Origin of the sequence: Cytobacillus gottheilii, assembly GCF_900166665.1 — a bacterium.
In the GTDB taxonomy this organism is placed as follows: Bacteria; Bacillota; Bacilli; order Bacillales; family Cytobacillaceae; genus Cytobacillus; species Cytobacillus gottheilii_A.
Map to the genome: position 1 here is coordinate 687,424 of NZ_LT800494.1, position 57,671 is coordinate 745,094.

53 protein-coding genes, 1 tRNA gene, 1 other RNA gene, 1 pseudogene and 1 riboswitch (2 of these 57 only partly in view) are annotated in these 57,671 nt (G+C 40.6%); of the genes and pseudogenes, 48 read left to right on the forward strand and 8 right to left on the reverse strand.

Annotated elements, in window-relative coordinates; genetic code table 11:
- From hisB to B7E07_RS03400, 13 genes are all read left to right on the forward strand, one after another.
- Positions 1–346 carry the 3' portion of an imidazoleglycerol-phosphate dehydratase HisB gene (gene hisB, locus B7E07_RS03335; protein ID WP_080844060.1) on the forward strand. The gene continues 242 nt to the left of window position 1, outside the view, so 346 of the gene's 588 nt are visible here — the last part of the coding sequence; its start codon lies beyond the left edge, outside the window; the stop codon is at positions 344–346.
- On the forward strand, positions 347–1,009 hold the full coding sequence (hisH, locus tag B7E07_RS03340) for an imidazole glycerol phosphate synthase subunit HisH (protein ID WP_080844061.1): 663 nt from the start codon (positions 347–349) through the stop codon (positions 1,007–1,009).
- Entirely contained in the window at positions 981–1,706 is a 726-nt protein-coding gene (hisA, locus tag B7E07_RS03345; protein WP_080844062.1) for a 1-(5-phosphoribosyl)-5-[(5-phosphoribosylamino)methylideneamino]imidazole-4-carboxamide isomerase, read from the forward strand. The genes hisH and hisA overlap by 29 nt, the downstream gene beginning before the upstream one ends.
- The gene (gene hisF, locus B7E07_RS03350; RefSeq protein WP_080844063.1) at positions 1,700–2,458 is read left to right on the forward strand and encodes an imidazole glycerol phosphate synthase subunit HisF; all 759 of its coding nucleotides are present in this window, start codon (positions 1,700–1,702) and stop codon (positions 2,456–2,458) included. The genes hisA and hisF overlap by 7 nt, the downstream gene beginning before the upstream one ends.
- On the forward strand, positions 2,455–3,087 hold the full coding sequence (gene hisIE / locus B7E07_RS03355) for a bifunctional phosphoribosyl-AMP cyclohydrolase/phosphoribosyl-ATP diphosphatase HisIE (RefSeq protein WP_080844064.1): 633 nt from the start codon (positions 2,455–2,457) through the stop codon (positions 3,085–3,087). Before hisF ends, hisIE begins: the two co-directional genes overlap by 4 nt.
- A 732-nt stretch (positions 3,088–3,819) precedes the next feature.
- Positions 3,820–4,776, forward strand: coding sequence for a nuclease-related domain-containing protein (locus tag B7E07_RS03365; protein ID WP_080844066.1), 957 nt, complete (start codon positions 3,820–3,822; stop codon positions 4,774–4,776).
- Between the two features lie 117 nt (positions 4,777–4,893).
- Positions 4,894–6,387: a tetratricopeptide repeat protein gene (locus tag B7E07_RS03370; RefSeq protein WP_080844067.1), complete on the forward strand. Its 1,494-nt coding sequence runs from the start codon at positions 4,894–4,896 to the stop codon at positions 6,385–6,387.
- A gap of 281 nt (positions 6,388–6,668) precedes the next feature.
- Positions 6,669–7,622 carry a thioredoxin-disulfide reductase gene (gene trxB, locus B7E07_RS03375; protein WP_080844068.1) on the forward strand — a complete coding sequence of 318 codons (954 nt, stop codon included), beginning with the start codon at positions 6,669–6,671 and terminating at the stop codon, positions 7,620–7,622.
- 422 nt (positions 7,623–8,044) lie between these two features.
- Positions 8,045–8,503: an NUDIX hydrolase gene (locus B7E07_RS03380; protein ID WP_080844069.1), complete on the forward strand. Its 459-nt coding sequence runs from the start codon at positions 8,045–8,047 to the stop codon at positions 8,501–8,503.
- A gap of 40 nt (positions 8,504–8,543) precedes the next feature.
- Complete coding sequence (gene rapZ, locus B7E07_RS03385) at positions 8,544–9,437, forward strand: RNase adapter RapZ (RefSeq protein WP_080844070.1); 894 nt, start codon at positions 8,544–8,546, stop codon at positions 9,435–9,437.
- Positions 9,434–10,411 carry a gluconeogenesis factor YvcK family protein gene (locus B7E07_RS03390; protein WP_080844071.1) on the forward strand — a complete coding sequence of 326 codons (978 nt, stop codon included), beginning with the start codon at positions 9,434–9,436 and terminating at the stop codon, positions 10,409–10,411. The genes rapZ and B7E07_RS03390 overlap by 4 nt, the downstream gene beginning before the upstream one ends.
- A gap of 63 nt (positions 10,412–10,474) precedes the next feature.
- The gene (gene whiA / locus B7E07_RS03395) at positions 10,475–11,425 is read left to right on the forward strand and encodes a DNA-binding protein WhiA (RefSeq protein WP_080844072.1); all 951 of its coding nucleotides are present in this window, start codon (positions 10,475–10,477) and stop codon (positions 11,423–11,425) included.
- A 24-nt stretch (positions 11,426–11,449) separates the two neighbouring features.
- Complete coding sequence (locus B7E07_RS03400; protein ID WP_080844073.1) at positions 11,450–11,707, forward strand: HPr family phosphocarrier protein; 258 nt, start codon at positions 11,450–11,452, stop codon at positions 11,705–11,707.
- Positions 11,708–11,804: 97 nt separating this feature from the next.
- Here the strand turns inward: B7E07_RS03400 and clpP are convergent, their stop codons facing one another.
- Entirely contained in the window at positions 11,805–12,401 is a 597-nt protein-coding gene (gene clpP, locus B7E07_RS03405) for an ATP-dependent Clp endopeptidase proteolytic subunit ClpP (protein ID WP_080844074.1), read from the reverse strand.
- A gap of 346 nt (positions 12,402–12,747) precedes the next feature.
- Positions 12,748–12,819: transfer RNA gene (locus tag B7E07_RS03410), tRNA-Arg, on the reverse strand.
- A 373-nt stretch (positions 12,820–13,192) separates the two neighbouring features.
- Positions 13,193–13,280, reverse strand: a riboswitch (cyclic di-GMP riboswitch).
- Positions 13,281–13,453: 173 nt separating this feature from the next.
- On the opposite strand from B7E07_RS03410, the gene rpoN reads away from it, so the two are divergent.
- The 10 genes and pseudogenes from rpoN (at position 13,454) to eno (B7E07_RS03460) (ending at position 25,267) form a co-directional block, all read left to right on the forward strand.
- A complete protein-coding gene (rpoN, locus tag B7E07_RS03415) occupies positions 13,454–14,785 on the forward strand; it encodes an RNA polymerase factor sigma-54 (protein ID WP_080844075.1) in 1,332 nt (443 codons plus the stop codon).
- A 13-nt stretch (positions 14,786–14,798) separates the two neighbouring features.
- Entirely contained in the window at positions 14,799–15,035 is a 237-nt protein-coding gene (locus B7E07_RS03420) for a glutaredoxin family protein (protein ID WP_080844076.1), read from the forward strand.
- Positions 15,036–15,292: 257 nt separating this feature from the next.
- Positions 15,293–16,315 carry a sugar-binding transcriptional regulator gene (locus B7E07_RS03425; protein WP_080844077.1) on the forward strand — a complete coding sequence of 341 codons (1,023 nt, stop codon included), beginning with the start codon at positions 15,293–15,295 and terminating at the stop codon, positions 16,313–16,315.
- 45 nt (positions 16,316–16,360) lie between these two features.
- Complete coding sequence (gene gap / locus B7E07_RS03430) at positions 16,361–17,368, forward strand: type I glyceraldehyde-3-phosphate dehydrogenase (protein ID WP_080844078.1); 1,008 nt, start codon at positions 16,361–16,363, stop codon at positions 17,366–17,368.
- A gap of 268 nt (positions 17,369–17,636) precedes the next feature.
- The gene (locus B7E07_RS03435) at positions 17,637–18,821 is read left to right on the forward strand and encodes a phosphoglycerate kinase (protein WP_080844079.1); all 1,185 of its coding nucleotides are present in this window, start codon (positions 17,637–17,639) and stop codon (positions 18,819–18,821) included.
- 284 nt (positions 18,822–19,105) lie between these two features.
- Positions 19,106–19,867, forward strand: a complete 762-nt coding sequence (gene tpiA / locus B7E07_RS03440) for a triose-phosphate isomerase (RefSeq protein WP_080844080.1) — start codon at positions 19,106–19,108, stop codon at positions 19,865–19,867.
- Entirely contained in the window at positions 19,860–21,395 is a 1,536-nt protein-coding gene (gpmI, locus tag B7E07_RS03445) for a 2,3-bisphosphoglycerate-independent phosphoglycerate mutase (protein WP_080844081.1), read from the forward strand. The genes tpiA and gpmI overlap by 8 nt, the downstream gene beginning before the upstream one ends.
- A gap of 48 nt (positions 21,396–21,443) precedes the next feature.
- Positions 21,444–22,739: a phosphopyruvate hydratase gene (gene eno, locus B7E07_RS03450; protein WP_080844082.1), complete on the forward strand. Its 1,296-nt coding sequence runs from the start codon at positions 21,444–21,446 to the stop codon at positions 22,737–22,739.
- A 512-nt stretch (positions 22,740–23,251) separates the two neighbouring features.
- A pseudogene (locus B7E07_RS03455) lies at positions 23,252–23,923 on the forward strand (alkaline phosphatase family protein); the annotation flags it as partial.
- 48 nt (positions 23,924–23,971) lie between these two features.
- Entirely contained in the window at positions 23,972–25,267 is a 1,296-nt protein-coding gene (eno, locus tag B7E07_RS03460; protein WP_080844082.1) for a phosphopyruvate hydratase, read from the forward strand.
- Positions 25,268–25,565: 298 nt separating this feature from the next.
- On the opposite strand, the gene B7E07_RS03465 is transcribed toward eno (B7E07_RS03460), so the two are convergent.
- Together B7E07_RS03465 and B7E07_RS03470 are read right to left on the reverse strand one after the other, a co-directional pair.
- Positions 25,566–25,802, reverse strand: coding sequence for a hypothetical protein (locus B7E07_RS03465; RefSeq protein WP_080844083.1), 237 nt, complete (start codon positions 25,800–25,802; stop codon positions 25,566–25,568).
- Positions 25,799–26,770 (reverse strand): NERD domain-containing protein, encoded by a 972-nt coding sequence (locus B7E07_RS03470; protein ID WP_080844084.1) that lies wholly within the window; start codon positions 26,768–26,770, stop codon positions 25,799–25,801. Before B7E07_RS03470 ends, B7E07_RS03465 begins: the two co-directional genes overlap by 4 nt.
- A 103-nt stretch (positions 26,771–26,873) precedes the next feature.
- On the opposite strand from B7E07_RS03470, the gene B7E07_RS03475 reads away from it, so the two are divergent.
- From B7E07_RS03475 to B7E07_RS25225, 10 genes are all read left to right on the forward strand, one after another.
- Entirely contained in the window at positions 26,874–27,431 is a 558-nt protein-coding gene (locus B7E07_RS03475; protein ID WP_080844085.1) for an SF0329 family protein, read from the forward strand.
- A gap of 92 nt (positions 27,432–27,523) precedes the next feature.
- Positions 27,524–27,757 carry a preprotein translocase subunit SecG gene (gene secG, locus B7E07_RS03480; protein ID WP_066442642.1) on the forward strand — a complete coding sequence of 78 codons (234 nt, stop codon included), beginning with the start codon at positions 27,524–27,526 and terminating at the stop codon, positions 27,755–27,757.
- Positions 27,758–27,918: 161 nt separating this feature from the next.
- Positions 27,919–28,665, forward strand: coding sequence for an alpha/beta hydrolase (locus tag B7E07_RS03485; RefSeq protein ID WP_080844086.1), 747 nt, complete (start codon positions 27,919–27,921; stop codon positions 28,663–28,665).
- A gap of 73 nt (positions 28,666–28,738) precedes the next feature.
- The gene (rnr, locus tag B7E07_RS03490; protein ID WP_373886065.1) at positions 28,739–31,027 is read left to right on the forward strand and encodes a ribonuclease R; all 2,289 of its coding nucleotides are present in this window, start codon (positions 28,739–28,741) and stop codon (positions 31,025–31,027) included.
- A 118-nt stretch (positions 31,028–31,145) separates the two neighbouring features.
- The gene (smpB, locus tag B7E07_RS03495) at positions 31,146–31,613 is read left to right on the forward strand and encodes an SsrA-binding protein SmpB (RefSeq protein ID WP_080844088.1); all 468 of its coding nucleotides are present in this window, start codon (positions 31,146–31,148) and stop codon (positions 31,611–31,613) included.
- A 174-nt stretch (positions 31,614–31,787) separates the two neighbouring features.
- Positions 31,788–32,147, forward strand: a transfer-messenger RNA (tmRNA) gene (ssrA, locus tag B7E07_RS03500).
- 383 nt (positions 32,148–32,530) lie between these two features.
- Positions 32,531–33,190, forward strand: a complete 660-nt coding sequence (locus B7E07_RS03505) for an HD-GYP domain-containing protein (protein ID WP_080844089.1) — start codon at positions 32,531–32,533, stop codon at positions 33,188–33,190.
- 243 nt (positions 33,191–33,433) lie between these two features.
- Positions 33,434–35,083, forward strand: coding sequence for an Ig-like domain-containing protein (locus B7E07_RS03510; RefSeq protein ID WP_080844090.1), 1,650 nt, complete (start codon positions 33,434–33,436; stop codon positions 35,081–35,083).
- Positions 35,083–39,504 (forward strand): hypothetical protein, encoded by a 4,422-nt coding sequence (locus tag B7E07_RS03515; RefSeq protein WP_218970396.1) that lies wholly within the window; start codon positions 35,083–35,085, stop codon positions 39,502–39,504. Before B7E07_RS03510 ends, B7E07_RS03515 begins: the two co-directional genes overlap by 1 nt.
- Before the next feature lie 119 nt (positions 39,505–39,623).
- On the forward strand, positions 39,624–40,454 hold the full coding sequence (locus B7E07_RS25225; protein ID WP_139785563.1) for a methyl-accepting chemotaxis protein: 831 nt from the start codon (positions 39,624–39,626) through the stop codon (positions 40,452–40,454).
- Positions 40,455–40,539: 85 nt separating this feature from the next.
- Here the strand turns inward: B7E07_RS25225 and B7E07_RS03525 are convergent, their stop codons facing one another.
- Both B7E07_RS03525 and B7E07_RS23475 read right to left on the reverse strand, forming a co-directional pair.
- Positions 40,540–40,839 (reverse strand): HesB/YadR/YfhF family protein, encoded by a 300-nt coding sequence (locus B7E07_RS03525; RefSeq protein WP_080844092.1) that lies wholly within the window; start codon positions 40,837–40,839, stop codon positions 40,540–40,542.
- 281 nt (positions 40,840–41,120) lie between these two features.
- Positions 41,121–41,276 (reverse strand): hypothetical protein, encoded by a 156-nt coding sequence (locus tag B7E07_RS23475; protein ID WP_176215105.1) that lies wholly within the window; start codon positions 41,274–41,276, stop codon positions 41,121–41,123.
- 276 nt (positions 41,277–41,552) lie between these two features.
- Between B7E07_RS23475 and B7E07_RS03530 the strand changes: the two genes are divergently transcribed.
- The 4 genes from B7E07_RS03530 (at position 41,553) to arsC (ending at position 44,901) form a co-directional block, all read left to right on the forward strand.
- Positions 41,553–42,608 (forward strand): DUF3231 family protein, encoded by a 1,056-nt coding sequence (locus tag B7E07_RS03530; protein WP_080844093.1) that lies wholly within the window; start codon positions 41,553–41,555, stop codon positions 42,606–42,608.
- 203 nt (positions 42,609–42,811) lie between these two features.
- A complete protein-coding gene (locus B7E07_RS03535; RefSeq protein WP_080844094.1) occupies positions 42,812–43,156 on the forward strand; it encodes an ArsR/SmtB family transcription factor in 345 nt (114 codons plus the stop codon).
- Positions 43,157–43,170: 14 nt separating this feature from the next.
- On the forward strand, positions 43,171–44,466 hold the full coding sequence (locus B7E07_RS03540) for an arsenic transporter (protein ID WP_080844095.1): 1,296 nt from the start codon (positions 43,171–43,173) through the stop codon (positions 44,464–44,466).
- A 15-nt stretch (positions 44,467–44,481) separates the two neighbouring features.
- Positions 44,482–44,901, forward strand: coding sequence for an arsenate reductase (thioredoxin) (gene arsC, locus B7E07_RS03545; protein WP_080844096.1), 420 nt, complete (start codon positions 44,482–44,484; stop codon positions 44,899–44,901).
- Positions 44,902–45,250: 349 nt separating this feature from the next.
- Here the strand turns inward: arsC and B7E07_RS03550 are convergent, their stop codons facing one another.
- A complete protein-coding gene (locus B7E07_RS03550; RefSeq protein ID WP_080844097.1) occupies positions 45,251–46,537 on the reverse strand; it encodes an MFS transporter in 1,287 nt (428 codons plus the stop codon).
- A gap of 249 nt (positions 46,538–46,786) precedes the next feature.
- Between B7E07_RS03550 and B7E07_RS03555 the strand changes: the two genes are divergently transcribed.
- Positions 46,787–47,206 carry a universal stress protein gene (locus B7E07_RS03555; protein ID WP_080844098.1) on the forward strand — a complete coding sequence of 140 codons (420 nt, stop codon included), beginning with the start codon at positions 46,787–46,789 and terminating at the stop codon, positions 47,204–47,206.
- Positions 47,207–47,391: 185 nt separating this feature from the next.
- On the opposite strand, the gene B7E07_RS03560 is transcribed toward B7E07_RS03555, so the two are convergent.
- A complete protein-coding gene (locus B7E07_RS03560; RefSeq protein WP_080844099.1) occupies positions 47,392–47,946 on the reverse strand; it encodes a recombinase family protein in 555 nt (184 codons plus the stop codon).
- Between the two features lie 203 nt (positions 47,947–48,149).
- On the opposite strand from B7E07_RS03560, the gene B7E07_RS03565 reads away from it, so the two are divergent.
- The 10 genes from B7E07_RS03565 to B7E07_RS03610 all read left to right on the forward strand — a co-directional run.
- A complete protein-coding gene (locus B7E07_RS03565; RefSeq protein ID WP_080844100.1) occupies positions 48,150–50,090 on the forward strand; it encodes a lipoteichoic acid synthase in 1,941 nt (646 codons plus the stop codon).
- A gap of 156 nt (positions 50,091–50,246) precedes the next feature.
- Complete coding sequence (locus tag B7E07_RS03570) at positions 50,247–51,467, forward strand: GTP-binding protein (RefSeq protein ID WP_080844101.1); 1,221 nt, start codon at positions 50,247–50,249, stop codon at positions 51,465–51,467.
- 182 nt (positions 51,468–51,649) lie between these two features.
- Positions 51,650–52,573 (forward strand): CobW family GTP-binding protein, encoded by a 924-nt coding sequence (locus tag B7E07_RS03575; RefSeq protein ID WP_080844102.1) that lies wholly within the window; start codon positions 51,650–51,652, stop codon positions 52,571–52,573.
- An 84-nt stretch (positions 52,574–52,657) separates the two neighbouring features.
- Positions 52,658–53,683, forward strand: coding sequence for a permease (locus B7E07_RS03580; protein WP_080844103.1), 1,026 nt, complete (start codon positions 52,658–52,660; stop codon positions 53,681–53,683).
- The gene (locus B7E07_RS03585) at positions 53,680–53,988 is read left to right on the forward strand and encodes a DUF1980 domain-containing protein (protein WP_080844104.1); all 309 of its coding nucleotides are present in this window, start codon (positions 53,680–53,682) and stop codon (positions 53,986–53,988) included. Before B7E07_RS03580 ends, B7E07_RS03585 begins: the two co-directional genes overlap by 4 nt.
- Positions 53,989–54,282: 294 nt before the next feature.
- Positions 54,283–55,485: a GTP-binding protein gene (locus tag B7E07_RS03590; RefSeq protein WP_080844105.1), complete on the forward strand. Its 1,203-nt coding sequence runs from the start codon at positions 54,283–54,285 to the stop codon at positions 55,483–55,485.
- A 210-nt stretch (positions 55,486–55,695) separates the two neighbouring features.
- Positions 55,696–55,965, forward strand: coding sequence for a 30S ribosomal protein S14 (rpsN, locus tag B7E07_RS03595; protein ID WP_080844106.1), 270 nt, complete (start codon positions 55,696–55,698; stop codon positions 55,963–55,965).
- A gap of 22 nt (positions 55,966–55,987) precedes the next feature.
- A complete protein-coding gene (locus tag B7E07_RS03600) occupies positions 55,988–56,236 on the forward strand; it encodes a type B 50S ribosomal protein L31 (RefSeq protein WP_080844107.1) in 249 nt (82 codons plus the stop codon).
- Between the two features lie 40 nt (positions 56,237–56,276).
- On the forward strand, positions 56,277–56,642 hold the full coding sequence (locus B7E07_RS03605) for a hypothetical protein (RefSeq protein WP_080844108.1): 366 nt from the start codon (positions 56,277–56,279) through the stop codon (positions 56,640–56,642).
- A gap of 43 nt (positions 56,643–56,685) precedes the next feature.
- On the forward strand, positions 56,686–57,671 hold the 5' portion of the coding sequence (locus B7E07_RS03610; protein ID WP_080844109.1) for an FAD/NAD(P)-binding protein. It continues 181 nt past the right edge of the window; the window shows 986 of its 1,167 coding nt (coding positions 1–986); it begins with the start codon at positions 56,686–56,688; its stop codon lies off the right edge, out of view.

Below are 57,671 nucleotides of genomic sequence, written 5' to 3' on the forward strand. Positions count from 1 at the left end.
AGCTTTAGGTGAAAAAAAAGGAATTAAGCGCTACGGAAATGCTTTTGTGCCAATGGACGAAGCGTTAGCGCAGGTAGTGGTTGACTTGAGCAATCGCCCACACTTAGAAATGCGAGCGGAATTTCCGAGCCAGAAGGTTGGCACGTTTGATACCGAATTGGTTCATGAGTTTCTCTGGAAGCTTGCATTAGAGGCAAGAATGAATTTGCATGTGATCGTACACTACGGTCAAAACACGCACCATATTATAGAAGCAATTTTTAAAGCGCTGGCACGTGCTCTTGATGAGGCAACGACCATTGATCCTCGTATAAAAGGAGTTCCATCCACGAAAGGAATGTTGTAAATGATCGGCATCATTGATTATGGCATGGGCAATTTGTTCAGCGTCGAAAAAGCGCTGGAACGGTTAGGTGTTGAAGCTTTTATTTCAGACGATCATGAGAAACTAAGTCAGGCGGATGGCCTCATTTTACCTGGTGTCGGTGCATTTAAAGATGCGATGGATCTTCTGAACGAATCCGGGTTAACTAGGATGATTCACGAGTATGTACAAACAGGTAAGCCGTTTCTGGGCATATGCCTTGGCATGCAGCTGCTATTTGAAAGCAGCGAGGAAAACGGATTAACAAATGGACTTTCACTGCTGCCGGGAAAAGTCATCCGTTTCTCAGGTGTAGATCGTAAAGGGGTATCTTATAAGGTGCCTCACATGGGATGGAATAAGCTTCGATTTGAACAAGATTCTCCACTTTTGCAAGGTGTAGATGAGGACTATGTTTATTTTGTGCATTCCTATTATGTGGATGCTGATCAGTCAGATGTTGTGCTTGCTGGGGCAAGCTACGATGTGAATGTTGCCGCAGTTGTGGGCAAGGAAAATGTATTCGGCATGCAGTTTCATCCGGAAAAAAGCAGTGTGATGGGCATGCAGTTATTGCGTAATTTTACAAAGCTGACAGAGAAGGGAAGTACCGCAGATGAGTTTTACAATCTATCCCGCAATTGATATGCGTGCCGGCAAATGTGTGCGCCTGCTGCAAGGAGACTATGATCAGGAGACGGTGTACGGTGATTCACCTTTTGACATGGCGAAATCATTTGCTGATGTTGGAGCAGCTTGGATTCACATGGTCGATCTTGATGGAGCAAAAGACGGCAAAAGAATCAATGACCGTTTTGTTGTGGAAGCGGCACAGAAGCTGCACGCTAAAGTGCAAATCGGCGGCGGAATCCGCACGGAGGAAGACATCGTTCATTATCTGGATCGCGGAATTTCCCGTGTGATTATCGGAAGCATTGCTGTCAGCAACCCTGAGTTTGCGGTTGAAATGATCCGTAAATATGGAGAAAAGATTGCTGTTGGACTTGATGCAAAAAATGGCTATGTAGCTACACATGGCTGGCTGCAAACTTCAGAAGTAAGAGCAGTTGAGCTTGGAAAAACCTTCGCTGATGCCGGAGCGGAAACATTTATATTTACTGATATTGCTACTGATGGCATGCTGTCTGGACCAAATGTGGAAGCTGTTGTTGACCTGGCAGCGGAAACCGGCAAAAATGTAATTGCTTCAGGCGGAGTCAGCAGTCTTGCAGATCTTGCTGCATTAAAGAAGTATGCAGATCAAGGAGTTGCTGGTGCCATTGTCGGAAAAGCCATATATGAAGGGCGGTTTTCAGTGAAAGAGGCGGTGGCGTTATGCTGACAAAAAGAATCATTCCCTGTCTTGATGTAAAGGAAGGAAGAGTCGTAAAGGGAATTCAGTTTGTGGAGCTCCGCGATGCTGGTGATCCAGTTGAACTCGCTCGTTTTTACGATGAACAGGGAGCTGATGAGCTTGTCTTTTTAGATATTTCAGCCTCTCATGAAGGACGCAAAACAATGGCGGAGGTTGTGAAGGATGTTGCTTCTGAGCTCGCCATTCCGTTTACCGTCGGCGGCGGCATCAACTCGCTGGAAGATATGAAGCGCATTTTACGGGCGGGAGCTGACAAGGTTTCATTAAACACAGCAGCCGTTTTGCGCCCAGAGCTGATTACTGAAGGAGCCAACTTTTACGGATCACAATGCATCGTTGTTGCCATTGATGCGAAGTATGATGAAGAAATTGGCACTTGGCGGGTGTACACACACGGCGGCCGCAAAGCGACAGAGCGGGATGTCATCTCATGGGCAAAAGAAGCGGTCGAAAGAGGTGCCGGCGAACTGCTGCTGACAAGCATGGATGCTGACGGTGAAAAGAAGGGCTTTAACATTGCTTTAACAAAAGCAGTCAGCGAGGCCGTTTCCGTGCCGGTTATCGCTTCAGGTGGTGCTGGGAACGCTGACCATTTTGCGGAAGCATTCCTGGACGGCAAGGCAGATGCCGCTCTGGCAGCTTCTATTTTTCACTATAAAGAAACCTCTGTAGCAGAAGTGAAGGAACATGTGAAACAAAGAGGAGTGTGTATCCGATGAAAATTGTATTTGATGGCAATGGACTCATCCCGGCAATCGTTCAGCATGCCGAGACAAAAGAAGTGCTGACACTCGCGTATATGAATGAAGAATCCTACAAAAAATCGCTTGAAACGGGCGAAACCTGGTTCTATAGCCGTTCCAGACAAGAGCTTTGGCACAAAGGCGCAACAAGCGGAAATACGCAAAAAATCGTAGAAATGAAACTCGATTGTGATCAGGATGCGTTAGTTGTCCTCGTTCAGCCAGCTGGACCGGCTTGTCATAAAGGGACAGAAAGCTGTTTTGAGGAAAGTGTTTATAAGGGAGAAGCTTTGGGAGATGCCCCCGCAGATTACAGCATTTTAGGAAAACTTGAAAAAGTGATTCGTGATCGCGAAGCTGAACGCCCAGAAGGCGCTTATACCACTTATTTATTTGAAAAAGGCGTCGATAAGATTTTGAAAAAAGTGGGCGAAGAAGCCTCCGAAGTCATTATCGCAGCTAAAAACCGTGACAAAGAAGAATTAAAATGGGAATCAGCAGATCTGCTGTACCACTTGCTTGTCCTACTGCGTGAACAAGACCTTCCATTTGGAGACGTATTGAAGGTACTGGAGAAAAGACATGAAAAACCGGCCGCTGAGTAAAGTGGGCGGTTTTTTTGTTGAGGGGAGATGCGGTTTGATAGGAAAAGTGGGGTTTTGATAGGAAAGCTGGAAATTTTGATAGGGAATTTCAGAAATTTGATAGGAAACCAAGAAAGTTTGATAGGAAAAAGAAATATTTTGATAGGAAACGCAGAAAATTTGATAGGAACCCCTCATGAGAAGATAGAAATGGACTAAATAAAGGAGTGAAAAGCTCGAAATTATGCAGATACCAGGTGAAAATGCAGATATCTGAACTAGAAAAGGTCATTTTGCGTCTGAAAATTCGATTTGATAGGAAAAAGCGAAATTTTGATAGGAAATTTCGGAAATTTGAAAGGAAACCAAGAAAGTTTGATAGGAAAAAGAAATATCTTGATAGGAAACGCAGAAGATTTGATAGGAACCCCCATCAGAAGATAGCAATGGACTAAATAAAGGAGCAAAAAGCTCTAAATTATGCAGATACCAATTCAAAAGGCAGAAATCAAAACTAAAAAAGGTCATTTTGCGTCTGGAAATTCGATTTGATAGGAAAACTCGAAATTTCGATAGAAAACTTCAAAAATTTGATAGGAAAAACGACCAAAAAACTTTTATAAAAGTCTCCCTCCCAAGACTAACTCATTTATAAACTAACTTTTGAACTTTTTATGATCATTTATCCGAAAAGAAGGATACACCAAACCAAAAAGCTAATCTTTAAATTACTATCTTAAAGGAAGTGTTGAATTGATTAGAAAGGAACGAGAAATCCCCATTCGAATTCGTAAAATTCAATCCTCATTAGACAGAGTAATTATGCCCTCTGAGAAAAGAGCTATTTTAGAAGGCGAGTTAAAATCAAGGCTAGCTGGTTATTATGGTGAAAAGGCGATCGATTATTATTTAAGGAAATTACCTGAAAATGAGAACTATATCCTCCATAGTTTAAGGTTACAAATGAAGTCCGATTACTTCCAAATTGACACGCTGCTTTTAACAGATAAGTATGCCTTAATAATTGAAGTGAAAAATCTGGCAGGTGAACTTTTTTTCGATGTTAATAGTAAACAGCTGATTCAAACAACAGCGGATGGAGAAGTGAAAGGGTATCAAAATCCAGTACAGCAGGCGATGTATCAAAAACGAGATTTAGAAAAAGTATTTCAAAGTAAAGCCATCCATCTCCCTATCGAGTACCTCGTAATACTCAGCAAGCCCTCTACCATTCTTAAAACAAATTCCAAATATGCGATCCCAAAAATGATTCATGCACAATATCTAATTGAAGAAATTGAACATCTCAATAAGAAGTATCACATTGTCATTCATGAACAGAAAGCAGTGAAGAAAATGGCCAAAATGCTTGCAAAACTTCATTGTCCGGAAACGTATGATGTTTTAAAGGCCAATCAGTTCACCCAAGAGGATATTCAGAAGGGTGTACGCTGCACGGATTGTGGCCACACGCCAATGCAACGCAAGCATGGAACATGGATATGCCCAAATTGCTGCAAGATAGATATACACGCACATGTCAAAGCAGTGGAGGATTATTTCCTATTATTCGAATCACCACTGACAAATCAAAAATTTCGTGATTTTACATTTCTGGATTCGGAGCAAACAGCCAATAGACTTCTGAAAAAGATGGATCTTCCTCATTCGGGTAATGGGAGGTGTCGTATGTATTATAGGTTAAACTGAAATGAATCAATTATTCTGACTTCTAACCCCCACAAAAAATACATCCCCCCAAGCCCTTCTCCTAATGCTTGTACATATGATATACTACTACAGTTAATATGTATGATGGAGGATTTCATGAGTAAAGACTCTAAAGCGAGACATCAGATGGGAAAGTTATTGTCGTTTAATCCTTCGGGTGAGTATTACTTTTCAAAAGGAGTAAAGGCTTATCATCGCAGGGATTTTTATAAAGCAGCAAAATATTTGCAGCGTGCTATGCAGCTTGAGCCAGGCGAGCCGATGATTGTGTGTCAGCTTGCGATTGTGTATTCGGAAATGGGCGAGCATCAGCAATCGAATCGCCTGCTTCATATGATTTTGGAAGAGCTGGATGAGCACATGAGTGAGTGCCATTATTTTTTAGCCAACAATTATGCGCACATGGGCCTTTTTAAGGATGCGTATCAGCATGCGAATCTTTATCTGGAGTTAAATGAAGATGGGGAGTTCTCTGAGGATACAGAGGATTTGCTTGATTTGTTAACACTGGAGGCGGAGGAGCTTGATGAGGATCTGTATGAGCAGGATGATCTTATGATTAAGCAGGAGCAGGCAAGAGAACTGCTGGAATCAGGTCATTTTCCAAAGGCGGTTGAAATTTTAACGTCGGTGATTGAAGATTATCCGGAGTATTGGTCTGCTTATAATAATTTGGCGCTTGCGTATTTTTATTTAGGTGAAGTGCAGAAGGCTTCTGAAATATTAAATAAGGTTCTTGAAGAAAATCCAGGGAACTTGCATGCGTTATGCAACAGGCTTGTTTTTGCTTTTTATCAGCGCAATTTCACAGAGATCAAGCTGTTAAAAGAAACATTAAAGAAAATTAAGCCGATGTCTGCTGAGCATCAGTTTAAGCTTGGTGCTACGTTTTCGCTGACTGGAGAGTATGAAGCGGCGTTTCAATGGCTTCGTAAGCTTCAAAAAACAGGTTTTGATGGAGATGGTCCATTTTATTACTGGCTGTCCTATGCCGCTTATTTTACCGGAAGAGAGGAAATTGCACGCTCTTCTTGGAAAAAAGCTGTAGAAATCAACCCAGATAAAGAAGGCTTTGAACCGTGGAATGATCAGAAAACGGTGCAGAATGGATTTGAAGATCATCAATCTTCTATTCAAAAAAAGCTGAAGAGTGATTATAAAGAGGAAAGACTGTTTGCCCTATTTTTAATCTCAGTATCAAATAAGCGGGATGAACTGCTTACTTCAGAAGGAATTAAGAAAAACCATAAATTTTCTTCGATTGAAAATGAATATGTGTCTTATATTAAGACCGGTTCACCAATCGGTTCGGCAGTTGGCGCACACGAAATCGCCCAGTTATTATACAAAAACCACCATCCGATTGGCACGACGGAAGCAGGTCTTTTTCTGTTATGGTTTACCGTTTATATTGAAATGGAAAAAAGCAGCATGCCTATAAAGAATAAATTAGCATGGGCTGCAGCAATTGAGTATGTTTGGAAAAAAATGCGCAATGAAAAGGTTCCTCAGTCACAATTGGCTGGACAATACGGAATTTCAGTTTCTACGCTGGGGAAATACATCAAACTGGTAAATGATTTCCTTTAATGAGCAGATTTTTGGCGAAATCTGCTCTTTTTTTATATGATAAAGAAAAATAATACATTGTTGGATTGCATGAAAATCGGCCGCTAAATCCTTATCAAAACGGGAAGGAGGCAGCTGCCGAGATGAACTGTGATCCACCATCTTATGAGAAAAAATTATGCAAATCCATTTTTATAGGATCATGTTAGATGGAGAAGCTAATAAATGGGTATGGAATAAGAAGCGCAGCATAAACTGCGGCTGTGAAATCTCCTGCACATTTTATATAAGGAGGAAGTACTGTGACGGAAGAAAAAATTTATGATGTCATTATTGCTGGAGCTGGTCCTGCGGGAATGACGGCAGCTGTTTATACATCTCGTGCAAACCTGACGACTTTAATGTTAGAGCGCGGAGTTCCAGGCGGGCAAATGGCAAACACGGAAGAAGTAGAGAACTACCCTGGTTTTGAACATATTCTTGGACCTGAGCTTTCTACAAAAATGTTTGATCATGCGAAGAAATTTGGTGCGGAATACGCATACGGCGATATTAAAGAGGTTATTGACGGCAGCGAATATAAAACGGTGATTGCGGGCTCGAAGCAGTATAAAGCTCGTGCGGTGATCATTACAACTGGAGCTGAGTATAAGAAGCTTGGCATTCCTGGAGAAAAAGAGCTTGGCGGCCGCGGCGTTTCTTACTGTGCAGTATGTGATGGGGCTTTCTTTAAAAACAAAGAGCTAGTTGTTGTTGGCGGAGGAGACTCTGCAGTGGAAGAAGGGGTTTATTTAACTCGTTTCGCGAGCAAGGTAACAATTGTTCACCGCCGTGATGAGCTTCGTGCGCAAGCAATTCTGCAGCAGCGTGCTTTTGATAATGAGAAAATTGATTTCATTTGGAATCATACTGTAAAAGAAATCAACGAAAAAGACGGCAAAGTTGGCAGCGCAACGCTTGTTTCCACTGAGAATGGTGAAGAACAAGAGTTTAAAGCAGACGGTGTATTCGTTTATATAGGCATGGTTCCTTTATCAAAGCCGTTTGCAAGTCTTGGTATTACAAATGAGAATGGCTATATTGAAACAAATGAGCGAATGGAGACAAAGGTGCCTGGCATTTTTGCAGCAGGAGACATTCGTGAGAAAACATTGCGTCAGATTGTAACAGCTACAGGAGATGGCAGTATTGCTGCACAAAGTGTTCAGCACTATGTGGAAGAACTGCAGGAACGTTTAAAAGAAGAAGCGAAATAATGCTTGTGTACAGCTAACTTTTTGGTGCGAACTGAAATGTTAGCTTATCCTTTACAAAAAGTCATTATGTTTTAACTGTGCTGTAACGTTAGTGAAACAAATTTCGGGTAATATAAGAATAGAAATTGACCCCCTTTTTAAGATATAAATCTTGTTGAGCACAGTGAAAGCTGGGCTCCTTTTTTTTGCGCTGAAATCATTTGGCATAAATTACAAACTCATTGCAGATCCAGTCCGAAATTGACTTGTAGGTTTGTTCTGACAGAGGATTATTCCATTCACTTAAATGGATAAAAGCTGTGACTAAGCAGTCAATCGTTGTCGCTGTCTTGTAAACATAGTATAATATAAGGAATATTAAAAACGGTAAAATAGTAGGCTTCGGGTATTCCAGCCCGATCGTAAAGGTCAGGTGAGTAGTAGTGCAAAGGGTCACCAATTGTGTATTGTTGAAAGAAAATAAAGTTTTGCTTCTTCAAAAACCGAGACGCGGCTGGTGGGTAGCGCCAGGCGGAAAAATGGAGCCGGGAGAATCGGTTAGAGACTCTTGTATCCGCGAGTTTCGAGAGGAAACAGGGATTTATCTGCGCAATCCAAATATAAAAGGGATTTTTACTTTTATTATGAAGGATGGCGATCGGGTGATGTCAGAATGGATGATGTTTACCTTTATGGCACAGGAATCTGATGGCCTCAATGTGGATGAGTCAGAGGAAGGAAAGCTTTCATGGCATGAGCTTGAGGACATTAAGCACTTGCCAATGGCAGCTGGTGACTATCACATTTTAGACTATATGATTCATGGCAATGGAATGATTTATGGCACATTTACTTATACACCAGATTTTGAGCTGATCAGCTATAGGCTTGATCCTAGTTAATGTTCTATAAAAATCGAAGCAGTTTCAGGGGGAAATGATGATGAGTACGGGTTCAATTAATGAAACACAAATGGTTATTATTACAGGTATGTCTGGTGCAGGAAAAACAGTAGCAATTCAAAGCTTTGAAGATCTCGGATTTTTCTGTGTTGATAACTTGCCCCCAACGCTACTGCCAAAATTTCTTGAACTGATGAAGGAATCCGGGAATAAGATGAATAAGGTTGCTTTGGTAATGGACCTTCGCGGCCGTGAATTTTTTGATCACCTTTTTAAAGCGCTAGACGAGCTGGCTGAAAAATCATGGGTTACGCCTAAGATCCTTTTTTTAGATGCTGATGATGCTACGCTCGTAAGCAGGTATAAAGAAACAAGAAGATCTCATCCGCTCGCTCCATCTGGTCTGCCGCTTGAAGGCATTAAGCTTGAGCGGGAGCTGCTTGAGGAGCTGAAGGGAAGAGCGCAGCTAATTTATAAAACCTCGTCTATGAAGCCGAGAGAACTTCGTGAAAAGATACTAATGGAATTTTCAGTGAATAAAAAAACCATTTTTACTGTCAATGTCATGTCCTTCGGTTTTAAGTATGGACTGCCAATTGATGCGGATCTAGTGTTTGATGTGCGCTTTTTGCCTAACCCGCATTACATCGACCATATGCGTCCAAAAACAGGGTTAGATGAAGAAGTTTCGAGCTATGTGCTGAAGTGGAATGAAACAACGAAATTTCTTGAAAAAGTGACTGAATTGCTAAATTTCATGCTTCCTCATTATAAAAGAGAAGGAAAGTCACAGCTTGTTATTGCTATAGGCTGTACTGGAGGACAACACCGATCCGTTGCCTTGGCTGAATATCTGGGCCGCTTCTTTCAAGAGGATTATCATACAAAGATTACGCATCGGGACATTGAGAGGAGAAAGGAAAAGACAAAATGAGCAGACAGCCGAGGATTGTCATCATTGGCGGGGGAACAGGATTACCTGTCCTTTTAAGAGGACTGAAAAAGTATCCTGTTGATATTACAGCAATTGTAACCGTAGCTGATGATGGCGGCAGTTCAGGCAGGCTGAGAGATGATTTAAATATTCCGCCTCCTGGAGATATTCGCAATGTATTAGCAGCCCTTTCTGATGTTGAACCATTAATTGAGGAGATGTTCCAGCATCGGTTTTCAACAAGCAATGAACTAGCGGGCCATTCATTAGGAAACTTAATACTGGCTGCCATGACGTCGATTACAGGAAACTTTGTTCATGCGATTCAAGAGATGAGCAAAGTTTTAAATGTAAGAGGCAAGGTGCTTCCTGCGGCCAATCAAAGTGTGGTTTTAAAAGCGGAGATGGAGGATGGCAGCATTGTATCTGGTGAATCGAAAATTCCATACTCAGGGAAAAGAATTAAGCGGGTATTTCTGGAGCCCGAGCGGATACAGCCTTTGCCTGAATCGGTTCATGCCATCAGACAGGCAGATATGATCATTATTGGTCCAGGCAGTTTATATACAAGTATCCTGCCGAATCTGCTTGTGCCAAAGCTTGGCAATGAGGTGCGCCGTTCCAGAGCGAAGAAAGTATATATTTGCAATTTGATGACCCAGGCTGGCGAGACGCATAATTACACGGCCAGTGACCATGTGAAAGCGTTATATGACCATCTGAATTCAGCTTTTATGAATACCATTCTCGTAAACAAGGAGAATATCCCAGCAAACGTGCAGGAAAAATATATTGAAGAAATGGCGAAGCCTGTTTATTACGATGTCGATCGGCTTCATGAATTAGGACTAGAGGTTATACCAGGTGAGATCGTCAGCTATGAAGGCGGAATTATTCGCCATGATACGCAGCAAGTGGCAGATATTCTTTATCATTTGCTTTTAGCTGAAACCAAAAAGCGTTTTGAAGCGTAGTATATACTGTGCCAATGTTTGTTTTGTGTTAAATGAATGTTGTGCCGGGTAGGAGGTGAAGGGATGTCTTTCGCTTCAGAAACAAAAAAAGAACTTACCAATATTGAAACCAAGGGCTGCTGCAGTATATCAGAACTCTCTGCCTTAATCCGAATGAATGGCTCCTTATCCTTCTCTAACCGTAAATTGGTTGTTGACATACAAACGGAAAATGCAGCGATTGCCAGAAGGATCTATACGCTGATCAAAAAGAATTACAACGTGCAGGTGGAACTCCTTGTTCGTAAAAAAATGAGACTAAAGAAAAACAATGTTTACATTGTCCGCCTTGCAGAAGGAGCCAGCACCATCCTTGATGAGTTGAAAATTTTAAGTGAGGGCTTTGTTTTTACACATGATATTGCTCAAGAGCTTGTGAAAAAGAAATGCTGCAAACGTTCTTATTTACGCGGAGCTTTTCTTGCAGGAGGTTCTGTAAACAACCCTGAGACATCATCGTATCATCTCGAAATTGCCTCTTTATATAAGGAACACAATGACGCATTGTGCGAGCTTATGAACACATTTGGCTTAAACAGCAAAACACTGGAACGAAAAAAAGGTTTTATTACGTATTTGAAAGAAGCAGAAAAAATCACCGAATTCCTGAATATTATTGGTGCACATGCCGCATTGCTGCGGTTTGAGGACATCCGGATTGTCCGTGATATGCGAAATTCGGTTAACCGTCTTGTTAATTGTGAAACTGCGAACTTGAACAAAACGATTGGGGCAGCACTGCGCCAAGTCGAAAACATAAAATATATTGAAAAAACAGTAGGTCTGCAAATCCTTCCAGATAAATTACGGGAAATTGCAGAGCTGCGTGTAGCGTATCAAGATGTGACATTAAAAGAGCTTGGAGAAATGGTTTCTGGGGGAAATATCAGTAAATCAGGCATTAATCACAGATTGCGAAAAATTGATGAAATTGCGGAAAAGCTAAAAGCGGGTGATATCAGTATCCCGCAGTAGCGAGCAATAGGAGGAACGAAACTTATGGTGGAGAAACAGGTTGAGGTTAAATTAAAAACGGGTTTACAGGCACGCCCAGCGGCATTGTTCGTGCAAGAAGCGAATCGTTTTGCATCTGATATCTTTTTAGAGCGAGATGGGAAAAAGGTCAATGCCAAAAGTATTATGGGCTTAATGAGTCTTGCTGTCAGCACAGGGGCAACCATTACATTGATTGCAAACGGCAGTGACGAGCAGGAAGCACTTGAGCAATTAGCCAATTACATTCAACAAGAACAATAAAAAGAAAGGGCACATCATGGGGATGTGTCCTTTTGTGTTGGGCATAATTTTGGCTATAAAAAAGTGAAGCACCTGTATAGTGCCTCACTTTGAAAACTTATTTTGCTTCGTTTGGATTACGGGAAATAATTTTGTCGATTAAGCCGTACTCTAATGCTCTTTCAGCAGTCATGAAGTTATCACGATCTGTATCCTTCGCAATAATTTCAAGCGGCTGACCAGTGCGTTCTGCAAGAATCGTATTTAACTTTTCGCGAAGGAAAAGAATACGTTTTGCTGCAATTTCGATTTCAGTTGCCTGACCTTGAGCTCCGCCAAGTGGCTGGTGAATCATTACTTCACTGTTTGGAAGTGCGAAACGTTTTCCTTTTTCGCCGGCAGCAAGAAGGAAGGCACCCATTGAAGCAGCCATACCTGTGCAGATTGTAGAAACGCTTGGCTTGATGTATTGCATTGTATCGTAAATCGCCATACCAGCTGTGATGCTTCCGCCTGGTGAATTGATGTATAATGTAATATCTTTTTCAGGATTCTCCGCTTCAAGGAATAGCAATTGAGCCACAATCGAGTTGGCAACATTATCATCAATCGCACTGCCGAGCATAATAATGCGGTCCTTCAAAAGGCGGGAGTAAATATCATAAGCACGTTCCCCGCGGTTTGTTTGTTCGATAACTGTAGGGATTAAATTCATTCCAATTCCTCCTTTAAAATTAAGGGATAGTGCAGACTTATTTATGTAAGACATACACCATTTTTATGTAGTTTTATCATACACTAATGGTCAATAAAGGTCAAAAGAATCGCATCTATAAGGAAGCGAAATCGTTCGACAGATTTTGATTAACAAGTTTATATGCCAGATTTTTAGAGACATTCCACTTTTTATCTTACCCAGTCTGCATACTTTTTACACCTTTGAGGGAAAATAAAAAATTGATCTTATCTTGCCTCCAGATGAGTTGAGCTGAAGATGCAGCAAAATGATCCTGCTAAAAGAAAAAAGGCCATTGCTTCAATAAGCAATGGCCTTTTTTCTACACCCTCGGAGGGAATCGAACCCCCATCTCAAGAACCGGAATCTTACGTGCTATCCGTTGCACCACGAGGGCAAGTTGTATCTTGCTGTAACGCTCCATTTCTTTAAACGTTACGAATACTAATTATAGGATAATATGTTCAACATTGCAACAACCATTTAGTTTGTAAGCGACAAGTCTCAGAAATCAAAAATGCCGGTCCATCATTATTCAATGATGGATCGGCATGCTGGACAGGTGATAACTTCATTTCTTCTAAATTGAATTTTCTTGAAATCGTTCTTGGTGAAAGTCGTAAAGACATTGTACTTGTGTCCGCATAAGCAGGTGTGCTGGTCCTTGACGACGTGTCTAACTTCTTTGTCCTTGCTGAGTACTGTTGGAAAAATCATTGTTCACCCTTCTTAAAGCAGTATTAGGCAAATTAAAAAGGAATGATCGACTTATATGCAACCCGGCTGCCATGACAATATACATGTTTTAGGCCCGTGGCTTTGCGTCTTTTACTTTCGTAAAATTTGCCCAAATGTATAATACCATAAAAATAGAAATAAATCATATCAAAAATTTTATTTGTAAAATAGATCTTTCCTTTTCGAAATGGGTTTCGTACCCCGAGGAGTTTCATCCTTATTCATTTACAGTATTTTCTCCATACAATAATTGCTCATCTTCCTGTAAAATAAAGATGAAGGGGGAAGGCAACATGGATTTAAAAGCAGGTTTATGGCAGCAGCAAACCATGAAGTTGGCGATGACTCAAGAGCTTAAGCAATCTATTGAGCTATTGCAGTTTAATTCCCAGGAGCTTACTGCCTTTCTTGAGGAAAAGGCTTTGGAAAATCCTTTGCTGGAGCTGCATTCAAATTTCGTTAAAACAATGGATCCCCGTGTACAGCGATTTAAGAAAACAAAAAGCAATCATAATCAAGATAAAGAGAATTGGATTGAACAGCTTGCTGTCAGTGTACAGCAATTGGACGATTATCTGATTCAGCAGGTTCCGGCCAATCTGACAGAAGAAGAGAAAAGAATCATATTCTATTTTATTCATAACCTTGATGAAAACGGTTACTTATATAATGTGGATGTTACGCAAATTGCTCAGCTTTTTGAAACTGAAAAAGAAACGGTACAAGAACAGCTCGACCTATTACATCAATTAGAACCTGCAGGAATTGGGGCGCGCAGTTTGCAGGAATGTATCCTATTGCAGCTCGAACGGCTAATACCAGCAAACGAGCTGGCTGAGGAGATTATTCGCCATCATTTTCAATCATTTGCTGATAAAAAGTGGAAACAGCTGGCCAAGCAGATAAAAGCAGATATAAAGGACATCCAAGTTGTCTATGACCTGGTGCAAACGTTAAAACCTCGGCCGGCAGCAAGGTTTGCATCAGAGAAGCCAGCTTATATCATACCTGATGTGATTGTTTATGCAGAGCAAAATGGTATTCACATTCAGCTTTATGATGAAAGTGTCCCCGCGATTGCTTATAATGAAGTTTACGCTAATAAACTTCAAACAGCAGGTGATCAGCAGTTGGGGCGTTATTTGCAAAATCGGCAGCAGGACTATCAATGGATTAAACGGTCGATTGAACAGAGAAAAGAAACGATCTTAAAAGTCACAAAAAAGATCGCAGAGCGTCAGCCATACTTTTTTCAGAAGGGGCCAACTTTTTTAAAGCCGATGACGATGAAGGAAATTGCTGAGGAACTTGATATTCACGAATCAACTGTGAGCAGGGCGGTTAGAGAAAAATATGTGCAAACACCTTTTGGAACTTTTGAATTGCGCACCTTTTTTGCCAGTATGATTAAGACCGCAACGAATGCTGACGCTTCATCTGAGGAGGCGAAGGCAGCAATGAATAAACTTATTTCATCAGAGAATAAGGCAAAGCCCTATTCTGATCAGGATATTGCTAATTTGCTAAAAACAGAGGCTGGTTTAGTCATTTCAAGAAGAACGGCTGCTAAATATCGTGAGCAGCTGGGTATTCCATCCTCTTCCAAACGAAAAAGATATGATTGATAGGAGAATATCCATGAGCCGTAAACTAACCTTATACACTAGAAATAAATGTCCGCTGTGTGATAAAGCGAAGCAAATCATTCTCGAATTAAAAGACGAACTTACCTTTCAATACACTGAATATGATATTGATGAAAGTGACGAGCTGACAGAAAGATATGGGCTTATGATTCCGGTTGTCTATGTTGACGGAGTTGAGGTTCAGTATGGACAAATTGATCGCATGACATTAGAAGAAGCTCTAGTTTAATCCATCTTGCTGATAGAAGGCAGCTGGTCTATAGCTGCAGAAAAACGGGATGGAGAAGCAGCTAATAGGGCAGAACGTCATTATTTATTCTTATTTTTAAAAATAGGCTTTAAAATAAAACGATATTAGTTGCATTCAAGAATCATTCTTGCTAAAATTCAAATTGTAGCAAGGGTGATTTTTTTTTCAGTCGGTGGGACATAATATGTCTATGCGGGACTAAAAGTGACCATGAGTGATGAAGAAGGAGCTGCGAGATGTACTCACTAATTGATATTCAGAAAAAATTATTGCCAGATTTGCTTGCTGTTATGCAGAAACGCTACCACATCTTAGAGTACATAAGCCAAATGGAACCTGTTGGCAGAAGAAGCCTGGCAGTGAGTCTTGGACTGACTGAAAGGGTTCTGCGCAGCGAGGTTGAGTTTCTTAAGTCACAGGATTTAATCTCCATTGCTAGTTTAGGTATGAGCATCACAGAAGAAGGAAGAAAATTGCTTGTCGAACTTCGCAGCATAATGAGAGAAATTTCGGGTATAGTGAAAATGGAACAGCAGCTGGCCGACAAATTGGGCATTCAAAGGGCGATTATTGTATCCGGAAACGCGGATGAGGCCCCTTGGGTCAAGAATGAACTTGGCAGAGCAACTGCACAGTGGATGAAATCTTCATTACATGGAGAGAATATCATCGGTGTTACTGGTGGTACGACCATGTCGACTGTGGCAAAAATGCTGACACCAACAAAACCTGATCAAAATTGGCTGTTTGTACCGGCTAGAGGCGGTATCGGCGAGGATGTCAAAAATCAGGCGAATACGATCTGTTCACAAATGGCGGAAAATACAGATTCAAAACATCGAGTCTTGTACGCGCCAGACGAAGTGAGCAAGGAAATGTATGAGTCGATGATTAAGGATCCGAACTTTAATGAAGTTCTTCATTTGATCAAGTCTGCATGCATGGTTCTCCATGGGATTGGAGATGCTATTACAATGGCGGAACGCCGTAAAACAAGCAGTGAGAATGTGGAAAAGCTTATTGAAGCAAAAGCAGTGGGCGAAGCGTTTGGCTACTATTTCAACGAAGCCGGTGAGATTGTCCATAAAATTCAGACGGTCGGCCTGCAGTTAGCAGACTTGGCTTCCATTCAGCATGTCCTTGCAGTTGCTGGTGGAGGCTCGAAGGCAAAAGCCATTGCAGCCTATATGAAAAGAGCTCCTAAATCCACCATATTGATTACGGATGAAGGTGCAGCAAATCAGTTGTTAAAAGGGTAAAACCTTTAAATAAAAAAATGATCCTTTCAAAGGAGGAAGTTATTCATGGCAGTAAAAGTTGGTATTAATGGTTTTGGTAGAATCGGGCGTGTAGTTTTCCGTGCAGCATTAAATAATCCGAATGTAGAGGTTGTTGCAGTTAATGACCTTACAGATGCAAACATGCTTGCACACCTTTTAAAATATGATTCTGTTCACGGAACATTAAACGAAGAAGTTACAGTTGATGGTGACTACCTAGTAGTTGGCGGACAACGTGTAAAAGTTATCGCAGAGCGCGATCCTGCTCAACTTGGCTGGGGAGATCTTGGCGTAGAAGTAGTAGTAGAATCTACTGGACGTTTCACTAAGCGTGCTGACGCTGCGAAACACTTAGAAGCTGGCGCTAAAAAAGTAATCATTTCTGCTCCTGCAACTGACGAAGATATCACAGTTGTTATGGGTGTTAACCATGATAAATATGATCCAGCACAACATGATGTTATCTCTAACGCTTCTTGTACGACAAACTGCTTAGCTCCTTTTGCTAAAGTATTAAACGACAAGTTCGGAATCAAACGCGGTATGATGACTACAGTTCACTCATACACAAATGATCAGCAAATCCTTGACTTGCCGCACAAAGACTACCGTCGTGCACGTGCAGCAGCTGAAAACATCATTCCTACAACAACTGGTGCTGCAAAAGCAGTTTCTCTAGTATTACCTGAACTTAAAGGTAAATTAAACGGTGGAGCAATGCGTGTTCCGACTCCTAACGTTTCACTAGTTGACTTAGTTGCTGAGCTTGATCAAAACGTTACAGCTGAAGAAGTAAATGCTGCACTTAAAGAAGCTGCTGAAGGCGATCTTAAAGGCATTCTTGCTTACAGCGAAGAGCCATTAGTATCAGGCGACTACAACGGTAACCCAGCTTCTTCTACAATCGATGCATTATCTACAATGGTTCTAGAAGACAGCATGGTAAAAGTTATCTCTTGGTATGACAACGAGTCTGGCTACTCTAACCGTGTAGTTGACCTAGTTGATTACATCGCTAAAAAAGGTCTATAATTTTACCGATATTAACGCTAATTTAACCTCATCATAATGGATATAACATATGTGTTTGTCTATAATGATAAATGGGAACGGGGGAGCAGGGAACATATCCCTCTCCCCCGTTGTCTTTTCATGAGCAGATGGCTTATGAAAAGCAGTTAGCGCAAACTGCGTCTCAGGCATGCTTTTACAGGCTTGTCAGGGTACGAGTTTCTTATTGGGAAAGCAAATATTATGTTTAGAAGATTGTGATGGTCTTCTAATAGGAGGTTCTTTTGCTATGAACAAGAAAAGCGTCAAAGATGTTGATTTAAAAGGAAAACGCGTATTTTGCCGTGTGGACTTTAACGTACCGATGAAGGACGGTCAAGTTACAGACGAAACACGTATCCGTGCAGCATTGCCAACGATTAATTATTTAACAGAGCAAGGAGCAAAAGTTATTCTTGCCAGTCACCTTGGTCGTCCAAAAGGAGCCGTGGTTGAAGAGCTTCGTTTAACTCCTGTAGCAAAACGTCTTTCAGAGCTACTTGGCAAAGAAGTTCAGAAGTCTGATGAAGCATATGGTGAAAATGTGCAGCAGATGGTCAGCAGCATGAATGAAGGCGATGTTTTATTATTAGAAAACGTTCGTTTTTATGCTGGCGAAGAAAAAAATGACCCTGAATTAGCGAAAGCTTTTGCTGAACTTGCAGATGTATATGTAAATGATGCATTTGGAGCAGCACACCGTGCGCACGCTTCAACAGAAGGTATTGCACATCATCTTCCAGCTGTTTCCGGACTGCTGATGGAGAAAGAACTAGCTGTACTAGGAAAAGCTATGTCTAATCCTGAGCGTCCTTTCACTGCAATCATTGGCGGAGCAAAAGTTAAAGATAAAATCGGTGTTATTGAAAACCTTCTCGATAAAGTAGATAACCTAATCATCGGCGGCGGACTTGCTTACACATTTGTGAAAGCTCAAGGCCATGAAATTGGAAAATCCCTTTTAGAAGAAGACAAAATGGATTTAGCTCTTTCTTTTATTGAAAAAGCAAAAGAAAAAGGCGTTAAGTTCTATATGCCAGTTGATGTAATTGTCTCTGATGATTTCTCAGAAGATGCAAACACAAAAGTAGTATCTATTGAAGAAATTCCTGCAGATTGGGAAGCATTAGATATTGGACCAAAAACAGCTGAAATTTACAGCGAAGTCATCCAAAACTCTAAGCTTGTGATCTGGAACGGACCAATGGGTGTGTTTGAACTAAATAAATTTGCTGGCGGAACAAAAGCTGTTGCAGAAGCACTTGCTGAAGCAAACGATACATATTCAGTCATCGGTGGCGGAGACTCTGCAGCTGCAGTTGAAAAATTCCACTTAGCAGACAGAATGAGCCACATCTCCACAGGCGGCGGTGCTTCCCTTGAATTTATCGAAGGAAAAGAACTTCCTGGAGTAGTAGCATTAAACGATAAATAAGGTTGAAACCTGTCTTTAAAAGGTTGTTGTTTATAAAATTTTTGAACAGTACCATTTTTGAGTATTCTTGTTGATTGGAACGGAATGGCGCGAGACTCCAGCGGGAGAAGTGAGAAAGATGAGACCCCGCAGGTGCGAAAGCGCCGAGGAGGCTCAGCTCTCACCCGCGGAAAGCGAGTGCCATGCAGTGGAAATCAAGCTACTCTTGTTTTGAGATAAGATTGTAACAAATCCTGTAAAGTAGCCTATATGAACGAAAGAACGAATGAAAGGATGTGCCCACCATGCGTAAACCTATTATCGCAGGAAACTGGAAAATGCATAAAACACTTTCCGAGGCAAAATCATTTATTGAAGAAGTAAACGGACTAGTTCCTGACCAAGAAAAGGTTGAAACAGTTGTTTGTGCACCTGCACTATTTTTAGAGCGTTTAGTTGAAAGCACGGAAGGTACAGCTGTACAAATCGGCGCACAAAACATGCACTTTGAAAACTCAGGTGCTTTTACAGGCGAAAACAGCCCAGTTGCACTTGCAGATCTTGGTGTAAAATATGTCATTTTAGGCCACTCTGAGCGCCGTGAAATGTTTAATGAAACAGACGAGTCTGTTAACAAAAAGACATTGGCAGCATTTGCTCATGGTCTAACTCCAATTGTTTGTGTTGGTGAATCGCTTGAACAGCGTGAAAACGGCGAAACAAACCAGCTTGTTGGTGATCAAGTTGAAAAAGCTCTTGCTGGATTAACTGAAGATCAAGTAAAAGAAACAGTTATTGCTTACGAACCAATTTGGGCAATCGGCACAGGCAAATCTTCTACAGCAGCAGATGCGAATGAAGTGTGTGCACACATTCGCCAAGTGGTAGCAAAACAATTCTCTCAAACAGCTGCTGATGCAGTTCGCATTCAATATGGCGGCAGTGTAAAACCTGCTAACATTAAAGAATACATGAGCGAATCTGATATTGATGGTGCTCTTGTTGGCGGTGCTAGCTTAGAAGCACAATCATTCCTGCAATTATTGGAGGCAGGCAAGAATGACTAAATCACCAGTAGCACTGATTATCCTGGATGGATTCGCGTTAAGAGGCGAAACAATGGGTAATGCGGTTGCTCAAGCTAAAAAGCCGAACTTTGACCGTTTTTGGAATCAATATCCTCATGCACAGCTTGTTGCAAGCGGTGAAGCGGTAGGACTTCCAGAAGGACAAATGGGGAACTCTGAAGTTGGCCATTTAAATATTGGTGCGGGCCGTGTTGTTTACCAAAGCTTAACAAGAGTGAACGTTGCAATTCGTGAAGGGAATTTTGAGAAAAACGAAACTTTCCTTTCTGCAATTGAACATGTTAAGAAAACGGGCAAGAACCTTCATTTAATGGGCTTGCTTTCTGACGGCGGAGTTCATAGCCATATTGAACATTTATATGCACTTCTTCGTTTAGCAGCTGAAGAAGGCGTAAAGAATGTATATGTGCACGGCTTCCTTGATGGACGTGATGTAGGTCCAAAAACAGCTGAGAAATACATCAAAGCTGCTGAGGAAAAGATGAAAGAATATGGTGTCGGACAATTCGCGACCATTTCTGGACGCTATTACTCTATGGACCGCGACAAACGCTGGGAGCGTGTGGAAAAGTCTTATCGCTCAATGGTATACGGTGAAGGTCCTTCTTATTCTTCTGCTCTTGATTTAGTAGAAGATAATTATCAGAACGGAATCTTTGATGAGTTCGTGATTCCGTCTGTCATTACAAAAGAAGACGGCACACCTGTAGGAGCAATTGAAGACGAGGATGCAGTTATTTTCTATAACTTCCGTCCTGACCGTGCGATTCAAATTTCCAACACATTTACGAACAAGGATTTCAGATCGTTCGACAGAGGTCCAAAGCATCCGAATAGCCTATATTTCGTTTGTTTGACACATTTTAGTGAAACAGTTGACGGATTTGTTGCGTTTAAACCAACAAACTTGGATAATACTTTAGGAGAGGTATTATCGCAAAACAAATTAAGACAGCTTCGTATTGCTGAAACAGAGAAATATCCGCATGTCACCTTCTTTATGAGCGGCGGACGTGAGGAGAAATTCCCTGGTGAAGAACGAATTCTGATCAATTCTCCAAAAGTTGCAACGTACGATTTACAGCCGGAAATGAGTGCATACGAATTAACGGATGCTCTTTTAAAAGAGATTGAAGCCGAAAATTTCGATACAATCATTTTAAACTTTGCCAATCCGGATATGGTTGGACACTCTGGCATGCTGGAGCCAACGATTCAAGCGGTAGAAACAGTTGATGAATGTCTTGGCAAAATTGTCGATGCGCTTGTAGCAAAAGGCGGACATGCAATCATCACTGCTGACCACGGAAATGCCGATGAAGTTGTGACATTGGACGGCAATCCAATGACAGCTCATACGACAAATCCGGTTCCTGTCATTGTGACAAAAGAAGGCGTCACTTTACGTGAGGATGGAATTCTTGGTGATCTTGCTCCAACCGTTCTTGATCTGTTAGGTCTAGCTAAGCCAACTGAAATGACAGGCACAACCATTATTAAAAAATAACAATGTATTTTCAAAACTAATTTTTTATATAAAAAGGAGAGAATTATTATGCCATTTATCCAACATGTATATGCTCGTGAAGTATTAGACTCTCGCGGTAACCCAACAATCGAAGTAGAAGTGTTAACAGAATCAGGCTTTTTCGGCCGTGCAATGGTGCCATCTGGTGCATCAACTGGTGAGCATGAAGCTGTAGAACTTCGCGATGGCGACAAGTCTCGCTACCTTGGAAAAGGTGTTCAAAAAGCAGTAGATAACGTAAACAACCTGATCGCTGAAGCAGTAATCGGCTTAGATGTAACAGATCAAGTGGGCATCGACCGCACAATGATCGAACTAGACGGAACTGAAAACAAAGGCAAACTAGGCGCTAACGCTATCCTAGGTGTTTCTATGGCTGCTGCACATGCTGCTGCTGAGTCTGTAGGTCTTCCTTTATACCGTTACCTTGGCGGTTTCAACGCGAAGCAGCTTCCAACTCCAATGATGAACATCATCAACGGCGGTTCTCATGCTGATAACAACGTTGACTTCCAAGAATTCATGATCATGCCTGTTGGAGCTCCAACATTCAAAGAAGCAATCCGTATGGGTGCTGAAGTATTCCACAGCCTGAAAAAAGTTCTTTCTGGCAAAGGCTTAAACACAGCTGTTGGTGACGAAGGCGGATTCGCTCCAAACCTTGGTTCTAACCGTGAAGCTCTTGAAGTCATCATCGAAGCAATCACAAACGCTGGCTACGAAGCTGGTAAAGACATCTACCTTGCAATGGACGTTGCTTCTTCTGAGTTCTATAACAAAGAAACAAGCAAATACGATCTTGCAGGCGAAGGCCGCACAGGCTTATCTTCTGAAGATATGGTTAACTTCTACGAAGAGCTTGTTAACGAATTCCCAATCATCTCTATTGAAGATGGTCTTGACGAAAACGACTGGGATGGCCACAAACTATTAACTGAGCGCATCGGCGGCAAAGTTCAACTTGTTGGTGACGACCTATTCGTTACAAACACGAAGAAATTGGCACAAGGAATTGAGCAAGGTGTAGGCAACTCAATCCTAATCAAAGTAAACCAAATCGGTACACTTACAGAAACTTTCGAAGCAATCGAAATGGCGAAGCGCGCTGGCTACACAGCTGTAGTTTCTCACCGTTCTGGTGAAACAGAAGACGCAACAATCGCTGACATCGCTGTTGCAACAAACGCTGGACAAATCAAAACTGGTTCTATGTCCCGTACAGACCGTATTGCGAAATACAACCAACTTCTTCGCATCGAAGACGAACTTGGCGATTTAGCTGTTTATGATGGATTGAAATCTTTTTATAACTTGAGCAAGTAAGTTTTGAGTTGGGAGCGGCCTTTTGGGGGCCGCTCTTTTTATTTTGTGTGGGTGGTGGTGGCTGACTGGTGCTGATTTGGCGTTTGGCGGATAAATCCGTATTTTTGGCGGATAAATCAAAATAACGGCGGGTAAATCCCCTTTTTCGGCGGATAAATTTTCTGGACGGCGGATATCCGGATCTACATAGCGAAAACCAGTTGAGTAAATAGCAGAATCGTGATCAATATCTAACCGAAAGAGACAAACTAAGAGTTTTTAGCCGTATTTTGAGCGAAAAAGGGCATCGCTTGCTATTTTAATTAGCAGCAGAAACACGGATGGCTTTTTGTATCCCAAAATTAGTAATCGAGTCACTTTGGGATAAAAGCAGATGTGCATTCTGCAATGATTTCGACGGAAAAAGGTCGTTTGGCGGATAAATCTGTATTTTTGGCGGATAAAAAATTTTAACGGCGGATAAATCAAAATAACGGCGGATAAATTCCTTTTTTCGGCGGATAAATTTTNATAGCCTATATTTCGTTTGTTTGACACATTTTAGTGAAACAGTTGACGGATTTGTTGCGTTTAAACCAACAAACTTGGATAATACTTTAGGAGAGGTATTATCGCAAAACAAATTAAGACAGCTTCGTATTGCTGAAACAGAGAAATATCCGCATGTCACCTTCTTTATGAGCGGCGGACGTGAGGAGAAATTCCCTGGTGAAGAACGAATTCTGATCAATTCTCCAAAAGTTGCAACGTACGATTTACAGCCGGAAATGAGTGCATACGAATTAACGGATGCTCTTTTAAAAGAGATTGAAGCCGAAAATTTCGATACAATCATTTTAAACTTTGCCAATCCGGATATGGTTGGACACTCTGGCATGCTGGAGCCAACGATTCAAGCGGTAGAAACAGTTGATGAATGTCTTGGCAAAATTGTCGATGCGCTTGTAGCAAAAGGCGGACATGCAATCATCACTGCTGACCACGGAAATGCCGATGAAGTTGTGACATTGGACGGCAATCCAATGACAGCTCATACGACAAATCCGGTTCCTGTCATTGTGACAAAAGAAGGCGTCACTTTACGTGAGGATGGAATTCTTGGTGATCTTGCTCCAACCGTTCTTGATCTGTTAGGTCTAGCTAAGCCAACTGAAATGACAGGCACAACCATTATTAAAAAATAACAATGTATTTTCAAAACTAATTTTTTATATAAAAAGGAGAGAATTATTATGCCATTTATCCAACATGTATATGCTCGTGAAGTATTAGACTCTCGCGGTAACCCAACAATCGAAGTAGAAGTGTTAACAGAATCAGGCTTTTTCGGCCGTGCAATGGTGCCATCTGGTGCATCAACTGGTGAGCATGAAGCTGTAGAACTTCGCGATGGCGACAAGTCTCGCTACCTTGGAAAAGGTGTTCAAAAAGCAGTAGATAACGTAAACAACCTGATCGCTGAAGCAGTAATCGGCTTAGATGTAACAGATCAAGTGGGCATCGACCGCACAATGATCGAACTAGACGGAACTGAAAACAAAGGCAAACTAGGCGCTAACGCTATCCTAGGTGTTTCTATGGCTGCTGCACATGCTGCTGCTGAGTCTGTAGGTCTTCCTTTATACCGTTACCTTGGCGGTTTCAACGCGAAGCAGCTTCCAACTCCAATGATGAACATCATCAACGGCGGTTCTCATGCTGATAACAACGTTGACTTCCAAGAATTCATGATCATGCCTGTTGGAGCTCCAACATTCAAAGAAGCAATCCGTATGGGTGCTGAAGTATTCCACAGCCTGAAAAAAGTTCTTTCTGGCAAAGGCTTAAACACAGCTGTTGGTGACGAAGGCGGATTCGCTCCAAACCTTGGTTCTAACCGTGAAGCTCTTGAAGTCATCATCGAAGCAATCACAAACGCTGGCTACGAAGCTGGTAAAGACATCTACCTTGCAATGGACGTTGCTTCTTCTGAGTTCTATAACAAAGAAACAAGCAAATACGATCTTGCAGGCGAAGGCCGCACAGGCTTATCTTCTGAAGATATGGTTAACTTCTACGAAGAGCTTGTTAACGAATTCCCAATCATCTCTATTGAAGATGGTCTTGACGAAAACGACTGGGATGGCCACAAACTATTAACTGAGCGCATCGGCGGCAAAGTTCAACTTGTTGGTGACGACCTATTCGTTACAAACACGAAGAAATTGGCACAAGGAATTGAGCAAGGTGTAGGCAACTCAATCCTAATCAAAGTAAACCAAATCGGTACACTTACAGAAACTTTCGAAGCAATCGAAATGGCGAAGCGCGCTGGCTACACAGCTGTAGTTTCTCACCGTTCTGGTGAAACAGAAGACGCAACAATCGCTGACATCGCTGTTGCAACAAACGCTGGACAAATCAAAACTGGTTCTATGTCCCGTACAGACCGTATTGCGAAATACAACCAACTTCTTCGCATCGAAGACGAACTTGGCGATTTAGCTGTTTATGATGGATTGAAATCTTTTTATAACTTGAGCAAGTAAGTTTTGAGTTGGGAGCGGCCTTTTGGGGGCCGCTCTTTTTATTTTGTGTGGGTGGTGGTGGCTGACTGGTGCTGATTTGGCGTTTGGCGGATAAATCCGTATTTTTGGCGGATAAATCAAAATAACGGCGGGTAAATCCCCTTTTTCGGCGGATAAATTTTCTGGACGGCGGATATCCGGATCTACATAGCGAAAACCAGTTGAGTAAATAGCAGAATCGTGATCAATATCTAACCGAAAGAGACAAACTAAGAGTTTTTAGCCGTATTTTGAGCGAAAAAGGGCATCGCTTGCTATTTTAATTAGCAGCAGAAACACGGATGGCTTTTTGTATCCCAAAATTAGTAATCGAGTCACTTTGGGATAAAAGCAGATGTGCATTCTGCAATGATTTCGACGGAAAAAGGTCGTTTGGCGGATAAATCTGTATTTTTGGCGGATAAAAAATTTTAACGGCGGATAAATCAAAATAACGGCGGATAAATTCCTTTTTTCGGCGGATAAATTTTCTGGACGGCGGATAACGGAATTTCATAGTAAATCTCTATCAGGTTTATGATAGATTCTCGCCTTGTATTCACCGGAATGAGACAAATTTAGTGTTTTTAACATCTTTTGAGCCGTATCTTCAGATTCCAAATGCACAAAATCCCTAAATTGTTTATTTGTTATAGACGAACCCATCAAATAAAAATAATCCTGTAACGCTTTAACATGTGCTTGCCTATCTTTTGCACCACACTTAGGACACAACCATGTTCTTTTCGCTCGCATCATAGGAAGGTGACCGCAATTTGGACATCTCACCCCAGTTATAATCTCCTCTGGCCTGATCCCATACCGATCCAAGGCATTAAATGAGTCTGGAGTATGACTTTTTAGCAGCTGCTTATTTAGTTTGCGGATTCTCGTCATATCCAAGTGCTCTATTTTATAGCGCTGATTCACTTCCTCTATTTTTTCAAGCAAACTGTGGCCATGTATAACTTTTTTCAAAGCATGCTGGTTTTGGGGATTTGTTTTCAGAATGGTAGAAGGATTGCTGATCACGACAAAGAATTCGATCGGCAGTTGAATATTGTTGTTGTACAGCCATTGCCGAAGCTGCTGCTGCTGCCACTTTGCCTGGGAGATGGGATCTTGAAAGCCTTCTTCTTTATCATTGGCTGTGCGAATTAGCTGGTTGAAGGATTGGTCGAAGTACAATGTTCCGTAGAAGTTTTTACATTCGAGGATTAAGGCAAAGCGCTGTGTCAGAATAAGATAATCGATTTGAAAGTAGTGTTTTCCGCTAGGTAAGCGGGGAGAGTGAAAGATGAAGGTATCATTTGGGGGCAGAAAATCCAAGTAATAGGAAACGGCTTTTTCACCCTTGTATCCAGCCGAAACCTTCATTAAATCCTGTTGAATAAGCGGCACTTTTGGATGGCTGATAAGCAGCCTTTCAGATAAAACTTCTAAACTAAAGATCCTTGCAGGAATGGATCGTTCTTTAACAATCAAAGTATCGCCTCCTTTTCTAAAATAATTCCCTTCTTTTTATAAAATTCCTTTCGTAAATGTGAATAGAGTCATAAAATATAAGTTAATAAGGAGGCAGTTTCCCATGCAATGGACCAAACTAAAAAAACAACTAAAAAATCGCTTATGTGAGTCCCTTAAAGGACGATTGGAAATTCACACAACTGCTTACCGAAAAGCACATGACCAGCCAAGCAGAATGTGGATTACATTAGATAAAACTGAGATTTACTGTGCAGCTGATCAAGTATTTGAGATGAAATTAGAAGAGCAATATCAATTGTTAAAAGAGGAACAGCAGTTAGCACCGATTCCATATGATACTGATTGGACAACTATGTTTGAGTCAAAGGAAAGAGCAGCGCTCCTTGATGCTTACGAGGAGGCAGAACAGCTTGTAGTAAAGAAGAATGTGATGGCAGAATATAATATGTATCATTCTTTACTTGAATATATTCAACTGTCTATTGATGAAGCGATTCAATCGCAGGACCCAGTCATTAAGGCGTTTGCTATGCTCGATCGCAGATTAGGTAAAAGGCGACTGGAAAAGCTGAAAGAAGAAAACATGCAGTCACATCCTTTCATTCAGTTGTTTTTTCAAATACGTTGTGAAGCAGAAGGGCTATCAACAAAAAGTTAACACATCTTTCCTAAGATATTGTCCAATTCCAATAAATATGATAAAATTTAAAATACTGTAAGTGTACGTTTCAGTTTCAGGAGGTGGGCTTAATGCATACATTATTCATTACATTACTGGTCATTGTTTCGATTGGACTTATTGTTGTTGTACTTCTTCAATCTGGTAAGAGTGCAGGACTTTCGGGTGCAATTTCCGGAGGAGCAGAGCAGCTTTTCGGAAAACAAAAGGCACGTGGAATTGACTTAATTCTTCACCGTGTAACAATTGTGCTTTCTGTACTATTTTTCCTATTAACGATTGCTGTATCTTATTTTGCTCTATAAGCCTTTCCTGCCTGGCCGAAAAAGGTCAGGCTTTTATTATGCTTTAAAATAATGGAATAATATTCCTGCTTTAAGACTTCTAAATGGATTGTTTTGTTGTGGTCTGTTAAAAATAGAACATACACATTAATCAAACGTTTGATTGAAAAGGGGTAAGAAGAATGAAAGTTGTTGCACCAAAGCCGTTTACGTTCGGAAATGGAAAGAGAGCTGTCCTGCTTCTACATGGGTTTACAGGGAATACAGCAGATGTTAGAATGCTGGCTCGCTACCTTGAAGGGAAAGGCTATACGTGTCATGCTCCGCTTTTTAAAGGCCATGGTGTTCCGCCCGAAGAGCTTGTCCATACAGGTCCAGAGGATTGGTGGAAGGATGTAATGGAAGGGTATGAGCTTTTAAAAGAGATGGGGCATCAAGAAATCGCTGTGGCCGGGCTGTCGCTCGGAGGCGTATTTTCGCTTAAATTAGGTTACACTGTTCCTGTAAAGGGAATTGTCCCAATGTGTGCACCAATGTATATTAAAAGCGAAGAGACGATGTACAAGGGCATATTGGCGTATGCTAGAGAATATAAAAAACTTGAAGGGAAATCTGCGGAACAGATTGCTTCTGAGATGGCGGAATTTGAAAAAACGCCAATGAATACCTTAAAAGCCCTTCAAGAGCTGATTGAAGATGTCAGAAACCATGTGGATATGATCTATTCACCAACCTTTGTTGCCCAAGCAAGACATGACCACATGATTAACACGGACAGTGCAAATATTATTTATAATGAAGTTGAAAATGATCTGAAAAAACTAAAATGGTATGAAGAATCTGGGCATGTGATTACGCTTGATAAACAGCGTGATGAGCTTCACGAGGATGTTTATCAGTTTTTAGAACAGTTAAATTGGGAAGACTAAAAGAAATAGATAAAAAGGAGGGAATCCTTTGGAGAATAAGTCAGCAGAGATTATTGAACAGCTTTTGAGCCATATGAAAGATGAAGCATATAAGCCTTTAACAGTTCAGGAGCTGGAAGAAGCATTTGGAATTGAAGATTCCGCTGATTTTAAGGATTTTGTGAAGGCGCTCGTTGTGATGGAAGAAAAAGGCTTGGTTGTTAGAACTCGCAGCAATCGCTATGGACTGCCGGAAAAAATGAATTTAATCCGCGGTAAAATGATTGGACATGCAAAGGGCTTTGCATTCGTGGTTCCAGATGAACAAGGCATGGATGATATTTTTATCCCGCCAAATGAAACAAATAACGCAATGCATGGGGATATTGTACTTGCCCGTGTTTCAGCTGAATCGTCAGGCCAGCGCAGAGAAGGAACAATTGTCCGTATTTTAGAACGCGGCATCCAGCAAATTGTCGGTACGTATACGGAAAGCAAGCATTTTGGATTTGTGATCCCTGATGATAAAAAGTTTGCCAGTGATATTTTTATCCCAAAGGCAAGCTCAAAAGGTGCAATTGAAGGCCATAAAGTCGTTGTAAAACTGACAACATACCCGGAAGGACGTAAGAGTGCTGAAGGCGAAGTTATTGAGATCCTTGGTCATAAAAATGACCCAGGTGTTGATATTCTTTCGGTGATCCATAAGCATGGTTTGCCAATGGAGTTTCCAGATGATGTGCTCAAACAGGCATCTGATACACCTGAAACCATTGATGAAAGTGAACTGAAAAACCGCCGTGATCTTAGAAACGAAACAATCGTGACAATTGATGGCGCAGATGCGAAGGACTTGGATGACGCTGTTACGGTTACAAAGCTTGAAAATGGAAACTACAGACTTGGTGTACATATTGCCGATGTTACCTACTATGTTACGGAGGATTCTTCAATTGACCGCGAAGCTGCAGACCGCGCGACAAGTGTTTATCTTGTTGATCGCGTGATTCCGATGATTCCGCATCGTCTTTCAAATGGAATTTGTTCACTTAACCCGCAGGTTGATCGGTTAACGTTATCTTGTAATATGGAGATTACCGAAGACGGTGAGGTGGTCAATCACGAGATTTATCAAAGTGTGATTAAGACCACGGAGCGTATGACATACCATGATGTAAACAAGATTCTTGAAGATGAAGACGAAGAATTGATCAAGCGCTATGAACCTCTAGTGCCGATGTTTAAAATGATGGAAGAGCTTGCTGCAATCTTACGTAAGAAGCGGATGCATCGCGGAGCAATCGACTTTGATTTTAAAGAAGCAAAGGTGCTGGTTGATGACGAAGGTGCTCCACAGGAAGTCGTTATTCGTGAACGTTCAGTTGCAGAGCGCTTGATTGAAGAGTTCATGCTTGCGGCCAATGAAACTGTCGCTGAACATTTTCATTGGATGGAAGTTCCGTTCATTTATCGTATTCACGAGGATCCAAAAGAAGACAAGCTGCGCCGATTCTTTGAGTTTATTACGAACTTTGGCTATATAGTTAAAGGAACAGCCAATGCGGTGCATCCCCGTGCGCTTCAGGAAATCATTGAAGAAGTACAGGGAAAACCGGAGGAAATGGTCGTTTCAACTGTTATGCTCCGCTCGATGCAGCAGGCAAAATATGATCCGGAAAGCTTAGGTCACTTTGGCTTATCAACAGAGTTCTATACACATTTTACCTCTCCGATCCGCCGTTATCCGGATTTAATCGTGCATCGTCTGATCCGCACTTATTTAATTGAAGGAAAAATTGACGAAGGAACGAGAGAGAAGTGGAATATGCTTCTGCCTGATATTGCTGAACACTCTTCTAATATGGAGCGCCGTGCAGTAGAAGCTGAGCGTGAAACGGACGAGCTGAAAAAAGCAGAATATATGGCAGATAAAATTGGCGAAGAGTACGACGGGATTATTAGTTCTGTTACGAACTTCGGAATGTTCGTCGAGCTGCCCAATACGATTGAAGGACTTGTTCATGTCAGCTATATGACGGATGATTATTATCGCTATGAAGAACGCCATATGGCAATGATCGGAGAACGTACAGGCAAGGTTTTCCGAATTGGTGATGAGATTACAGTACGTGTAGTCAATGTCAATAAAGATGAGCGTTCAATTGATTTTGAAATTGTCGGCATGAAGGGCACTCGCCGCCGTGAAACAAATGATGCACCAAAAGTATTTAAAACAGGCAGCTCAGATCGTAAACCGCGCCGAAGTAAAAGTGGTGAAGGTGAGCGTAAAGGCAGTGCTGCTGAAGGTTCCAAACGCAAATATAAAAAGGATAAAAAGCATTTTGAAAATGCTCCAAAAGCAAAGCGAAAGAAAAAGCGATAAGCTATTGCTCCAAGTGTTTTTATCACTTGGAGCAGTCCTAATTCCGTTTTAGCCCCTTTTTTGCTACAATAAAAGGAAACGCTTTGTGAACGAGCTGCAACACAAGGGGGAAGTCATTATGCCAAAGGGTAGTGGAAAGGTTATTGCACAAAATAAAAAAGCCTTTCATGATTACGCAATAGAAGAAACATATGAAGCAGGTCTTGTTTTACAAGGCACAGAGATTAAGTCTATTCGAAATGGCCGTGTCAATTTAAAGGATTCCTATGCCCGCATTATTAACGGAGAGATGTTTTTGGTCGGAATGCATGTAAGTCCGTATGAGCAGGGAAATCGCTATAATCATGATCCGTTAAGAACAAGAAAGCTGCTGCTTCACCGCAAGGAAATCAACAAGCTGATCGGTGAAACAAAGCAGTCCGGTTATGCACTTGTTCCTTTAAAGCTCTATTTAAAAAATGGGTATGCTAAAGTGGCCGTCGGCTTGGCAAGAGGGAAAAAGAAATACGACAAACGTGAAGACTTAAAGAAAAAAGAAGCGAAACGCGAGGTTGAACGTGCCTTCCGTGAACGTCAGAAGATGTAGTTCCAAAACCTTACAATTGAAATTCTCTGTCACTATGTTATAATAATTTATGTCACCAAGTGGTGATACAAACTTTAGCTCATCTATTTCGAGCTTCCGAAACGTCAGCATGATAACATGTTTGACTCATTTATAAAGCGGGAAAAGGCTAAAAGCCAACGCTTTTCTTATAATGGGGACGCTACGGATTCGACAGGGATAGTTCGAGCTTAGGTTGCGAGTCGAGGGGATCGGCCTCGTTAAAACGTCAACGCCTATAACTGGCAAACAACAAAACAACTTCGCTTTAGCTGCTTAATAGCGCTTTAGTGGTTCCTCCCTCCATTGCCCATGTGGTAGGGTAAGGGACTCAAACTTAGTGGGCTACGCCGGATTCCACCGTCTGAGGATGAAGGAAGAGAACAACCAGACTAGCTGACCGGGCGCCAGTCGATAGGCAGATGGCTCAGCGAAATACGAATATATCGACTACACTCGTAGAAGCTTAAGTGCCGATATCTTTGGACGAGGGTTCGACTCCCTCCGTCTCCACCAAATACATATTTGGTGGTTTTTTATTTTTTGTGAGATTTACTATTATTATCATTCACCTTCTTCTCCAATCCGCTGATCTTCAAACGGTCACCATTCAACTTTCTAACAACTACTTGCGCCGTTTTTTATTCCTTTCTTTCTAGCTTTTCTTAAAAGAATCTACTTAAATCACCATCAAAAAACAGAACTAGGAAACAACTCCTATTTTCTAGGATTATTTGTAATTGGCAAAAGGGAGGTAACTCCTATTTAAAAGTGTGTCAATCCTTAATATAATTCGGTTAAATAGTCATTTTTTACTATATTAGACCTTGTGGTGATTTTGTATAGATGAAAAAAGATTCTGTCAGGAGCAGTTACACAGAAAAGAGAGGGGGATAAACATGGAAAGCAGCATTGCAGTATATGAACCAAGTTCTTCTTATAAATGGATTCAAGCTTGTAAGAAAAAGTCGCAAAAAGAGCTGATCGACTACTTAATTGATAGATGTGAAATTGGGAAGTTTGAAATCATGGAGCATTTAAGAAATGTGCAAAAATTAACGGGGATGCTTGCTAAGGAGTATAACAAGCAAGCACAAGTGATGCTAGATGAACATTATATAGAGAATATTATTCATTTCAGCATTCTTCATGATATAGGAAAGTTTTGTATTCCTAAAAATATTTTAAACAAGCCAGCCAGCTTGAATGAATTCGAGCGGAAAGTCATTGAAATGCATCCTTTATGGGGGTGGGCTATTTTGAGAGAGAAAACGTCCAATATTACATATTGCGAATCCATAAACATGAAAGTCGTTGAAAATATTATCCTGTATCATCATGAAAAGTGGGACGGGACGGGTTATCCATATGGACTAAAGGGATGTGCTATTCCTTTAGAAGCGAGGATTGTGGCAATTGTGGATGTATATGATGCTTTAACCGCTGTAAGACCTTATAAGAAGGCATGGAGTAAAAGTGAGGCATTACATTACATTGTTCAGGAAAAGGGAAAGCATTTTGATCCTTCAATTGTAGATATATTGGTAGAATGTATTTAATTTTGTTCCAATATTAATAAATAAAAATTTATGATTGCAGAATATTTACTTAAAGCTGGTGTGAACTGGCTTTTTTATTTTGTCAAAGAATTTTCTTTTTCTATCATACTAGTCAATAGTTCCTATATTTGCTTAATAAATGGAAAAAGGAAATACAGGCTATTATCAGCAACCTCCTTAAATTAGATAATAATTCTATCATTTGGAAGAAACGAATTTATTATTTAAGGGGGTTGGCTAGTTATGATGAGATCATGGCGGCTAAGAACTAAGCTAAGGTTTATGGTATTGTTTGCACTTATATTAATTATAGCTCCATATGTTTTTATCGCTGAGGAAAACAAGGCATCAGCTATCACAATAAATGTAATAGGCAATCAGAGTTTAGTATCTTCATATCAAAATGGTGAATTTTCTTTAACCATTACAGGGAATCAGGTGGCGAATATAGGATTATTAAATAATTATGTTCCTATTTTTCAACTGCCAGAGGAACTTTCGTATTTATTGAGCAAAAGGAATTTTAAAGATGAAACTACGATTACTTACTCCATCCCTTTTTTAGGGGTGGGAGGAAGTCTTTTAGAGAATAAAGCAACAATTACAGGATTTAATATTCTTACTGTCACTGAAAATAATTTAGTTGGTGCCAGCATCCCCCACTTATTGGGGATAAATGTAAGTACTCCTACAACATTTAAGCTAAGCATTAATCTGAAAAACTTAGGAGTAGATGAGCTACCTCAAAGTATTGATGGCAAACTTACTTCTAAGGCCTTAGTAGTAGACAGTTTTTTACTGGATCTTAGTCTATTGAATGAACTCGGAGCAGTATCCACGTTAGAAACTGCCTTTGTTGACACGGTCGCTCCAAGCCAGCCGAGTATAGAAGCGATCAATGAGACGAGCACAGTAATTAGCGGCACAAGTGAAGCGGGAGCATTAGTTAGGCTTGTCTTCCCGGATGGAAGTGAAAAAACAACAATAGCTAATGAAGAAGGGGAATGGACCGTTGAAATAGAACCGCATGCGGCAAACACAGAATTGATTGTGACCTCAACGGATGCAGCAGGAAATACAAGTGCAGCTGTTACTGTGGTAGTGCAGCCAGTTGAAAAGGCAGATACAGAAGCACCTGCACAGCCGATTGTAAATTCTGTTGATGAAACGAGCATGGAAATCACTGGAACAAGTGAAGCGGGAGCAGTGGTGAAAGTCGTTTTTCCAGATGGAAGTGAAAAAACGACTGCAGCTGATAAAGAAGGCAATTGGACCATTGCAATTGATTCACAAGCAGTCAATGCAGAATTGATTGTGACTGCAACGGATGCAGCAGGAAATACAAGCGAAGCTGCTACTGTGGTAGTGCAGCCAGTCGAAAAGGCAGACGAAGAAGCGCCGGCCCAGCCGATTGTAGACTCTGTCAATGAAATGAGCACAGAAATCACTGGAACAAGTGAAGCGGGAGCAGTAGTTAGGCTTGTCTTCCCGGATGGAAGTGAAAAAACAACAATAGCTAATGAAGAAGGGGAATGGACCGTTGAAATAGAACCGCAGGCGGCAAACACAGAATTGATTGTGACCTCAACGGATGCAGCAGGAAATACAAGTGAAGCTGCTACTGTGGTAGTGCAGGCAGTCGAAAAGGTAGATACAGAAGCACCTGCACAGCCAATTGTAAATTCTGTTGATGAAACGAGCACGGAAATCACTGGAACAAGCGAAGCGGGAGCAGTAGTGAAAGTCGTTTTTCCAGATGGAAGTGAAAAAACGACTGCAGCTGATAAAGAAGGCAATTGGAATATTGCAATTGATTCACAAGCAGTCCATGCAGAATTGATTGTGACAGCAACGGATGCAGCCGGAAATACAGCGAAGCTGCTACTGTGGTAGTGCAGCCAGTCGAAAAGTTAGATACAGAAGCGCCGTCTCAGCCGATTATAACTCATGTTGATGAAACAACTGGCGAAATATTTGGAGAGAGTGATTCACGTGCAAAAATTATCATAACTCTTCCAGATGAAAGTGAAGTTAATACACATGCTGATGATCAAGGAAAATGGTTTGCACGCATTCAAACCTATTCAGTGAGCAGAAGATTAATGATTACTGCAGTAGACGAAGCTGGAAACAGAAGTGAATCTGTTTCTGCAACAATGAATGCATCTCCTGTTTCAACTGAAACTGGTGGAACAGATACAGGTACATCTGAACCACCAACTGAACCAGTACCGACACCAGAAGCAGAAGAGCCATCTAATGAAGATGTAGGAAACGAAGAAGAGCCAGGAACAGCAGCACCAGTTCAATCGGAAAATCCAACAACACCAACAGAGGAAGACCCAATTGAAGGTGGCAACAATACTGGGAATGAAGAAGACTCCGATTCAGAAACGACTGATCAGCCATCTGAACCTGTGACAACACCGGAAGCAGAAGGACCATTTAATGAAAATGAAGGAAACGAAGAAGAGTCTGGAACAGAAACACCAGTTCAACCGGAAAATCCGACGATACCAACAGAAGAAGCAGAAACTGGTGGAGATAAAGAAGGAACCGAGCTAGGAACATCAGAGCAACCATCTGAACCAGTAACAACACCGGAAGTGGAAGGACCTTCTGATGATACAGAAGGAAACGAAGAAGAGCCAGTAACAGAAGCACCAGTCCAACCGGAGAATCCAACAACACCAACAGAAGAAGATCCAACTGAAGCTGGTGGAAATGGCGGAAATGAAGAAGGCTCCGATCCAGGAACATCCGAGCAACCATACGAACCAGTACTAACACCAGAAGTAGAAGGTCCATCTGATGAAACAGAAGGAACAGAAGATGGGACCGGAACAGAAACGCCAGACCAATCGGAAAATCCAGCACCTACACCAACAGAGGAAGACCCAATTGAAGGTGGCAACAATACTGGGAATGAAGAAGGCTCCGATTCAGAAACAACTGATCAGCCATCTGAACCAGTACCAACACTGGAAGTAGAAAAACCATCTGATGAAACAGAAGGAACTGAAGATGGGTCCGGAACAGAAACGCCAGACCAATCGGAAAATCCAGCACCTACACCAACAGAGGAAGACCCAATTGAAGGTGGCAACAATACTGGGAATGAAGAAGGCTCCGATTCAGAAACGACTGATCAGCCATCTGAACCAGTACCATCAGAGCAGCCATCTGAATCAGAATCAAAACCTGAAGTAGAAGTGCCATCTAATGAAAACGAAGAAGAGTCTGGAACAGAAACACCAGACGAACCGGAGAATCCGACAGTACCAACAGAAGAAGGTTCAACTGAAACTGGAGGCAATAATGGAGATGAAGGTGGTTCCGATCCAGAACAATCAGAGCAGCCATCTGAACCTGTAACAACACCTGAAGCAGAAGTGCCATCTGATGAAACAGAAGGAACTGAAGAAGGGACCGGAACAGAAACGCCAGACCAATCGGAAAATCCAGCACTAACACCAACAGAAGTAGACCCAACGGATGCTGGTGGCAATAGTGGAAATGAAGAAGGGGCCGATCCAGGAACATCAGAGCAGCCATACGAGCCAGTACCAACACCGGAAGAAGTGCCATCTAATGAAAACGAAGGAAACGAAGAAGAGTCTGGAACAGAAACACCAGACCAACCGGAGAATCCGACAGCACCAACAGAAGAAGGTTCAACTGAAACTGGAGACAATAATGGAGATGAAGGTGGTTCCGATCCAGAACAATCAGAGCAGCCATCTGAATCTGTAACAACACCTGAAGCAGAAGTGCCATCTGATGAAACAGAAGGAACTGAAGAAGGGTCCGGAACAGGAACGCCAGACCAATCGGAAAATCCAGCATCAACACCAACAGAAGAAGACCCAATTGAAACTGGTGACAATACTGGAAATGAAGAAGTCTCCGGGTCAGAAACGACTTATCAGCCATTTGAACCTGTGACAACACCGGAAGCGGAAGCACCATCTGATGGAACAGAAGGAACAGAAGAAGAGCACGCGATAGAAACGCCAGAACAACCAGAAAATTCAACAGTACCAACAGAAGAAGGTTCAACTGAAACTGGAGGCATTACTGGAAATGAAGAGGCTTCCGATCCAGAAAAATCCGAGAAACCTTCCGAGTCAGTACCTGCACCGGAGTCAGAAATGCCATCTAATGAAAATGAAGGAAACGAAGAAGAGTCTGGAACAGAAACACCAGACCAACCGGAGAATCCGACGACACCAACAGAAGAAGCAGAAACTGGTGGAGATAAAGAAGGAATCGATCCAGGAACATCAGAACAATCTGAACCTGTGACAACCCCGGAGTCAGAAATGCCATCTAATGAAAATGAAGGAAACGAAGAAGAGTCTGGAACAGAAACACCAGACCAACCGGAGAATCCGACGAAACCAACAGAAGAAGCAGAAACTGGTGGAGATAAAGAAGGAATCGATCCAGGAACATCAGAACAATCTGAACCTGTGACAAACCCGGAGGCAGAAGAGCCATCTAATGAAAATAAAGGAAACGAAGAAGAGCCTGGAACAGGCACGCCAGACCAATCGGAAAATCCAGCACCAACACCAGCAGAAGAAGACCCAATTGAAACTGGTGGAGATGCTGGAAATGAAGAGGGTTCCGATCCAGAAACATCCGAGCAGTCATCTGAACCAGTACCAACACCGGAAGCAGTAGAACCATCCGATGAAACAGAAGGAACCGAAGAAGGGTCCGGAACAGGCACGCCAGACCAATCGGAAAATCCAGCACCAACACCAGCAGAAGAAGACCCAATTGAAACTGGTGGAGATACTGGAAATGAAGAGATTTCCGATCCAGAAACATCCGAGCAGCCATCTGAACCAGTACCAACACCGGAAGCAGTAGAACCATCTGATGAAACAGAAGGATCGGAAGAAGGGTCCGGAACAGAAACACCAGACCAATCGGAGAATCCGGCAGTATCAACAGAAGATGCACCAGCTGAAGCTGCTGGAGATGAGTCTGAAACCGAGCCAGGAACATCAGAACAATCTGAACCTGTGACAACACTGGAAGCAGAAGAGCCATCTAATGAAAATGAAGGAAACGGAGAAGAGCCTGGAACAGAAACACCAGTCCAACCGGAGAATTCAACAATACCAAGAGAAGAAGCAGAAACTGAAACTGGTGGAGATAAAGAAGGCTTCGAGCCAAAACCATCAGAGCAGCCATCTGAATCAGAATTAACATCTGGAGTAGAAGTTCCATCTAATGAAAACGAAGGAAACGAAGAAGAGCCTGCAACAGAAACATCAGACCAACTAGAGAATCCAACACCACCAACAGAAGAGGGCCCAGCTGGAACTGATGGAAATAATGGAAACGAAGAAGAGTCTGAAACAGAAACACCAGTCCAACCGGAGAATCCAACACCACCAACAGAAGAAGGTCTAACTGAAACTGGTGGCAGTAGTGGAAATGAAGAAGGCTCTGAGCCGGAAACATCCGATGAGCCATCTAAACCAATAACAACACCGGAAGATGAAGGGTTATCTAATGAAAATGAAGGAAACGAAGCAGATCCTGGATCAGAAAACAAGCAACCTGAAAATCCAGCACCAGCACCGACTGAAGAAGGATCTGCTGAAACTGATGGAATCGAAGAAGACTCGGAGACAGTAGCACCAGCTCAACCGGAGAATCCGACACCACCAACAGAAGAAGGCCCAACGGATACTGGTGGAAATGAAGGAACGCCAGAGCCAGAAGCCGAAATATCTGTACAACCGACAGTGCCATCACCAATCATTCAAGTGCCTGCGACTGATCGCGGTCCACTACTAAACTTGAGCACAGATAGTGGCAGTGAGAATAGTAAGTTGGTTCAAGGCACAATTGAACCAAATACCGAGTTTGCAGTCATCTTACCAAATGGAAGCAAAAGGGCGGAGAGGACTGAAAGTGGGAGGAACAGTGGAGATATAGAGAAGTCCGATGATGAAGAGTTCCTTATATTTGGATTAGGAGGTGCCGGTGAAAATACGTTAGAAAAACTGAGTTTTTACTCGGCAAATGAACGGAATCTGCCTCAAATTAGTTTTGATTCAAGGTTAGGAAATATCATATATCCTTCAAAATTAGTATCGGATTATAATTATATAAGTGTTAAAGCCATGACAGATTGGCTTATAGCAAGTGAAGATAAAATAGTTGATTTCGCAGGAATTGTTAAAAATAAGGAGACTTACTTATTCCAAATTCCGTTTTTACTATTCCTCTTCATCATCGTGGTCGTGAAAAGGCGGCGCGACAAGAACTTAGAAATGATAAGGAATTACTAAATGATAAGGCTGTCGAGAACTCTCGATAGCCTTATCATAATGAATATATAGGGATGCTGGATAGATTCTTATCTTTCCAGCATCCAAAAAAATATTAAGTAAGAAAGGAAGTTAACGTCATGAATATGAATAAATACGTCAGCACTCAAGTATTAGATGTGAATTCTGTGTTAGCTTCATTGGAATGTAACTTAGCCATTATCGAATTTGATTTAGAGGGTAAGGTTATTTGGGTAAACGAAAATTTTGCCCAGACGTTAGGATACAGTGTCAATGAAATGAAAACGATGAGACATAAGCAGTTTTGCACCTTAGAATTGCAAAATAGTCCTCGATATGCTGCGTTATGGAATCATTTAAAGGCAGGGAAAGAATTTCAGGAAAAAATCCAGCGAGTTGGCAAATGCGGGAAGTTGCTTTGGCTTGAGGCTACGTATATGCCTGTTTTAAATCATGAAGGAAAAGTGATTGCTGTACTAAAAATAGCAACAGATATTACACAGCGGGAAAATAAAACATTTGGAATCGTTTCTCAACTAAAAGACTTATCGGTTGATTTAGGTGAAATCGTTAGTCATAACTCAAATGAGAACATTAAAGTGATTCACTCGCTGCAAGAACAAACTGATATCATTAGAGGATTATCTAAATCAATTCAGCATCTATCTTCTCAAACCAATATATTAGCATTAAATGCGGCGATTGAGGCCGCTCGGGCTGGAGAACACGGCCGAGGTTTTAATGTAGTAGCAACCGAAGTACGTAAATTAGCTAACAATGTAGATGCAGCTATTAAAAAGATGAATGAAAACATTGAAAATATTTACCAAGAGGTGCAGAAGGTTAGTGCCATTACACAACATTCTCAGTCAACGGTGATTACAACACAAACCAAAATAAATACCACGATGAAAGAGTTTGAAGGGCTTACAACCATTCAAACCTGCTGACCCTAAATGTGAAACCAATATTATTTACTAACATAAATGCAACCCTCCTCTGTGCAAGAGTACAGAGAAGGGTTATGAACATTTACTATTTAGATATAATATAGTCATACTCTACTTCATCTGTTTTTTCATTATAATCTACATGTAAATCATGTCCATTAAAAAACCATAAATCAGCATCTTCAATAAAGAAAGTGATGCCGTCTGCTTCCGTTTCGACAACTGCATTTCTAGAATCTGAATCAATCGTAAAGGCGAGAGCATACCCCTCTTGTACGGGACTGGTTCCATAAATTTGCGAGTAAAACCGAACTTTTTTTCCTGCCTCCAAACCAACTTCATCCTTAAACCAATGCAATGCTCTTTCACTAATCTGTATTTTCACACAGTACAGCTCCTTTTTTGACGTTTATTAATATGATAACAAACCTATTTATCGTTTTGTAAAACAATGATGAACGAACCGATCTGCCTATTTTTCCTGCCAAATATATATCAAATCAATCATAACATTTTCTTGATCTATGAAAAAACGACAATTCTAAGACATTCTTATATGAGCAAGCTTATTTGTAAAATAAGAATTTGTCTAAAAGAAACTTGAAGGAAATAACGAAAAAAATTCTTAAAAAAAGACCCAGAAGATGGGTCAATTGGATCTTATTACTAGTTAGCATCTTTTGTTTCTTTCAATTCACTGCGATGAATCAGCTCAACATATTTCATATCTGATTTCTTTATTTCACAATAGCCTGCTTCGTTTATTTTAATGAGATAATAAATTTCATTGTTATAAACTATTTTTTCACAGTTCTTTTCCACGGTTCACCTTCTTTTCAACCCTGCTTTTGCTTTAGACAGAGTATAGGATTTAAGCTTTAAGATTCGAAACACGTCTCTGTTGGGTTATAGTACATGCATATAATCCAATTTTTCACCTTTTCTATAGTATTTAAAAGTAAAATAAACAAATCATTTATATTTATGTTACCGTTTACAAAAATGCTTGGGTTTTATAGTTAACCATGCTCAAAATTAGTTTCCGAATAAAGACCCAACAACTAACAGATGCTATTTATAAAAAACACGGAGGAAAGCATGGAGAAAAATCCAAATTTAAATGCGGAAATAATAGAACATCAGCAAAATAAACAACTAACTTCAGCAGAACTGGCAGATTTATTTAGTAATTTTATGGGTGATTCTCTGTTCTGCTGTATATTTGAGCACTTCCTGGATGTCGTGGAAGACGATGAGATTCGAGATTATGTGGAATTTGCACTATCACTGTCCAGGAGACATGTGAAGGAAATAAGCAAGATCTTTGTTAATGAAGGTATTCCAGTTCCTGTAGGGTTTGGTGAACAGGATGTTCGGAAAGGGGCGCCGCGACTGTTTGGTGATCTGTTTATGATATTTTATATCACTCAAATGGCAAGTGCATCGCTAATTATTTATGGCAATGCCTTTTCAAATTCGTCCCGCCACGATATTATGCACTATTTTAGAGGATCCATGAATGATTCAGCGGAAACATATGAGAGAGGAATCCATCTATTGCTATCTAAAGGAATGGACATTAGTGCGCCAAATATTCCTTACGCTAAGAAGATTGATTTTGTAGAAAAGAAATCTTTTATTTCAATTATAACGGGAAAAGATCGACCGCTAACTGCAAACGAGATCAAATTTCTTCATTTTAATACTAATACTAACATCCTAGGAAAAGCACTTATGATCGCTTTTAGCCAGGTTGCTTCATCAGAAAAAATTCGAAAGTATCTTAAAAATGGGGCGGAACTAGCAGGTAAACAAATAAAAATCTTTGCAGATTATTTAACAAAACAGGATTTGCCATCTCCTAAATTGATGGATGCCAATGTAACGGATTCAACTTCATCCCCTTTTTCAGATAAACTTATCATGTATCACGGTGCCTTAGCTGGCAATGTTGCTCTCTCAAATATAGGTACTGCTCTCTCCCAGATGCTTAGACATGATTTGGCAGCCATGTTTATTGAGTTTATTCCAATAATCGGTAAGTATAATAATGATGGTTTGAATATGATGATCGAGCGGGGATGGTTTGAAGAACCTTTTACAGCCGCTGACCGTAAGGAATTATCTAAACATTCACCTGGTAACCTTACATGATCGCTTTTCTAGAAGGTTATTAAAAATTTTTGTTAAAATAAGAAGACCTCTAAGCTTGCCAAATGGCAAGTTTTTTGTTATTTGAAAGTAAAAGATCCGCATATTTAAATTTAGCAAAATGAATGTAGTTATTGTATAAGTGTTTACTTATATAAGCGGACTGTTATATACTGTAGCTTATGTTGCTGGAGGTGAATAGACCAATGGAAATAGCTGCTCTGGAAATTGATAAAACAGCACTCATTTTAAAGTTATTAGGTGATAAAACGCGTTTAACAATGGTGAAGATTCTTGATCATCATGATTGCTGTGTGTGTGAGTTTGTTGGGATTTTTGCCATGAGCCAGCCTGCGATCAGCCAGCATCTTAGAAAACTGAAGGATGCAGGAGTGGTAGGGGAAACACGAAGAGGGCAGTGGATTTTTTATTCTTTGAATAAAGAAAGTGAATACTATCACCTGGTACAGAACCTGCTGAGCCACCTTCCTAGTCAGGATGCTAAATTAGCAGAACTTGAAGAACAGGGATTGAGAATATCCTGTGAGTAAAAGGAGGGAATAAAATGACTCAAGTTTTATTGGCATCTGTGATTTTTTTAGCCACACTTATCCTTGTCATATGGCAGCCAAAAGGGTTGTCAATAGGGTGGTCTGCCTGTGGAGGCGCAATTCTTGCACTTCTTGCAGGAGTAGTGGATTTTAACGATGTACTGGACGTCACTTCAATTGTTTGGAACGCAACATTGACATTCATTGCGATCATTATTATTTCACTTATTTTAGATGAGATTGGTTTCTTTGAATGGGCAGCGCTACATATGGCGAGAGCAGCAAAAGGAAATGGAGTCAGGATGTTTGTCTATGTATCCATATTGGGAGCATTGGTCGCAGCTTTTTTTGCGAATGATGGTGCGGCCTTGATCTTGACGCCGATTGTACTGGCTATGGTTAGAAATCTTAAGTTTGAGGAAAAGATGGTATTTCCGTTTATCATTGCAAGCGGATTTATTGCGGATACAACCTCACTTCCATTAGTGGTCAGCAATCTCGTTAATATCGTATCTGCTGATTTTTTCGATATTGGATTTATTGAGTTTGCATCCCGAATGATTATTCCAAATTTCTTTTCTTTAGCGGCTAGCATTTTAGTTTTATATTTATATTTTCGAAAAAGCATTCCGAAGAAATATGATTCTATCCATTTGAAGACTCCGGCTGAAGCGGTTAAAGACGGAAAAATGTTTCGTCTCTCCTGGATTGTTTTAGGGATCTTATTAATTGGCTATTTTGTTAGTGAGTTCATAAAGGTTCCTGTATCCATCATTGCTGGTCTAATAGCCATATTCTTTTTAATTATGGCAAAAAGAAGTCCAGCGGTAAATACAGGTACAGTCATTAAAGGAGCACCTTGGGCAATTGTATTCTTTTCGATTGGAATGTATGTCGTGGTATATGGTTTGCGTAATGCAGGATTAACTAGCGTATTAGCAGATGTGATTCAAGCGACAGCAGATCATGGTCTTTTTGCGGCAACCATCGGGATGGGTTTTATTGCTGCGATTCTGTCATCGGTTATGAATAACATGCCGACTGTGATGATTGATGCGCTGGCCATTGCAGATACGAATACAACAGGCGTTGTTCGTGAAGCACTCATTTATGCAAATGTGATTGGCTCCGATTTAGGGCCGAAAATTACACCAATTGGTTCACTCGCAACCCTGCTGTGGCTGCATGTGCTTTCTCTTAAAGGAGTAAAAATTTCGTGGGGCACTTATTTTAAAACGGGGATCATCTTAACGATTCCTACATTATTTATCACACTGTTTGGATTATATATTTGGTTATTGATTATTTAAATGGAGGAATAGAATATGTCTAAAAAAACAATTTATTTTCTATGTACAGGCAATTCCTGCCGCAGCCAAATGGCTGAAGGGTGGGCAAAGAAATATTTAGGTGATGCCTGGAACGTGTACAGTGCAGGTATTGAGGCACATGGTTTAAACCCGAATGCTGTTAAAGCGATGAAGGAAGCTGGTATTGATATAACATCACAAACTTCCGATATCATTGATCCTGAAATCTTGAATCATGCTGATTTAGTTATCACGCTATGCGGAGATGCGGCTGATAAATGTCCGGTGACACCCCCTCATGTGAAACGCGAACACTGGGGATTTGATGATCCTGCCAAAGCGGAAGGAACAGAAGAAGAGAAGTGGGCATTTTTCCAGCGTGTCAGAGATGAGATCAGCGAGCGGATTAAAACGTTTGCGGAAACAGGGAAATAGAGAGAAGGCAGAATACCTATATAAATATGAAAAAGGGGCTGGCATAAGTATTCAGTCTAGTGATACAACCAAATGATTAGAAAACAACACTTTCTAATCATTTGGTTTTTTATTAATTATTTTATATTATATCTTTCAGACATGAGTGAAATGAAGCGGAGGACACTCGACTCCTGTGGGCAATAGAGGAAAAGGTGAGACCCCGCAGGAGCTTGCTCCGAGGAGGCTCAGCTTCCTCCCCACGGAAAGCGAGGGTCCGCAGCGCAATGGAACGGACGTGTTTAAGTACCCAACCATGATATTGAACTTTTGTGTATTAGAAATATTATTTTCTCTATTTGTCCCACACTCATTTGATCTGTATTTTCTCAGGCTTGCCTGCCAGAAGTGAGCAAATAATTGCTGCTGCTGGAAAGATCATACTTAAATAAAGGATTTCATTATAGCCGCCAAATACATCATAAGCAAAGCCAAAAGGGAGAGGACCAAGAGCTGAGCCAATTACCATCACTGTCATTGCTGTGCCATTTATGCTTCCAAGGTACCTTCTGCCAAAGAAACTCGGCCAAACATAATTTAAGGCGATTCGTTCGAAGCCTCCGCTAATGCCCCATAGAATCCCAAAAATAATGGCAACGGTCACATTTTTAGCAAATAGCAGCACAAGCATAAAGATAATCTCCCCGAGAAATATCCCTGCCAGCACATAGTTAACCTTCACCTTATCTAACACAAATCCCGCAGCCAAAGTAATGGGAAAACCGATGATCGCCATTAAGCTTAGCACAAGAGCCGCAATCCCAGGAGAAATATTTTGCACTCCAAAGATTGATATTAAATGAAAGGTCAGGCCTGTGTTGACTAAAGCCGGGATGGCGACACAAAAAAGCAGCAGCCAATACGTCTTCGTTTTCATCGCTTCTTTTAATGTCCAGTTTTCTTCTTCGCCTTGGTGTTCTTCGGTTTCTTGCGCTATATCCTTATGTACGATTGGTTTTGTCCGTCCATCCGGAAGCAGTCCAATATCCTCGGGCTGATTACGGATCAGATAATAGGCTAAAGGAACAAAAATCAGTAATAATGCAGCACCCCAGAACTGCCATGAAAAACTCCAGCCCCATTGGCTGACAAGCCAGGCATTAAAAGGAGGAAGGATAGCAGAGCTGGAAAATCCGCCAATAGCCATTAAGCTTAAGGCCTTTCCCCTTTTGGTGATAAACCATTGAGGAACAAGGGTATTGGGAATGAGAGACATGCTGCCCTGACCAAGCAGTCTTATGAAGAAGAAGCCAATGAAAAGCATTGCTGTATTTGCCACCATACTATTCCAAAAGCAGGCAGCAGCCAGAGAGATTCCCACGAAGACAGCCATCTTCCTTTGACCATGACGATCAATAAACCGTCCGACAAAAAACATACATAAGCCCGCTGCAAGTGTAGCTGCAGAGTACACGGCCGAAACTTGCGAGCGGCTCCAGCCAAAATCTAAAATATACGAATCAATAAATACAGATATAGAATACGTCTGACCAGGTCCAGAGAAAAACACCCCAAGAGCTGAAATGAAGACAATCACCCAGCCATAATAAAAAGGTGTTTGGATAGGAGCAGCCATTTTCTGCGATTGTGCTTTCATGTAAAAAACCCCCCTGATTCATCATAGCAGAGGAAGTAGATGATGAACACTCATTCATAAAATGATTTTTTTGAAAAGAGTAAAAACTAAAATGTATCCGTTTACATTTTAGTGAGTAAGGAATATACTATATTAAATTATTGAACAAAACGAACATATATTAGACACAATTTTCCTTTTTTATATCTTGTATGAATCAATTAGAAGAAATAAGATTGATGAAAGATTGTAAATTAGAGGTGAAGGGTTATGTTTAATAAGATTTTGATTGCGGCTGACGGTTCTGATCATTCGATCCGCTGTGCTGAAAAGGCTTTGCATCTGGGGGAACAGAATCCACAGGCACACTTTACAGTTGTCTATGCTATTGACGGTCAAACTTCTAAAGAAGATATACTTCATCATTATGATAAAATCCTTGTTCACGAAAAAAGAAGACAGCGATTAGAACCAATAAAAAACCTCCTCGAGCAAAAGGGTGTATCTTATGCGGTTGAGTTTATACATGGTGAGCCTGGACCAGCAATAGTGGAGTTTGCCAATAAAGGAGATTACGACCTAATTGTAGTCGGGAGCCGCGGATTAAACGCTTTGCAGGAGATGGTGCTAGGGAGTGTTAGCCATAAAATAGCCAAGCGGGTATCAGCACCTGTTATGATTGTTAAATAAGGCGTTACAATTCTTTGCTCCATTTCCTCTTTTGTTTTGAAAGAAGTGAAAGTGCCCAAACGGTAGATAGAGAACGCTCTTCTAATCGTTTGGTTTTTTTCTTGTACCTTCAGAAGAATCAAAGGGACGTGTCTCTCATGCTTTTATCACTGAAAACATCTATCCCAGTTGTCTCTATTTGCCTATTATGAATCCTGCGATTTTCCAAGATATCTGTAAAGGGTTGTCTTACTGATCCCTGTTGTATTTTTAATGTCAGCCAAGCTGTACTTTTTGCTTTCATACATGCGAATGGCCTTTTTTACATTTTCATCAGGAATTCTCGGCCTTCCAGGAATGCTGCCTTTTTGTTTAGCTTCATGAATTCCTTCTTTGGTTTTTTCGCTAAGAAGATCCGATTCAAAATCAATAATATGTTTAACGATTTTCATAAACGAGTTATTGTTTTCCTTACTTGTATCAATATCCTCTTGTACTGAATGAAAGTAAGCGCCCTTCGACTTAATTTTTTGAAGAAGCTCAAAGAGATTCCGAGTAGAATCCGCGAATGTGAGCAGGCTGCTGACAATGATTTTGTCTCCCGGCTTTAAATCTTTGATCATATGATTAAGTTCCGGACGCTGGCCAGATGAAAAATGAACTTCATTGATTAAGAGATCGCAGCCAGCTTCTTGCAGAATCTGATTCTGTTTCTCTCTATTTGAATCACTGGGATATGGTCTGGCATAGCCAATTTGCATAACAAGCACCTCTAGCTTTCTCTATCTTCTTGGATGTAATAACTATTTTCTGGGTGAATATACATATAATGATCTGTACCAAAATAGTTCATTTTTGGGACAATTCATGGTACACTTTTGTTAATCTTTTATTACAGTAATGTTTATATTTGTAAATGTATAGAATCATTATAGATACTGTTCCTGCAGAAGGAAGGAGAAAAATGAAACTAACGCTTAATAATAATATAACTAGTCAGTTTACATTCTTTTTTATAGCAGCTGTTTTTATGCTCTGGTTAAAAACGTATATCGTTCAATTAACACAATTTGAACTGGGTATTGAGAGTGTACTTCAGCAGTTTCTGCTATTTTTAAATCCCTTAGGCTCATCCTTATTATTTCTTGGACTAGCTTTTTTGTTCAAGGGCAAGAAAAAGTTTATTGTCCTGATTGTCATTGACTTTGTAATGTCCGCCTTGTTGTTCGCCAATGTCCTGTTTTATCGTTTTTTTAATGACTTTATCACGTTGCCAACTTTAACACAAACACAAAACTTTGGTGATGTCAGCGGAAGTATCGGCACTTTACTAAGCCCTGCAGATTTATTATTTTTTGCAGATGTTCTCCTGCTGTTCGTTCTATTAACATTTAATTTTAAAAGTTTACAAGTTAAAAAGACAGCTCCAAGGAAAGTATCTGCTTTAATGTTTTTAGCCTTAAGTATATCTTGTATAAACCTGGCAATTGCAGAAATGGATCGTCCTCAGCTATTAACAAGAGGGTTTGATAGAAACTATATCGTAAAATATTTAGGAATGTATAACTATACAATATATGACGCAGTTCAGAGTACAAAAGCAACCGCTCAAAGAGTGTTTGCTGACAGCAATGATCTGACTGAGGTTCGAAACTTTACTCAAACGAATCGTGCAGAGCCGAATCCAGAATATTTCGGGGCAGCTAAAGGAATGAACGTCATTTATGTGCATATGGAGTCTATTCAAAATTTCCTCATTGATTATGAATTGCACGGAGAAGAAGTGACTCCGTTTTTGAACTCTTTAACAGAGGAAGAGAATACACTTTATTTTAATAACTTCTTCCACCAAACAGCACAAGGAAAAACAGCTGATGCAGAATTTATGGTTGCAAACTCTCTTTATGGTCTTCCGCAAGGTTCGGCTTTTACGACAAAGGGATTAAACACGTATCAGGCTGCTCCAGCGATTTTAAGTCAGCAGCAAGGATACACATCTGCTGTTTTACATGGAAATACGGGCAGCTTCTGGAATAGAGATGAGATTTACAAATCATTTGGCTACAACGAGTTTTTTGATTTAAGCTATTATGAAATGAGCGCGGATCAACAGGCTGAATATGGTTTAATGGACAAGCCATTTTTTGAACAATCTATGCCATATTTAAAGTCATTGCCGGAGCCGTTTTATGCGAATTTCATTACGGTTACACATCATTTTCCTTTCAAAATGAATGAAGAGGAAGCAACCATTGATAAGCATACAACTGGAAATAATACGGTAGATAATTATTTTCAAACCGCTAGATATGCGGATGAGGCACTTCAGCAGTTTTTTAATGATTTAAAGGAAAACGGCTTATATGATAATTCCGTTATTATTATGTATGGCGACCACTATGGAATTTCGAATAACCATAACAAGGCGATGGAGCAGGTTATTGGAAAAGAGGTCACACCATATGAAAGTGCTGGTCTGCAGCGTACACCATTATTTATTCGTGTGCCAGGCATGGAAGGCGGCGTGAATGAAGAGTATGCGGGACAGATTGATCTGCTGCCAACACTGCTTCACCTGCTGGGAATTGAGACGAACGAATATATCCATTTAGGTACGGATCTCCTGTCAGAACAGCATGATGATATCATTCCTTTCAGGAACGGGGACTTTGTAAGTTCAGCGTTTATGCACGCTGATGGGAAGTTCTACGATTCTGCAACTGGTGATCTGCTGGATGAAAGCCGTTTAGAGGAAGCGCTGGATTATCAGACAATCGCAGAACAAAAGCTTGGGATGTCAGATAAAGTGGTAAATGGAGACCTTCTGCGGTTTTACACTCCAGAACGCTTTATCCCAGTAGATCGTTCTCAGTATAATTACTTGATCGAAGAAGATCGAGAATAATAAATGTTGAAATAGGACTGCTGCAGATGTATCTGTGGCAGTCTTTTTTCAGTTTAAACATCAGAATAATAGTTTGAATAAATAATCATTTGTAAAACGTAATGATTTCGATTTATAATAATATCTATTAAAAAGATTGAAGGGAGAAGATGACAAATGACACAAAGGAAAATTCCCGTAACTGTATTAAGCGGCTATTTAGGTGCTGGAAAAACAACATTGCTTAATCATATTTTATCAAACAGAGAAAACAAGAAAGTGGCTGTTATCGTCAATGATATGAGTGAAGTCAATATTGATGCAGCACTTGTAAAGCAGGGCGGCTTCAGCAGAACAGATGAAAAACTAGTAGAAATGCAAAACGGCTGTATCTGCTGTACGTTAAGAGAGGACTTAATTATTGAGGTTAATAAACTGGTAGAAAACGGTGATATTGATTATATCGTCATTGAATCAAGCGGTATTAGTGAACCTATTCCAGTTGCACAAACCTTTACTTATATGGATGAAACATTAGATATTGATTTGTCCAGCATGTGTCAGCTTGATGCCATGATTACAGTTGTTGATGCAAATCGATTTTGGCATGATTATGCTTCTGGTGAATCATTGCTGGACCGTAAACAGGGTACAGATGAAACCGATGATCGTGAAGTAGTTGACCTCTTAATTGATCAAATTGAGTTTGCTAATATACTGATCCTAAACAAAACAGATCTTGTAGAGGAAGAAGATAAAAATGAATTAAAAGCAACTCTGAGACAATTAAACCCTGATGCCAAAATGATTGAAAGCTCCATGTCAAAAGTAGAAATGAACGACATTTTCGATACAGGCCTGTTTGATTTTGATGCAGTGAGTTCTGGTGCAGGCTGGATCAAAGAGCTAAATGGAGAACATACCCCTGAAACCGAAGAGTATGGGATTAGTTCTTTCGTATACAGAAGTAAAAAGCCGCTTAACCCCAAGCGCTTTTATGCATGGTTAGAAGATTTTCCAGTGGAGGTCATCCGTATGAAGGGCTTTATATGGCTGGCGTCAAGAAATGAAGAAAGCTGTCTTATATCGCAGGCAGGTCCATCCATTGTTTTTCAATCAGGGGGAAGCTGGATTGCAGCACTGCCTGAAGAAGAGCAGGCTGTTATGTTCGAAGAGGATCCAGAACTAAAGGATCGATGGGATGAAGTCAATGGTGATCGCCTGACAGAGCTCGTCTTTATTGGAATTGACATGAATCAGAATGAAATTGTACAGTCTCTTAAAAATTGTGAGTTAACAGAAACGGAAATGCGTGGAGACTGGAACTCACTTCCTGACCCGCTGCCTTCCTTTACCGTTCCAACAGCACAAACAATGATGATTGGCACAGAAGAATAAGAGAGTACTTAAAACTAATAAAACTCGCCGAATGGCGGGTTTTTCTTTATTTAATCGGCTTGTTGTAAGAAGGATTGCTAAAATCGGAATAATTACGATTAAGAAACAATAAATTGTAAATGACAATCTATTTAGGAAACCACTCTATGGGATCATCATTATAAATTTTAGGAGTGTCATTTATGAGAAAAATGCCGGTTTACTTGATTAATGGTTTTTTAGGAAGCGGGAAAACAACGATGATGCTCAAAATGATCAAAAAGCTTCAAAAGGATGGCTTAAAGGTCGCCATTTTATTAAACGAGCTTGGCCAAACGAATTTGGAAAGGCATATGTTTAAGGAGGAAAACTTTTTTGAATTATTGAATGGCTGTATTTGCTGTTCTCTGCAGGACGATCTGAAGAAAGTCATGCATGATTTATCAAGTTTACACAAGGATGGAACAGTAGATGTTGCTGTTATAGAAGGAACAGGGGTAGCCAATCCAGGAGAAATTCACGAGATATTAAACCAGCATCCTTTCTCCGATTTATTTTTACTCAAAGAGTCTGTCTGCATAACAGATGCATCCATGCTGCAGGAATATTTAAGTGTTTTTTCCAGCTCAAAAGAAGTGCGAAACCTGCAAAAACAGCAGATCCATCATGCTTCTTATATTGTACTAAATAAGGTTGACTTGATTGATCATAAGACGGATCTGGAGAAAGTCCGTAAATTAGTTCGGAAGATAAATACAGATGCAGCCATCAATGAAACAACTTATGGAGATTGTGTTGACGACCTCTTCCAAACTCAGTCCAGCTTAGCCACAAAAGGAAAAAAAAGTGAAGAGGACTATGCGCATCATCGTGAAATTAAAGCAATCAAAATTCAAAACGTAAACAATGTAGGGAGAACAGACGTCAATCGGATTCTTTCCAGTTTAATAAAAGATATGATCCGAGCAAAAGGGACCATCTATGATCCATCAGAAGAGCAATGGTACCACTTTCAATACGCTTCAGGGAAACTGCAATGGGAAAAAATCCAGACATATTCAGATACTAGAGATGGAGAAATCATCTTTATTGGGACGAATCTGAGCAGAGAAAAAGTATTGTTATAACCCAGTTTCTGCTGCTTGATTGATTGATTTAATCAACAATCAGGCAGCCTATGCTTTTCATTATACCCTCAAAAGGAGTTTAGAATGGGTCTGTCAAACCACCTTAAAAACCTGACTGTTTATCTAGTATTTTTACTATGTATTTATTTCTTTTTATTTGGAAATGAGAAAATCCTCAACAAATTAGGGTTTGGGCTGCAAGAAGAATGGACAAGGGTATTTGACGTGTTTATTGGCATTCTTTTAGAAGCAATTCCCTTTATTTTAATAGGGGTGTTCATTTCTTCGATCATACAAGTTTTCTTTAAAGAAGAACAGATCAAAAAACTAATTCCGAAAAAGCCGCTTCCTGCCTTTCTGGCTGCGATAACCATCGCGATTATTACGCCTGTGTGTGAGTGTGCCATTATTCCGGTCGTAAGAAAGCTTATTCAAAAAGGAGTTCCCATCCATGCGGGAGTGACCATTTTAATTGGGGCGCCGATCCTCAACTTTATCGTGTTTGGCTCCACTTATTATGCCTTTCAGGATGAACCCTTTATTTATTTCGGAAGGATCCTCATCTGTTTGCTGACAGCAGCAATTGTGAGCTTTGTCATTTATATTCATTTTTCTAAAGAGAATATATTGAAAAACCAAAAAAGTGATTTTCAAAGTTTAGATATTCCTCAGAATGTCAGAGGAGATTCAAAGCTGAAAGGAATTCTGCATCATAGTGCAAATGAATTTTTTATCGTAGGCAAATACTTCATGATTGGAGCATTGTTAGCGAGTGTGGCACAGGTATTTATTAGCGAAAACGCCATGCTGAATGCCACACAGCATACAATCATTGGAACAGCTTTTATGATGGGACTAGCCTTTGTTCTATCCTTATGCTCGGAGGCAGATGCCTTTGTTGCCGCATCTTTCAGCAGCATAGTACCATCGGAATCTTTATTGGCTTTTCTCGTTTTCGGACCAATTGTTGATTTGAAAAATACGCTCGTCATGCTATCAAGCTTTAAAGTGAAATTTGTGCTCTTGTTCACGATAGCAGTCGTAATTGTTGTTATGATGCTTTCAATTGGGTCAGGAATGTATCTTCGAGGAAATGGATTGATACCATGAAAAATGATTGGCAATTAGCAAACGAATTACAGGCGATCATCTTAATTTCGCTCAGTCTTGTGCTATTTAAGCTTTTTACTTCAGGTCAAATCACAGATATGCTTGAACCCAGGCTGATCCCCTTTGCTCTTTTTGCAATGGTTGCTATGTTTCTATTAGGCTTTTTTAGAATGATGAATAGTGATATGTATGGAGCCGACTGTGACTGCGAAGCATGTGACCAGGGCGGAACAGGCTTGTTTGGACTCTTTCAATACGGAGTGCTGTTCTTTCTGCCGATTTTTATTGCGTTTAATTATTATTAAAAACTATCTAAAGGATTTTTCATAACTGAAACGGATGCTTCCAAAGGATGCTAATTGATCGAAACGGAAGGGTGTGAGACTCCTGCGGGAGAAGTGGAAAAGTCGAGACCCCGCAGGCGGTAGCGCCGAGGAGACTCAACTTCCACCCGCGGAAAGCGAGCACCATGGACTGGAGATCCAGCCGTTTAAAAAAATCACATGCATGATCGTTTACAAGTAAACGAAAGTACAGTATCATTCTTTATATAATAAATCGTAATTATTCCGATTTGCATATTTATTAGGAGGATAAAAATGGTTAGAAAAATTCCTGTAACAGTTTTAAGCGGTTATTTAGGTGCTGGGAAAACAACATTGCTTAATCATATTTTGCAAAATCGTGAAGGGCTAAAAGTAGCAGTTATTGTGAACGACATGAGTGAGGTTAACATAGACGCAGAGTTAGTTAAACAAGGCGGAGAGTTCTCCAGAACAGAAGAAAAGCTTGTTGAACTTTCCAATGGCTGTATTTGCTGCACGCTTCGTGAAGATTTATTAATTGAAGTCGAAAAGCTGGCCAAAGCAGGAAATGTCGATTATATCGTCATTGAATCAACAGGAATTAGTGAACCGATTCCGGTTGCGCAGACATTTTCATACATAGATGATGAACTTGGCATTGATCTGACTCGTTTTTGTACTTTAGATACCATGGTTACTGTTGTGGATGCAAACCGTTTCTGGAAGGATTATAGATCAGGAGACAGCTTGCTTGATCGCAAAGAGGCGGTCGGGGATGCGGATGATCGCGAAATTGCAGATCTGCTCATTGATCAGATTGAATTCTGCGATGTGCTCATTATTAACAAAGTTGATTTAGTTTCGAAAGAAGAATTGGAAAAGCTGGAGAATGTATTAAAAGTGATTCAGCCTGAAGCAAAAGTGATTCATAGTATAAAAGGGAAAGTAGAGCCAAGGGAAATCTTGAATACTGGCAGATTTAACTTTGAAAAAGCAAGTGCTTCGGCAGGCTGGATTAAAGAATTAACGCTTGGCCACGAGCATCATACTCCTGAAACTGAAGAATACGGTATCGGATCTTTTGTTTATAAAAGAAGAATCCCATTTCATTCAGAGCGTTTTTACAACTGGGTTAATAATATGCCAGAGAATATTGTTCGTGCAAAAGGAATTGTCTGGTGTGCGACACGAAATAATATTGCGATGCTCCTGTCCCAGGCTGGTCCATCGGTAAGTATTGAGCCGGTGTCCTATTGGGTAGCTTCATTGCCAAAATTAGAGCAGCAGGAAATCTTGAGGCAAAATCGTGATGTGCTGGATGAATGGGATCCCGTTTATGGAGATCGAATTATCAAGCTCGTCATCATTGGCACTGAACTGGATCGGAAAGAAATAGAGCTTGATCTGGATCAATGCTTATTAACGGATACAGAATTAGAGGATGACTGGAGTAGACTAACAGATCCATTTAAGTGGCATGTTGGTGCGTCTCAATAGAGAGAATGGTATCAAATTCCCACATAATATCGTATAAAAAGCGAAAAGGGTTGTGAAGCACTATTAAATAACAGACATGAAGTAAGCAAGATAATAACAGTGACCCATGAGTTGTAGATGTTGCATTTTAGGAGTATTTATGATTAAATGTCTTTATCTCGGAATTAAATCGTAATAATTACGATTTAATTATAAAAAGGAGTGGAATTTTTGGCTAAGAAATCTAAAGTTGTTAAAGAACAGAAGCGGCAAGAGCTTGTCTTAAAATATGCAGAGCTACGCAGAGAATTAAAGGAGAAAGGTGATTACGAGGCATTAAGGAAACTGCCAAGAGATTCATCGCCAACGCGCCTGAAAAGCCGCTGCCAAGTAACAGGCAGACCGCGCGGATACTTGCGTAAATTTAAAATGTCCCGGATTGCCTTCAGAGAGTATGCTCATAAAGGGCAAGTCCCTGGTGTGAAAAAAGCCAGCTGGTAAATAGAAAAGGAGGAATTTCAAAATGAGAGAAAATATTCACCCAGAGTATCATAAAGTGGTATTCATGGATACAAATAGCGGTTTTAAATTTTTAACAGGTTCAACGAAAACATCAAACGAAACGATTTCTTGGGAAGATGGAAACACCTATCCGCTTCTTAAAGTAGAGGTTACATCCGATACGCATCCGTTCTATACTGGTGTTCAAAAGTTTGCAGAACGTGGCGGCCGTGCAGATCGCTTTATGCAAAAATATAATATGAAAAAATAAGTAAGATGTTGCTATTAGCAAGATGGTAGGGGGTATTAGCATGAATACTCATTTAATGGAAATTCTCTCAAGAGAGATTATTAAATCACTTCCTCCCAGACAAAAGGATATTTATGAATATGTTGTTGGATTGGAAGACGAATTGGCCAGTCAAGCGGCGACCTCGGAAGAATTCATGTCTTTGCTTGTTAAACATTCACCACATCGGCAGGCCGCCGAACACTTTAATCTTTCTTTTGGACAGCTGATGATGACGATGCACAAAATTGAAGATACGATTAGTATGAAGCTTGAGAATAAAATGGAACATGCACAATGGCTTGATGTAACAGAAAAAGTACGCATGCAAAATAAAAATATAGGTGATCATGTTAAGTATTTTTATTTTTCCCTTCATGAAGCTTAAAATTTAAATCGTAATAATTTCGTTTTAAAGGCAGGAGATGGACATGGTCTACGAATGGATTGTAGTAGGTGGCGGCATTCAAGGCTGTACAATTGCAGCGTTTTTACTGAAAAATAACAAAGTATCAGCAGATCAGCTGCTCATCATTGACCCTCATGAAACACCGCTATACCGTTGGACCAAGACAACAAAAATGATTGAGATGAAATTTTTAAGATCACCGTCTGTACATCATCTGGATGTTGAGCCATTCTCTTTGAGAAAATATGCTGACGATCAGAATCGAAAGAAAAGTGATTTTTACGGAGTATATAAACGGCCTTCATTGGAGCTTTTCAATGAGCATAGCCAAGCTCTGTTTCGAAATCTCAACATGGAATCCTGCTGGCATCAAGGCTTTGTTAATGAAGTTGTGCGGGAAGATGCTAGCTGGACCATTAACACTGTAGCAGGGAATCGTTTTAAAACGAAAAACGTTGTACTGGCACTTAGTGTGAATGGCCAGCTGAATATTCCAGAATGGGCTAGTAATCTTGAAGCTCACTCACATCAGCTTTTCCATATTTACGATGAAGCTGCCGATTTAACGAAATTGAAGCCTTCTATTGCTGTTGTGGGAGGCGGCATCACAGCTGCCCATTTAGTGATCAAGCTTTCGGCCATGTATCCCGGTCAGGTTCATCTAATTAAAAGGCATCCTTATAGGGTTTGTGACTTTGATAGTGATCCAGGCTGGTTAGGACCTAAAAATCAGAAGTCATATCAATTGATTAAGGACTATGAAACAAGAAGAGAAATGATTAAAACAGCAAGAAATCGCGGCTCCTTGCCGCAAGAGCTATTCCGTAAACTGAAGAAGCTTGAGCAGGATCAAATTCTCAAAGTGATCGATGGTGAGATTATTTCCGCCCGAAACGGGAGCAATCACGACCTGATCTTAACCACCGAGAATGGTCCTGTTGAAGTTCAGTCCGTTATACTTGCAACAGGCTTTAAGCCTGAAAGACCAGGCGGCGGCTGGCTGGAGGA

Bases quoted from the DNA above. Each gene is read 5' to 3' on its own strand.
- hisH (WP_080844061.1), top strand. From the start codon at position 347: ATGATCGGCATCATTGATTATGGCATGGGCAATTTGTTCAGCGTCGAA.
- hisA (WP_080844062.1), top strand. From the start codon at position 981: ATGAGTTTTACAATCTATCCCGCAATTGATATGCGTGCCGGCAAATGT.
- hisF (WP_080844063.1), top strand. From the start codon at position 1,700: ATGCTGACAAAAAGAATCATTCCCTGTCTTGATGTAAAGGAAGGAAGA.
- hisIE (WP_080844064.1), top strand. From the start codon at position 2,455: ATGAAAATTGTATTTGATGGCAATGGACTCATCCCGGCAATCGTTCAG.
- B7E07_RS03370 (WP_080844067.1), top strand. From the start codon at position 4,894: ATGAGTAAAGACTCTAAAGCGAGACATCAGATGGGAAAGTTATTGTCG.
- rapZ (WP_080844070.1), top strand. From the start codon at position 8,544: ATGAGTACGGGTTCAATTAATGAAACACAAATGGTTATTATTACAGGT.
- B7E07_RS03390 (WP_080844071.1), top strand. From the start codon at position 9,434: ATGAGCAGACAGCCGAGGATTGTCATCATTGGCGGGGGAACAGGATTA.
- whiA (WP_080844072.1), top strand. From the start codon at position 10,475: ATGTCTTTCGCTTCAGAAACAAAAAAAGAACTTACCAATATTGAAACC.
- B7E07_RS03400 (WP_080844073.1), top strand. From the start codon at position 11,450: ATGGTGGAGAAACAGGTTGAGGTTAAATTAAAAACGGGTTTACAGGCA.
- clpP (WP_080844074.1), bottom strand. From the start codon at position 12,401: ATGAATTTAATCCCTACAGTTATCGAACAAACAAACCGCGGGGAACGT.
- rpoN (WP_080844075.1), top strand. From the start codon at position 13,454: ATGGATTTAAAAGCAGGTTTATGGCAGCAGCAAACCATGAAGTTGGCG.
- B7E07_RS03420 (WP_080844076.1), top strand. From the start codon at position 14,799: ATGAGCCGTAAACTAACCTTATACACTAGAAATAAATGTCCGCTGTGT.
- B7E07_RS03425 (WP_080844077.1), top strand. From the start codon at position 15,293: ATGTACTCACTAATTGATATTCAGAAAAAATTATTGCCAGATTTGCTT.
- gap (WP_080844078.1), top strand. From the start codon at position 16,361: ATGGCAGTAAAAGTTGGTATTAATGGTTTTGGTAGAATCGGGCGTGTA.
- B7E07_RS03435 (WP_080844079.1), top strand. From the start codon at position 17,637: ATGAACAAGAAAAGCGTCAAAGATGTTGATTTAAAAGGAAAACGCGTA.
- tpiA (WP_080844080.1), top strand. From the start codon at position 19,106: ATGCGTAAACCTATTATCGCAGGAAACTGGAAAATGCATAAAACACTT.
- gpmI (WP_080844081.1), top strand. From the start codon at position 19,860: ATGACTAAATCACCAGTAGCACTGATTATCCTGGATGGATTCGCGTTA.
- eno (WP_080844082.1), top strand. From the start codon at position 21,444: ATGCCATTTATCCAACATGTATATGCTCGTGAAGTATTAGACTCTCGC.
- eno (WP_080844082.1), top strand. From the start codon at position 23,972: ATGCCATTTATCCAACATGTATATGCTCGTGAAGTATTAGACTCTCGC.
- B7E07_RS03465 (WP_080844083.1), bottom strand. From the start codon at position 25,802: ATGAAATTCCGTTATCCGCCGTCCAGAAAATTTATCCGCCGAAAAAAG.
- B7E07_RS03475 (WP_080844085.1), top strand. From the start codon at position 26,874: ATGCAATGGACCAAACTAAAAAAACAACTAAAAAATCGCTTATGTGAG.
- secG (WP_066442642.1), top strand. From the start codon at position 27,524: ATGCATACATTATTCATTACATTACTGGTCATTGTTTCGATTGGACTT.
- B7E07_RS03485 (WP_080844086.1), top strand. From the start codon at position 27,919: ATGAAAGTTGTTGCACCAAAGCCGTTTACGTTCGGAAATGGAAAGAGA.
- rnr (WP_373886065.1), top strand. From the start codon at position 28,739: ATGAAAGATGAAGCATATAAGCCTTTAACAGTTCAGGAGCTGGAAGAA.
- smpB (WP_080844088.1), top strand. From the start codon at position 31,146: ATGCCAAAGGGTAGTGGAAAGGTTATTGCACAAAATAAAAAAGCCTTT.
- B7E07_RS03505 (WP_080844089.1), top strand. From the start codon at position 32,531: ATGGAAAGCAGCATTGCAGTATATGAACCAAGTTCTTCTTATAAATGG.
- B7E07_RS03510 (WP_080844090.1), top strand. From the start codon at position 33,434: ATGATGAGATCATGGCGGCTAAGAACTAAGCTAAGGTTTATGGTATTG.
- B7E07_RS25225 (WP_139785563.1), top strand. From the start codon at position 39,624: ATGAATATGAATAAATACGTCAGCACTCAAGTATTAGATGTGAATTCT.
- B7E07_RS03530 (WP_080844093.1), top strand. From the start codon at position 41,553: ATGGAGAAAAATCCAAATTTAAATGCGGAAATAATAGAACATCAGCAA.
- B7E07_RS03535 (WP_080844094.1), top strand. From the start codon at position 42,812: ATGGAAATAGCTGCTCTGGAAATTGATAAAACAGCACTCATTTTAAAG.
- B7E07_RS03540 (WP_080844095.1), top strand. From the start codon at position 43,171: ATGACTCAAGTTTTATTGGCATCTGTGATTTTTTTAGCCACACTTATC.
- arsC (WP_080844096.1), top strand. From the start codon at position 44,482: ATGTCTAAAAAAACAATTTATTTTCTATGTACAGGCAATTCCTGCCGC.
- B7E07_RS03550 (WP_080844097.1), bottom strand. From the start codon at position 46,537: ATGAAAGCACAATCGCAGAAAATGGCTGCTCCTATCCAAACACCTTTT.
- B7E07_RS03555 (WP_080844098.1), top strand. From the start codon at position 46,787: ATGTTTAATAAGATTTTGATTGCGGCTGACGGTTCTGATCATTCGATC.
- B7E07_RS03560 (WP_080844099.1), bottom strand. From the start codon at position 47,946: ATGCAAATTGGCTATGCCAGACCATATCCCAGTGATTCAAATAGAGAG.
- B7E07_RS03565 (WP_080844100.1), top strand. From the start codon at position 48,150: ATGAAACTAACGCTTAATAATAATATAACTAGTCAGTTTACATTCTTT.
- B7E07_RS03570 (WP_080844101.1), top strand. From the start codon at position 50,247: ATGACACAAAGGAAAATTCCCGTAACTGTATTAAGCGGCTATTTAGGT.
- B7E07_RS03575 (WP_080844102.1), top strand. From the start codon at position 51,650: ATGAGAAAAATGCCGGTTTACTTGATTAATGGTTTTTTAGGAAGCGGG.
- B7E07_RS03580 (WP_080844103.1), top strand. From the start codon at position 52,658: ATGGGTCTGTCAAACCACCTTAAAAACCTGACTGTTTATCTAGTATTT.
- B7E07_RS03585 (WP_080844104.1), top strand. From the start codon at position 53,680: ATGAAAAATGATTGGCAATTAGCAAACGAATTACAGGCGATCATCTTA.
- B7E07_RS03590 (WP_080844105.1), top strand. From the start codon at position 54,283: ATGGTTAGAAAAATTCCTGTAACAGTTTTAAGCGGTTATTTAGGTGCT.
- B7E07_RS03600 (WP_080844107.1), top strand. From the start codon at position 55,988: ATGAGAGAAAATATTCACCCAGAGTATCATAAAGTGGTATTCATGGAT.
- B7E07_RS03605 (WP_080844108.1), top strand. From the start codon at position 56,277: ATGAATACTCATTTAATGGAAATTCTCTCAAGAGAGATTATTAAATCA.